The organism is Phenylobacterium sp. (genome assembly GCF_004799395.1).
Taxonomy (GTDB): domain Bacteria; phylum Pseudomonadota; class Alphaproteobacteria; order Caulobacterales; family Caulobacteraceae; genus Phenylobacterium.
The window spans coordinates 1-56,397 of record NZ_SSMZ01000171.1 but is presented as its reverse complement, the minus strand read 5'-3'; the positions used below and the strand labels follow the sequence as shown (position 1 = coordinate 56,397).

At 68.4% G+C, this 56,397-nt stretch carries 52 protein-coding genes; 32 read left to right on the top strand and 20 right to left on the bottom strand.

Going from position 1 to position 56,397, the window contains the following annotated elements; all coding sequences use genetic code 11:
* The 12 genes from E8A12_RS11470 to E8A12_RS11415 all read left to right on the top strand — a co-directional run.
* Positions 1–1,333, top strand: a 1,333-nt coding sequence (locus tag E8A12_RS11470; protein ID WP_293368761.1) for a methyl-accepting chemotaxis protein, incomplete at its 5' end; no start/stop codon positions are given.
* Positions 1,334–1,341: 8 nt separating this feature from the next.
* Complete coding sequence (locus E8A12_RS11465; protein WP_293368759.1) at positions 1,342–1,644, top strand: STAS domain-containing protein; 303 nt, start codon at positions 1,342–1,344, stop codon at positions 1,642–1,644.
* Positions 1,645–1,648: 4 nt separating this feature from the next.
* Complete coding sequence (locus E8A12_RS11460; protein WP_293368757.1) at positions 1,649–2,014, top strand: response regulator; 366 nt, start codon at positions 1,649–1,651, stop codon at positions 2,012–2,014.
* A 17-nt stretch (positions 2,015–2,031) separates the two neighbouring features.
* Positions 2,032–4,206 (top strand): chemotaxis protein CheA, encoded by a 2,175-nt coding sequence (locus tag E8A12_RS11455; protein WP_293368755.1) that lies wholly within the window; start codon positions 2,032–2,034, stop codon positions 4,204–4,206.
* A gap of 5 nt (positions 4,207–4,211) precedes the next feature.
* Complete coding sequence (locus E8A12_RS11450; RefSeq protein WP_293368753.1) at positions 4,212–4,685, top strand: chemotaxis protein CheW; 474 nt, start codon at positions 4,212–4,214, stop codon at positions 4,683–4,685.
* A complete protein-coding gene (locus tag E8A12_RS11445; protein ID WP_293368751.1) occupies positions 4,682–5,572 on the top strand; it encodes a protein-glutamate O-methyltransferase in 891 nt (296 codons plus the stop codon). The genes E8A12_RS11450 and E8A12_RS11445 overlap by 4 nt, the downstream gene beginning before the upstream one ends.
* Positions 5,569–6,591: a chemotaxis response regulator protein-glutamate methylesterase gene (locus E8A12_RS11440; protein WP_293368749.1), complete on the top strand. Its 1,023-nt coding sequence runs from the start codon at positions 5,569–5,571 to the stop codon at positions 6,589–6,591. Before E8A12_RS11445 ends, E8A12_RS11440 begins: the two co-directional genes overlap by 4 nt.
* Positions 6,591–6,980 carry a response regulator gene (locus E8A12_RS11435; RefSeq protein WP_293368747.1) on the top strand — a complete coding sequence of 130 codons (390 nt, stop codon included), beginning with the start codon at positions 6,591–6,593 and terminating at the stop codon, positions 6,978–6,980. Before E8A12_RS11440 ends, E8A12_RS11435 begins: the two co-directional genes overlap by 1 nt.
* Positions 6,977–7,561 (top strand): chemotaxis protein CheD, encoded by a 585-nt coding sequence (locus tag E8A12_RS11430; RefSeq protein ID WP_293368745.1) that lies wholly within the window; start codon positions 6,977–6,979, stop codon positions 7,559–7,561. Before E8A12_RS11435 ends, E8A12_RS11430 begins: the two co-directional genes overlap by 4 nt.
* Positions 7,561–7,935 carry a hypothetical protein gene (locus E8A12_RS11425; RefSeq protein WP_293368743.1) on the top strand — a complete coding sequence of 125 codons (375 nt, stop codon included), beginning with the start codon at positions 7,561–7,563 and terminating at the stop codon, positions 7,933–7,935. The genes E8A12_RS11430 and E8A12_RS11425 overlap by 1 nt, the downstream gene beginning before the upstream one ends.
* A 3-nt stretch (positions 7,936–7,938) precedes the next feature.
* A complete protein-coding gene (locus E8A12_RS11420; protein WP_293368741.1) occupies positions 7,939–8,541 on the top strand; it encodes a response regulator in 603 nt (200 codons plus the stop codon).
* Positions 8,538–9,002 (top strand): hypothetical protein, encoded by a 465-nt coding sequence (locus tag E8A12_RS11415; protein WP_293368739.1) that lies wholly within the window; start codon positions 8,538–8,540, stop codon positions 9,000–9,002. Before E8A12_RS11420 ends, E8A12_RS11415 begins: the two co-directional genes overlap by 4 nt.
* Positions 9,003–9,006: 4 nt before the next feature.
* Here the strand turns inward: E8A12_RS11415 and E8A12_RS11410 are convergent, their stop codons facing one another.
* Positions 9,007–9,339, bottom strand: coding sequence for a hypothetical protein (locus E8A12_RS11410; protein ID WP_293368737.1), 333 nt, complete (start codon positions 9,337–9,339; stop codon positions 9,007–9,009).
* Between the two features lie 150 nt (positions 9,340–9,489).
* Here E8A12_RS11410 and E8A12_RS11405 point away from each other — a divergent pair, with 150 nt between their 5' ends.
* The gene (locus E8A12_RS11405) at positions 9,490–10,035 is read left to right on the top strand and encodes a MarR family transcriptional regulator (protein ID WP_293368735.1); all 546 of its coding nucleotides are present in this window, start codon (positions 9,490–9,492) and stop codon (positions 10,033–10,035) included.
* A 270-nt stretch (positions 10,036–10,305) separates the two neighbouring features.
* Positions 10,306–12,555 (top strand): ATP-binding protein, encoded by a 2,250-nt coding sequence (locus E8A12_RS11400; RefSeq protein WP_293368733.1) that lies wholly within the window; start codon positions 10,306–10,308, stop codon positions 12,553–12,555.
* Here E8A12_RS11400 and E8A12_RS11395 read toward each other — a convergent pair.
* Positions 12,528–14,516, bottom strand: coding sequence for a PAS domain-containing sensor histidine kinase (locus E8A12_RS11395; protein WP_293368731.1), 1,989 nt, complete (start codon positions 14,514–14,516; stop codon positions 12,528–12,530). The two genes, E8A12_RS11400 and E8A12_RS11395, sit on opposite strands and share 28 nt — an antisense overlap.
* Before the next feature lie 83 nt (positions 14,517–14,599).
* Here E8A12_RS11395 and E8A12_RS11390 point away from each other — a divergent pair, with 83 nt between their 5' ends.
* Positions 14,600–15,634 carry an AraC family transcriptional regulator gene (locus tag E8A12_RS11390; protein WP_293368729.1) on the top strand — a complete coding sequence of 345 codons (1,035 nt, stop codon included), beginning with the start codon at positions 14,600–14,602 and terminating at the stop codon, positions 15,632–15,634.
* A gap of 26 nt (positions 15,635–15,660) precedes the next feature.
* Here E8A12_RS11390 and E8A12_RS11385 read toward each other — a convergent pair whose 3' ends face one another.
* The 5 genes from E8A12_RS11385 to E8A12_RS11365 form a co-directional block, all read right to left on the bottom strand.
* On the bottom strand, positions 15,661–16,359 hold the full coding sequence (locus tag E8A12_RS11385; RefSeq protein WP_293368727.1) for a response regulator transcription factor: 699 nt from the start codon (positions 16,357–16,359) through the stop codon (positions 15,661–15,663).
* Between the two features lie 92 nt (positions 16,360–16,451).
* Positions 16,452–17,183 carry a response regulator gene (locus E8A12_RS11380; RefSeq protein WP_293368725.1) on the bottom strand — a complete coding sequence of 244 codons (732 nt, stop codon included), beginning with the start codon at positions 17,181–17,183 and terminating at the stop codon, positions 16,452–16,454.
* Positions 17,184–17,481: 298 nt separating this feature from the next.
* On the bottom strand, positions 17,482–18,063 hold the full coding sequence (locus tag E8A12_RS11375; RefSeq protein ID WP_293368764.1) for a TetR family transcriptional regulator: 582 nt from the start codon (positions 18,061–18,063) through the stop codon (positions 17,482–17,484).
* A gap of 5 nt (positions 18,064–18,068) precedes the next feature.
* Complete coding sequence (locus E8A12_RS11370) at positions 18,069–19,091, bottom strand: glutathione S-transferase N-terminal domain-containing protein (protein WP_293368723.1); 1,023 nt, start codon at positions 19,089–19,091, stop codon at positions 18,069–18,071.
* 17 nt (positions 19,092–19,108) lie between these two features.
* A complete protein-coding gene (locus E8A12_RS11365; protein WP_293368721.1) occupies positions 19,109–20,203 on the bottom strand; it encodes a ribonuclease Z in 1,095 nt (364 codons plus the stop codon).
* 100 nt (positions 20,204–20,303) lie between these two features.
* Here E8A12_RS11365 and E8A12_RS11360 point away from each other — a divergent pair, with 100 nt between their 5' ends.
* A complete protein-coding gene (locus tag E8A12_RS11360; RefSeq protein WP_293368719.1) occupies positions 20,304–21,218 on the top strand; it encodes a haloalkane dehalogenase in 915 nt (304 codons plus the stop codon).
* The gene (locus E8A12_RS11355; RefSeq protein WP_293368717.1) at positions 21,218–21,634 is read left to right on the top strand and encodes a DUF1330 domain-containing protein; all 417 of its coding nucleotides are present in this window, start codon (positions 21,218–21,220) and stop codon (positions 21,632–21,634) included. The genes E8A12_RS11360 and E8A12_RS11355 overlap by 1 nt, the downstream gene beginning before the upstream one ends.
* On the opposite strand, the gene E8A12_RS11350 is transcribed toward E8A12_RS11355, so the two are convergent.
* Positions 21,631–22,086, bottom strand: a complete 456-nt coding sequence (locus E8A12_RS11350; protein ID WP_293368715.1) for a hypothetical protein — start codon at positions 22,084–22,086, stop codon at positions 21,631–21,633. The genes E8A12_RS11355 and E8A12_RS11350 overlap by 4 nt on opposite strands.
* A gap of 16 nt (positions 22,087–22,102) precedes the next feature.
* Entirely contained in the window at positions 22,103–23,782 is a 1,680-nt protein-coding gene (locus tag E8A12_RS11345) for a sulfatase-like hydrolase/transferase (protein ID WP_293368713.1), read from the bottom strand.
* Positions 23,783–23,988: 206 nt separating this feature from the next.
* On the opposite strand from E8A12_RS11345, the gene E8A12_RS11340 reads away from it, so the two are divergent.
* The gene (locus E8A12_RS11340; RefSeq protein WP_293368711.1) at positions 23,989–24,609 is read left to right on the top strand and encodes a hypothetical protein; all 621 of its coding nucleotides are present in this window, start codon (positions 23,989–23,991) and stop codon (positions 24,607–24,609) included.
* Between the two features lie 26 nt (positions 24,610–24,635).
* Positions 24,636–25,697, top strand: coding sequence for a hypothetical protein (locus tag E8A12_RS11335; protein ID WP_293368709.1), 1,062 nt, complete (start codon positions 24,636–24,638; stop codon positions 25,695–25,697).
* On the opposite strand, the gene E8A12_RS11330 is transcribed toward E8A12_RS11335, so the two are convergent.
* Together E8A12_RS11330 and E8A12_RS11325 are read right to left on the bottom strand one after the other, a co-directional pair.
* Positions 25,694–27,040, bottom strand: coding sequence for an amidohydrolase family protein (locus E8A12_RS11330; RefSeq protein ID WP_293368707.1), 1,347 nt, complete (start codon positions 27,038–27,040; stop codon positions 25,694–25,696). The genes E8A12_RS11335 and E8A12_RS11330 overlap by 4 nt on opposite strands.
* A gap of 71 nt (positions 27,041–27,111) precedes the next feature.
* Positions 27,112–28,257, bottom strand: a complete 1,146-nt coding sequence (locus E8A12_RS11325; protein ID WP_293368705.1) for an aminotransferase class V-fold PLP-dependent enzyme — start codon at positions 28,255–28,257, stop codon at positions 27,112–27,114.
* Positions 28,258–28,330: 73 nt separating this feature from the next.
* Between E8A12_RS11325 and E8A12_RS11320 the strand changes: the two genes are divergently transcribed.
* Both E8A12_RS11320 and E8A12_RS11315 read left to right on the top strand, forming a co-directional pair.
* The gene (locus E8A12_RS11320) at positions 28,331–29,713 is read left to right on the top strand and encodes an amino acid permease (RefSeq protein WP_293368703.1); all 1,383 of its coding nucleotides are present in this window, start codon (positions 28,331–28,333) and stop codon (positions 29,711–29,713) included.
* Between the two features lie 7 nt (positions 29,714–29,720).
* Positions 29,721–30,515, top strand: a complete 795-nt coding sequence (locus tag E8A12_RS11315) for a helix-turn-helix domain-containing protein (RefSeq protein WP_293368701.1) — start codon at positions 29,721–29,723, stop codon at positions 30,513–30,515.
* Here the strand turns inward: E8A12_RS11315 and E8A12_RS11310 are convergent.
* From E8A12_RS11310 to E8A12_RS11300, 3 genes are read right to left on the bottom strand one after another with little or no spacing between them, the layout of a single operon-like run.
* Complete coding sequence (locus E8A12_RS11310) at positions 30,512–31,570, bottom strand: hypothetical protein (RefSeq protein WP_293368699.1); 1,059 nt, start codon at positions 31,568–31,570, stop codon at positions 30,512–30,514. The two genes, E8A12_RS11315 and E8A12_RS11310, sit on opposite strands and share 4 nt — an antisense overlap.
* An 11-nt stretch (positions 31,571–31,581) precedes the next feature.
* Complete coding sequence (locus E8A12_RS11305) at positions 31,582–32,517, bottom strand: hypothetical protein (RefSeq protein WP_293368697.1); 936 nt, start codon at positions 32,515–32,517, stop codon at positions 31,582–31,584.
* 19 nt (positions 32,518–32,536) lie between these two features.
* The gene (locus E8A12_RS11300) at positions 32,537–33,151 is read right to left on the bottom strand and encodes a TetR/AcrR family transcriptional regulator (RefSeq protein ID WP_293368695.1); all 615 of its coding nucleotides are present in this window, start codon (positions 33,149–33,151) and stop codon (positions 32,537–32,539) included.
* A gap of 316 nt (positions 33,152–33,467) precedes the next feature.
* Here E8A12_RS11300 and E8A12_RS11295 point away from each other — a divergent pair, with 316 nt between their 5' ends.
* The 3 genes from E8A12_RS11295 to E8A12_RS11285 are packed head-to-tail and all read left to right on the top strand — an operon-like array spanning position 33,468 to position 38,515.
* Positions 33,468–36,260: a M14 metallopeptidase family protein gene (locus E8A12_RS11295; protein WP_293368693.1), complete on the top strand. Its 2,793-nt coding sequence runs from the start codon at positions 33,468–33,470 to the stop codon at positions 36,258–36,260.
* Positions 36,260–37,588: a sugar MFS transporter gene (locus E8A12_RS11290; protein WP_293368691.1), complete on the top strand. Its 1,329-nt coding sequence runs from the start codon at positions 36,260–36,262 to the stop codon at positions 37,586–37,588. Before E8A12_RS11295 ends, E8A12_RS11290 begins: the two co-directional genes overlap by 1 nt.
* Before the next feature lie 57 nt (positions 37,589–37,645).
* Positions 37,646–38,515, top strand: coding sequence for an alpha/beta hydrolase (locus E8A12_RS11285; RefSeq protein ID WP_293368689.1), 870 nt, complete (start codon positions 37,646–37,648; stop codon positions 38,513–38,515).
* Here the strand turns inward: E8A12_RS11285 and E8A12_RS11280 are convergent.
* The 3 genes from E8A12_RS11280 to E8A12_RS11270 form a co-directional block, all read right to left on the bottom strand.
* The gene (locus E8A12_RS11280) at positions 38,512–41,190 is read right to left on the bottom strand and encodes a PAS domain S-box protein (RefSeq protein WP_293368763.1); all 2,679 of its coding nucleotides are present in this window, start codon (positions 41,188–41,190) and stop codon (positions 38,512–38,514) included. The genes E8A12_RS11285 and E8A12_RS11280 overlap by 4 nt on opposite strands.
* Positions 41,191–41,315: 125 nt before the next feature.
* Positions 41,316–41,684 (bottom strand): response regulator, encoded by a 369-nt coding sequence (locus tag E8A12_RS11275; protein WP_293368687.1) that lies wholly within the window; start codon positions 41,682–41,684, stop codon positions 41,316–41,318.
* A gap of 137 nt (positions 41,685–41,821) precedes the next feature.
* Positions 41,822–42,850, bottom strand: a complete 1,029-nt coding sequence (locus tag E8A12_RS11270) for a glutathione S-transferase family protein (RefSeq protein ID WP_293368685.1) — start codon at positions 42,848–42,850, stop codon at positions 41,822–41,824.
* Between the two features lie 145 nt (positions 42,851–42,995).
* On the opposite strand from E8A12_RS11270, the gene E8A12_RS11265 reads away from it, so the two are divergent.
* The 8 genes from E8A12_RS11265 to E8A12_RS11230 all read left to right on the top strand — a co-directional run bounded on the left by E8A12_RS11265 (position 42,996) and on the right by E8A12_RS11230 (position 53,945).
* Positions 42,996–44,954, top strand: coding sequence for a DUF3604 domain-containing protein (locus E8A12_RS11265; RefSeq protein ID WP_293368683.1), 1,959 nt, complete (start codon positions 42,996–42,998; stop codon positions 44,952–44,954).
* Between the two features lie 24 nt (positions 44,955–44,978).
* A complete protein-coding gene (locus E8A12_RS11260) occupies positions 44,979–45,965 on the top strand; it encodes a glutathione S-transferase family protein (protein ID WP_293368681.1) in 987 nt (328 codons plus the stop codon).
* Between the two features lie 96 nt (positions 45,966–46,061).
* Positions 46,062–48,407: a TonB-dependent receptor gene (locus E8A12_RS11255; protein ID WP_293368679.1), complete on the top strand. Its 2,346-nt coding sequence runs from the start codon at positions 46,062–46,064 to the stop codon at positions 48,405–48,407.
* Positions 48,408–48,586: 179 nt separating this feature from the next.
* Positions 48,587–49,258, top strand: a complete 672-nt coding sequence (locus E8A12_RS11250) for a TetR/AcrR family transcriptional regulator (protein ID WP_293368677.1) — start codon at positions 48,587–48,589, stop codon at positions 49,256–49,258.
* Positions 49,259–49,556: 298 nt separating this feature from the next.
* Positions 49,557–50,357, top strand: a complete 801-nt coding sequence (locus tag E8A12_RS11245; protein WP_293368675.1) for a peptidylprolyl isomerase — start codon at positions 49,557–49,559, stop codon at positions 50,355–50,357.
* Complete coding sequence (locus E8A12_RS11240; RefSeq protein ID WP_293368673.1) at positions 50,354–51,361, top strand: HupE/UreJ family protein; 1,008 nt, start codon at positions 50,354–50,356, stop codon at positions 51,359–51,361. The genes E8A12_RS11245 and E8A12_RS11240 overlap by 4 nt, the downstream gene beginning before the upstream one ends.
* A complete protein-coding gene (locus tag E8A12_RS11235) occupies positions 51,361–51,987 on the top strand; it encodes a hypothetical protein (RefSeq protein WP_293368672.1) in 627 nt (208 codons plus the stop codon). Before E8A12_RS11240 ends, E8A12_RS11235 begins: the two co-directional genes overlap by 1 nt.
* Positions 51,988–52,010: 23 nt before the next feature.
* Positions 52,011–53,945, top strand: coding sequence for a DUF3604 domain-containing protein (locus E8A12_RS11230; protein ID WP_293368670.1), 1,935 nt, complete (start codon positions 52,011–52,013; stop codon positions 53,943–53,945).
* A gap of 18 nt (positions 53,946–53,963) precedes the next feature.
* Here the strand turns inward: E8A12_RS11230 and E8A12_RS11225 are convergent, their stop codons facing one another.
* The 3 genes from E8A12_RS11225 to E8A12_RS11215 form a co-directional block, all read right to left on the bottom strand.
* The gene (locus tag E8A12_RS11225; RefSeq protein ID WP_293368668.1) at positions 53,964–54,566 is read right to left on the bottom strand and encodes a HupE/UreJ family protein; all 603 of its coding nucleotides are present in this window, start codon (positions 54,564–54,566) and stop codon (positions 53,964–53,966) included.
* 22 nt (positions 54,567–54,588) lie between these two features.
* A complete protein-coding gene (locus E8A12_RS11220) occupies positions 54,589–55,674 on the bottom strand; it encodes a serine hydrolase (RefSeq protein ID WP_293368666.1) in 1,086 nt (361 codons plus the stop codon).
* A gap of 115 nt (positions 55,675–55,789) precedes the next feature.
* The coding region (locus tag E8A12_RS11215) for a substrate-binding domain-containing protein (protein WP_293368664.1) at positions 55,790–56,397 on the bottom strand (608 nt) is incomplete at its 5' end.

Genomic DNA, 56,397 nt, shown 5'->3' with positions numbered 1-56,397 from the left:
GGCGCTTTCGATCGTTCTTTCGATCCTGATGGGCTGGCTGCTGAGCCGTGCGATCGCGGGTCCGATCTCCAGGATGACCGACGCCATGGGCAAGCTGGCCTCGGGCGACCACGCGGTGGAGATCCCGGCGGTGGGCCGCAAGGACGAGGTCGGCCGGATGGCCGATGCGGTGCAGCACTTCAAGGACGCGGCCATCGAAAAGGTGCGCCTGGAGGCTGAATCCGCTGAGCAGCGCCGGGCCACCGAGGACGCCCGCAAGGCCGCTGAAGTCGAGCGCGCGGCGACGGCCCAGCAGCAGAGCCAGGTGGTCGACGGCCTGGCCCAGGGCCTGGAGCGACTGGCCGCGGGCGTGCTCACATTCCGCCTGAGCCAGGCGTTTGCGCCGAGCTACGAGAAGCTGCGCGCCGACTTCAACGCGGCCATGGAGCAGATGCAGCGCACCATCTCCGAGGTGGCCACCAACTCGGCCGGCGTGCGCACCGCCTCCACCGAGATCAGCCAGGCCTCCGACAACCTGTCGCGCCGCACCGAGCAGCAGGCCGCCAGCCTGGAAGAGACCGCCGCGGCTCTCGACGAAATCACCGCCACAGTCCGCAAGACCGCCGAGGGCGCGGGCCAGGCGCGTGACGCCGTGGGCTTGGCCCGGGCCGATGCGGAACGCTCCGGCGTCGTCGTCCGCGACGCGGTCGCCGCCATGAGCGAGATCGAGAACTCCGCCCAGCAGATCAGCCAGATCATCGGGGTGATCGACGAGATCGCCTTCCAGACCAACCTGCTGGCGCTGAACGCCGGGGTCGAAGCGGCCCGAGCCGGCGATGCGGGTCGGGGCTTCGCGGTCGTGGCTTCCGAAGTGCGGGCGCTCGCCCAGCGTTCCGCTGACGCGGCCAAGGAGATCAAGGCGTTGATCTCGGCCTCATCGCAACAGGTGGATCGAGGCGTCAACCTGGTCGGCGAGACCGGCAAGGTGCTGGAGCGGATCGTCACCCAGGTCGCCCAGATCAACGGGGTGGTCACCGAGATCGCGGCCTCTGCCGAGGAGCAGTCCACCGGGCTTCAGCAGGTCAACACCGCCGTCAACCAGATGGACCAGGTGACCCAGCAGAACGCCGCCATGGTCGAGGAAGCCACCGCCGCATCCCACGCGCTGACCAGCGAGGCCGACACCCTCGCCCGGCTGATCTCACGCTTCGACGTGGGCGAGGTGAAGGCGCACGGCCATGCGGCGCATACCCCCCAGCCGCAGCCGCGCACGGTCACCGCCATGAAGACCGTCGCCCACCGCTCCGGCGGCGCGGCCCTCGCCACCCATGAAGACAGCTGGGACGAGTTCTAGGAACCGCCATGACCACGATCACAGACGACACCACGGCGGCCCCGCTGGTCCTGGCTGACAGCCTCGACCTGACGGCGGCGGCGCCTCTGGCGGCCGAACTTCTCGCCGCCCGCGGCAAGCCCGCCACTCTCGACGCCTCTGGCGTGCAGCGGATGGGAGCTCAGTGCCTGCAGGTGCTGCTCGCCGCCCGCGCCCTCTGGTCGAGCGATGGCCTGCCCTGGCGGGTGGTCGATCCCTCGCCGGAGTTCGCCGACGCCGCCGCCCTTATGGGCTGCCCCGACCTCGCCCTCGCCACCGCCGTTCAGGACTGATCCCATGAGCATGACCGTTCTCACTGTCGACGACTCCCGGACCATGCGCGAGATGCTGCGCCTGGCGCTGACCGAGGCCGGCTACCGCGTGGTCCAGGCCGAGGACGGCCTGCATGGACTGGAGGTCCTGGCGGCCGAGGCCCCGACGGTCATCGTCACCGACATCAACATGCCGCGCATGGACGGCTTCGGCTTCATCGAGGAGGTCCGCTCGGATCCGCAATACCGCGGCGTGCCGATCCTGGTGCTGACCACCGAGAGCGACGCCGAGAAGAAGAACCGTGCACGGATGGCCGGCGCCACCGGCTGGATCGTCAAGCCCTTCAACCCTGTGAAGCTGGTGGACGCGATCCGCCGCGTCGCCGCCTGAACCTGGACCAGACCGTCATGGATCCCCTAGCGGCAATTCGCGAGACCTTTTTCCAGGAGTGCGAGGAACAGCTCGCCGAGCTGGAAAACGGCCTGCTGGCCATGGAGGCCGGCGACACCGATCCGGAGACGATCAACGCCGTCTTCCGCGCGGTGCACTCGATCAAGGGCGGCGCCGGAGCCTTCAGCCTCGAGGCGCTGGTCCGCTTCGCGCACGTCTTCGAAACGGCGCTGGACGAGATGCGCTCGGGCCGGCTCGCACCCACCAACGAGGTGCTGAAGACCCTGCTGCGCGCCGCCGACGTGCTGGCCGACCATGTGCGCGCCGCGCACGACGGCTCGGCCGTTGATGAGGCGCACACCGCCGAACTCGCCGAAGAGCTGAAGGCGCTTGACCCCAACGGCGCGACCGCCGGCGAGGAGTCCGAAGGCGAAGAGGACTGGGGCGACTTCGAGTTCAAGCCGATGTCCGTCGATGTTCCCGCCGCGCCGGCCGGTCCGAGCGGCTGGCGTGTGAGCTTCAAACCGCGCGCCGACCTCTACGCCAAGGCCAATGAGGCTGCCCTGCTGCTGCGCGAACTCGGCCGCCTTGGCCAGACGACTGTGGAGTTGGACGCCTCCGGTCTCCCGGCGCTCACAGAGCTCGATCCTGAGGCCGCCTACCTGGCCTGGACCGTCACCGTCACCGGCGACGCCGACGAGACGTCGATCCGCGAGGTGTTCGAATTCGTGGACGGCGACTGCGAGCTGGAGGTGAGCCCGTTGGCCGCCGTCGCGGCGGAAGGCGAAGCGTCCGCGACCCCTGTTGAAGATCCCGGCGAGACCCTGGACATCGGCGCCCTGCTGGCGCGTGTGCAAGCTGTGGCGGAACCTCCGTCGCCGCAACAGGTCCCCCCGGCCGCGCCGGCCCCGGCCGCCGTGGCGACCCCGGCAGATCCGTCATCCCCCCCCGACGGCCAGGGTCAGCCCCGCAAGCCGGAGGCCGGCGCCACCATTCGCGTCGACCTGGAGCGCGTCGACCGGCTCATCGACCTGGTCGGCGAGCTTGTGATCAACCAGGCCATGCTGTCCCAGCGGGTCATGGAGGCCGGCTTCGCCCGTGCCTCCGGCGTCGCCATGGGCCTCGATGAGCTGGAGCAGCTCACCCGCGAGATCCAGGACAGCGTCATGGCCATCCGCGCCCAGCCGGTGAAGTCCGTATTTCAGCGGATGCCGCGTCTGGTCCGCGAGGTCGCGGCCATGACCGGCAAGCCTGTCCGTCTGGTCACCGAAGGCGAGGGCACCGAGGTCGACAAGACCGTCATCGAGCGCCTCGCCGATCCGCTGACGCACATGATCCGCAACGCCATCGACCATGGCCTCGAGAGCCCGGAAAAGCGCGCCGCGGCGGGCAAGCCGGCGGAAGGCGTCGTGCGCCTGACCGCGGCCCACCGTTCGGGCCGCATCGTGATCGAGGTCGCCGACGACGGCGGCGGAATCAACCGCGAGCGGGTCAAGTCGATCGCCATCGAGAAGGGCCTGGTCGCGCCTGACGCCGCGCTGAGCGACGAGGAGATCGACAACCTGATCTTCATGCCGGGCTTTTCCACCGCGAGCGAGGTCTCGGACATTTCCGGCCGCGGCGTCGGCATGGACGTGGTGCGCCGCTCCATCCAGGCGCTGGGCGGGCGGATCACCATCTCGTCCCGCCCCGGCAAGGGCTCGACCTTCACCATGAGCCTGCCGCTGACCCTGGCGGTGCTCGACGGCATGGTGGTCTCCGTCCAGGGCCAGACCCTGGTCGCGCCGATCACCGCCATCGTCGAGACCCTGCTTCCCAAGGCCGGCGACGTGCACAGCCTGGGCGGTTCGGCGAGGGTGATCGCCATCCGTGACACCTATGTGCCGCTGATCGACGTGGGCATGGCCCTGGGGTACCGCGCCGGCCCGCTTGACGCGACCCAGGGCGTGGCCCTGCTGATCGAAGGGGAGGGCGGCGCGCGCGCGGCCCTGCTGGTCGACGCCATCCAGGGCCAGCGCCAGGTGGTCATCAAGTCGCTGGAAGCCAACTACCGCCAGGTGCCGGGCGTGGCGGCGGCGACGATCCTCGGCGATGGCCGCGTGGCGCTGATCCTCGACATCGACACCATCGTCGCGGTGTCCCGCGGCGCCGACTCCCTTCGCGCAGAAAAGCGCCTTGCGGCGACAGGTTGAACCTCATGACCCAGACCAACGCCAACCTCAACGCCGCCGGCGGCCTGCGTGAGCTGATCTCCTTCCGGATCGGCGCCCAGGAGTTCTGCGTCGACATCATGGCCGTGCGGGAGATCCGCGGCTGGACCGCGGCCACCGCGCTGCCGCAGTCGCCGCCATTCGTCCGTGGCGTGATCAATCTGCGCGGCGCGGTGCTGCCGATCGTCGACCTGGCCGCGCGCCTGGGCTTCGAAAGCTCCGAGACCTCCGATCGCCACGTGATCATCGTCGCCCAGATCGGCGAGCAGGTCGTGGGCCTGCTGGTCGACGCGGTGTCCGACATCCTCACCGTCACCGACGACGTGATTCAGCCGACCCCGGATGTCGCTTCCGACACGGCCAAGTTGTTCGTGCGCGGACTGCTGGCCATCGACGGCCGCATGATCAGCCTGATCGGTCTGGAGCGCGTTCTCCCCGACTTCGAGCTGGAAGCCGCATGACCGCCACCGCCGCCCTGAAGTCCCGCGCGCCCGCCGCCATGGTCGAAGGGGAATTCCTCTTCACCGAAGGCGACTTCCGCAAGATCGCCGCCATGGTGCATGGCGACGCGGGCATCTCGCTTCATGAAACCAAGGCGACCCTGGTCTACTCGCGCCTGGCCAAGCGCCTTCGTGCGCTGGGCCTGGCGAGCTTCCAGGACTATTGCGCCCTGGTCGCGGGTCAGGACGGCGTGGACGAACGGCAGAAGATGCTGGCGGCCTTGACCACCAACGTCACGCGCTTCTTCCGCGAGCCGCACCACTTCGACCACCTGCGCGACAAGGTGCTGCCTCCACTGCTGGCCGCGGCCAAGGCCGGCGGCAAGATTCGCATCTGGTCGGCCGCTTGTTCCAGCGGCCAGGAGCCCTATTCGGCGGCCATGACGATCCTGTCGCTGGCCCCCGACGCCGCCAACCTCGACATCAAGATCCTGGCCACCGACATCGACCCCAACATGGTCGCTGACGCGCGCACCGGGGTCTATGCTGAAGGGCTGCTCACGGGCATTCCGGCGGAATATCTGCGCCGCTGGACCTCGCCTGCGGCCGGAAGACCCGGCGCGGTGCAAATGGCTGGTGAGGCCCGCGCGCTGATCACATTCAACGAGCTAAACCTGATCGGCGAGTGGCCGATGAAGGGCAAGTTCGACGCCATCTTCTGCCGCAACGTGGCGATCTATTTCGACGACGAAACCCAGGCGCGCCTGTGGAGCCGGTTCGCGCCGCTGCTGCCGCTCGGCGGGCGGCTCTATATCGGCCACTCGGAACGGGTGGCGGGTCCCGCCGCGGCGGCCTTCGAACCGGACGGAATCACCACCTACCGTCTGACGCGGGAGAGCGGACGATGATCCGTGTCCTGATCGTCGACGACAGCGCCACCATGCGCAAGTTGATCGCTGCGTCCCTTTCGGCGGATCCCGAGTTCGAAGTGGTCGGCGAAGCCGCCGACCCGTTGCAGGCCCGCGAGGCGATCAAGGCGCTGAACCCCGACGTCATCACCCTGGACGTCGAGATGCCGAACATGAACGGACTCGACTTCCTCGAGCGGCTGATGCGGCTGCGGCCCATGCCCGTGGTCATGGTGTCGACTCTGACCACCCGCGGCGCGGAGATCACGCTCGCGGCGCTGGAGCTGGGCGCGGTCGACTGCGTGGCCAAGCCCACATCCGGCACGCCGCGCGCCTTCGACGCCCTGCCCGACAAGGTCCGCGCCGCCGCGTCGGCCCGTGTGCGCCCGCAGCGGGTCGCCCCGGCTGCCTGCGAGCCGGACGGCCACTTCGCGCCGGGCGACCGGGTGGTGGCCATCGGATCCTCCACGGGCGGGGTCGAGGCCCTGCTGGCGCTGGTCGAGCGCCTGCCGGCCAACTGCGCGCCGACGGTGATCACCCAGCACATGCCAGCGACCTTCACCAAGAGCTTCGCCGAGCGCCTGAACAGGACCTGCGCGGCCGAGGTGCGGGAAGCCCGCGACGGCGACCCCCTGGCGGCGGGCAAGGTGTTCCTGGCCCCGGGCGGCGACAGCCATCTGGAGATCGACGGGGTCAACCACCTGCGCTGCCGGGTCACGCCCGGCCCGCCGATGAGCGGCCACTGCCCGTCGGTGGACCGCCTCTTCGAGTCCGTGGCGCGCACCGCCAAGGCCCGCGCCGTCGGGGTGATCCTGACTGGGATGGGCCGCGATGGGGCCCGCGGGCTGCTCTCCATCCGCGAGGCCGGCGGCCGCACCCTGGGCCAGAACGAGGCCACGTCAGTGGTCTACGGCATGCCCAAGGCCGCCTTTGAAATCGGCGCCGTCGAACGCCAGCTGCCGCTGGAAAAGATCGGCCCCGCAATCCGTCAACTCACCAACCGGGAAGGGCCCCGCTGATGCCTGCCGCTGCGACTATCAACTGCCTCATCGTCGACGATCAGCAGACCATCCGCTCGCTCGTGCGCAGCGGCCTGCAGGAGCTCGGCTTCAAGAACATCCATGAAGCTCCGGACGGCGAGGAAGGCCTGCGTCAGATGCTGACCCGCCAGGTCGGCCTGGTGATCTCCGATTTCAACATGCCGAAGCTGGACGGTCTGGGCCTGCTGCGCGCGGTGCGGGCTCACCCGCCGATCCAGAAGACCGCCTTCATCATGCTGACCGGCCGGGCCGACAAGGACCTGGTCCAGCGGGCCGTGCAGTTCGGGGTCAACAACTACCTCGTGAAGCCGTTCACGGTGGCGGTCCTGCGCGAAAAGATCGAAGCGGTCTTCGGCGCGCTGCAATGAACCTGACCGCCGCCGATTGGCAGGCCGACCGCAGGGACGCGGCTGCGGGGGCCGAGCCTCGCAAGATCCACGTGATCCAGGGCGAGTTCCACGTCTGCGACGACGCCGACGTGGTGCTGACCACGATCCTGGGATCGTGCGTGGCCGCGTGCGTGCGAGATCCGGTGGCCGGCGTCGGCGGCATGAACCACTTCCTCTTGCCGGGCGAGAGCGGCGGCGAGGGCCTGCGCTACGGCGTCCAGTCGATGGAACTGCTGGTCAACGCGCTCCTGCGCCGTGGCGCGCGCCGCGACCGGCTGGAGGTCAAGCTGTTCGGCGGCGCGCGGCTGATCGACGGGCTCACCGATGTCGGCTCCCAGAACGCCGAGTTCGCCGAGCGCTTCGTGCGCGACGAGGGACTTCAGGCGGCCGGTGGGTCGCTGCGCGGCCGGCGTGCGCGGCGCATCCAGTATTGGCCGGTGAGCGGCCGCGCCCGGCAGGTGCTGCTGGAAGCCGCCAATTCCCGCGTGTTCGCCGCCGAGCGCCCCCGCGCGGCGGCCCCGCCTCCGCCCGAACAATCCGGCGCCCTGGAGCTCTTCTGATGTACAGCGGACCAACCCTGCGCCCCCTGGCCGAGCCGTTGAACCTGGCGGCGATCGAACTGGCCGACCTGGCGCGGCTCAGCGACCGTCTGCAGACGTCGATCGCCCGGCTGACCGCCGACCGCGGAACGCCCGACTCCGGTTTCCTCACCGAGGTTCAGGCCGTCGATCTGTTGAGCCAGCGCCTGGAGGGAATGGCCGCCTTCCTGCGCGTGCTGGCCGCGTCGGCGCCGACCAATGTGACCACCGACGTCCACGCCGCGGTCATGGGGCTGACGCTCGCCGAGCAGGCGCGGCGGCTCTCCGGAGCGCAGCCCGCGCCGGCGGCGCTCGTCGACGATGGCGAGCTGCAGCTGTTCGCGGACCTCGACTAGGCCATGTCGACCGTCCCGTTCCGGCGCCAGGAACGCGTCAACCTGTCGACCGCCGAGGTGCTGATCGTCGGCGGCGACGCTGATGGCCTGGAAATCCTGGCCCAGATGTTCGCCGGCTTCGGCGTGCACACCCCACGGCGTTGCGCCGCGGGGGCCGAGGCCATGACCGTCGTCGGCGAGCGGGACCTGAACCTCGTGGTGGTCGACAGCCAGTTGGCCGACACCGACGGCTACGACTTCATCAGCTGGTTGCGCCGTTGCGGTTCACCCAACGCCTGGGCGCCGGCGATCCTGGTGACGGGCCATACGACATCGTCGCAGATCTTCCGGGGCCGCGACGCCGGGGCGAGCTTTGTGGTGCGCAAGCCCGTGCTGCCCCTGGTCATGATGCAGCGCATCATCTGGCTGCTCAGCGATCCCCGCGCGTTCGTGACCTCGCCCGGCTACTGCGGCCCCGACCGCCGGGTCCGTTCGATCGGCCCGCCGGTGGGCATGAAAGGCCGCCGCCACGACGACCTCTCCGTGGAAGTCGGTGAGGCCAAGACCCCCAACCTCGAACAGGACGAAATCGACGCCCTGTTCCAACCGAAAGCCATTTCGCGATGAGCGTTGCTCGCATTTTCAAGGTGGAGAACCGCCTGGCGAAGGTCGCCCGTTCGCCGGGCGGCAAGACCGTCGAAGAGGCGGTGCGCGGCGCTGAGCAGCGGATTGAGTCGGTGCGTGAGCAGTGCATCGCGGCCCTGGCCACCAAGGCCGACCAGCTCGCCGTGCTTTCGGCGGGCGACCGCGGCGCGGGCGCACAGGACACGATGAAGGGCCTCTACAACATCAGCAACGCCATCTTCGGCGTGGCGTGTGTCTATGAGCTGGATGCGCTGGCGGAGGCGGCCTGCAGCCTGTGCGATCTGCTGCACGGCTTCCGCAATGGCGAGACGATCAACTGGTCGGCCGTCGACGTGCATGTGGATGGCATCCGCCTGCTCGCAACCGGGCGGTCGGAAGGCGCGCTGTCGGTGCTGGCGGGACTGCGCAAGGTGCGCGCGCGGTTCGTGTCCGCGCAGTCGTAGCTGCTCAGGCGACGCGGGCGGCGCGGACCGGCAGGGCCTCGGCGGCGTCGACCAGGGCGCGCTCCAGGGCTCGCGCGATCCTCGCCTCGACCGGAGCGTGCTGCAGGCGCCGGCGGATATCCTCGACGATATCGAGCGTCCGTTGTGGCGCGGCGCGCTCGACGGCGCGGGCGGCCTCCTCCTCGAGGGCGGCGTCGGCGGCGGTGTTGAGCATCGGCGAGAGCGCGGAGAGCGCCCGGAGCGTCGCGCGGCTCAACGCCAGCGAGGCCTGAAGATCGGCGTCCAGCGCACGCAGGACATCACGATCGGGTTCGGCCAGGGCCGGAATCTCACGCACGACGGTCGTCTCTCTGGGGGATGATCTGGCCTCAGGCTTAGCCGTGGCAGGTTAATCGAAGCTAAAAATGTGCATTTGCACATATTGCATAACGAAATTTCTCAGCTGCTCATTGTGGCGCCGCTCGAATTGGCCTTGAGTGCCCGGCCCATGACAGCCGCGCGCACGCTTCGTCCCCCCGCAAACTCCGTAGACCCCGATGGCGAGTTCCCGTTGGGGCCGCCGGAATACTTCTTCTACCTGCTGTTCCAGGCGGCGCGGCAGCGGGACCTCTTCTTCGACCGCGAGCTGGCGCCGGTGGGCCTCAATCTGGCGCAATGGCGCTCGTTGGCGATCATCCGGCGCCTGGAGTCCTGCACCATGACCGCGCTCGCTCGGTTCAGCACGATCGATAGGACGACGCTCACCCGCGCGGTCGACCAGCTGGTCACACGCGGGGTCGTCGAGCGCATCGTTCCCGACCGCGATCGGCGCCAGATCAATCTGCAGCTCACGACGCATGGCAAGACGGTCTACAGCCAGGCTGTCGAGATCCTTAAGGACCGCAATCGTCGCGTGCTGTCGGAGGTCGATCCCAAGCGCCTGCGCGAAGCGACCCGCGTCCTGCAGGAGGCGCTCCTGAAGCTGGCCGGCGAGGGCGAGCTCGCCATCGACCTGCTCAACTTCGGCGCCACTGCGCCGCCCGAGGAGGCGTAGTCCGCGCCGCTGGCGGCCGTCTTCCGACCGGGAATTCCCGGAAATTCCCACTTTTAACGATGAATTATCTGGAAGGGCGCAGCTTCCCTGCGAACCCACCTGGATATCCGCCGTGCTCAACAGCCCTGGTTGCCGCCCCTCGCCGAACGTCGTCCTGGCCCTCGCCGCAGTCGCCCCTGATGCCGCCGGCAAGCCGGCGGCGCAGTCCGCGCCGGGCTGTTGGGTCACGCCTTTGCGGATGCGCATCGCGCTCCTGGGGGAATCCGTCAAATGACCGCAGGCCTGTTTCCGGCCGTGCCTGTGGCGCCCAGCGACCCGTTCGAGCGCGCCATGGCCTGGCGCGCCTGCAACATGTGGACGCGCACATTCCAGGTCACGCTCGTGGCCGGTCTGTCCTGGCTCGGCGGCGAGCGCGAGTTCGTCGCGATCTGGGCCGCCACGACGCTGGTGTGCGGCCTGATCGACAGCCGTCTCAGCCAATGGCTGCTGCATCGGCCCCGCACCCGCGCGGGCGTCGTCCTGGTGGCTGCGAGCTATGTTCTCTCAGGCGCCAGCTTCGCCGCATCGGCGCTGATCCTGTCGCAGCCGCCGACCCCGATGCACCTCGCCGAGGCCGTGCTGGTGTTGTGCGCAACCAGCCTGAACAACGCGATGATGTGCTGCGGCTCGCGCCTGGCTACCATCGTCCTGGTGGCGCCGGCGTCGATCATGCTGATGGCCGGCCCGATCCTGGCGCGACAGGCCGGCTATCAGGTGACCACCCCCGACATCCTCTTGATGGCGACCGCCGCCGTGGTGTTCACCGTCTTCATCCTGCGCATGGCCAGCGCCTTCTATGCGCGAGGCCAGACGCTGAAGGCGGCGCTTGAGGGCCTGTCACATGCCGGCCAGACGGCCATGGAGGGCCGTCAGCGCTGGCGGATGATCTTCCACCACAGCCCGATGGCGCGGCTGTGCTTCGACGCCTCGGCCCTGTACCGGCTCCTGGACGCCAAGGGCAAGCTCGCGGGCGCACGCCTGGGCGACCGGTTGAAGGCCAGGGTTTCGTCGGTGGCCGAGGTCTTCGCCCATATCCGCATGCTGGAAGCCAATGAGGTCGCCACGGAGCTGTGCGGCGACCAGCTCGCGGGGTCGCACTTCACTGAGAGCTCGCTCGACGCCTTCTGCGCGGCGCTGAACGAGATCGACGAGGACGGCGTCATTCCGATTTTCACGGCGGAGATGATCTGCGCCGGCGGCGGGACGCTGGAGGTCGAGGTCCACTACCGCGTGGCCCCCGATCCGGGCGCGCCCTGGAGCCTGTGCTTGGCCACCTACGTCGACGTCACCGAGGCGCGGCGCGCGGCGCGCGAACAGCGCGAGGCGCTGCAGGCGGCGGAGGTGGCCAACCGCGCCAAGAGCGATTTCCTGACGCTGATCAGCCACGAGATCCGCACGCCCTTGAACGGCGTCCTCGGCATGGCCCAGGCCATGGCGCTCAATCCGCTGTCGAGGCTGCAGCGCCAGCGCTTGCGGGTGATCAGCGACAGCGGCTCGGCCTTGCTGGCGATCGTCGACGATCTGCTGGACCTGTCGAAGATCGAAGCGGGCGGCCTCGAAATCATCCGCGCCGACTGCGATGTGTCGGCCCTGGTGGAGAGTGTTCACGCGGCCTATTCGGCGGAAGCCGCTTCGCGCGGACTGGCCTTCGTGCTCGACCTCGATCCAGGGGCTTCTGGAGGCTACGAGGCCGACGCCGGGCGGCTGCGACAGATCCTCGGCAACCTGATCTCCAACGCCATCAAGTTCACCCATCAGGGCGAGGTGGCGGTGCGCCTGGGACGCACCGAGCGCGGCGTGCGCCTCGAGGTCAGCGACACCGGCATCGGGATTGCTCCGGACCGGATCGCGGCGCTGTTCGAGACCTTCGCGCTCGCCGACTCCTCGCCGACCCGGCGCTACGGCGGCGCGGGCCTGGGCCTGGCTATCTGCCGCCAGCTTGCCCAGGCCATGGGCGGCGACATCAGCGCCTGCAGCATGCCCGGCCGCGGCAGCGTCTTCATCGTGGACCTGCCCATGACCCGCAGCCACGCGCCGGCCGCGCGGTTCGGCGCGCCCGCGATCGCCGGCGGGCCGTTGCGGGTCCTGGCGGCGGAGGACAATCCGGTGAACCGCATGGTGCTGAAGGCGCTGCTGGCGCAGATCGATATCGAGCCGGCCTTCGTCGAGAACGGCCTCGAGGCGGTGGAGGCCTGGGAGACGGCCGACTGGGATGTGATCCTGATGGACGTCCAGATGCCGCAGATGGACGGCCCGACCGCCACGCGCCGCATCCGCACCCGCGAGGCGGAGCTCGGCCGGGCCCCGACGCCGATCATTGCCGTCACCGCCAACGCCATGATCCACCAGGTGGCCAGCTACCGCGCCGCCGGCATGACCGAGGTGGTCTCCAAGCCGATCAATGTGGAGGCGCTGTTCGCGGCGCTACTGAGCGCCGTCGCCGCGCAGCAGGCTCAGCCGCCGATCGCCGCCGCCGGCTGATCGCCGAACGCCGCCGCCAACTCGCGGGCCAGGTCGGCGCGCCGATAGGGCTTGCCCAGGAACCCGGACCGACCGTCCATGCGCAGGGCGCGGATCGACGGCTCGTCGGTGTGGCCGGAGGTGAACAGCACACGCAGATCCGGGTTCAGCCCTCGCACCCGGTCGGCCAGCTGGCGGCCGTTCATGCCGCCGGGCATGACGATGTCGGTCATCAAGAGGTCGATGTCCGAGCTGGCGTCCAGCCGGCGCAACGCGTCGTGGCCGTTGCGCTGGGCGGTGACCCGACATCCCAGCGAGGTCAGTTGGCGCTGCACCTGATCGCGGAGCAGGTCGTCGTCCTCGACCAGCAGGACGTGGCGCGGCGCGGCCGTCGCTGCGGCCGCCTCCGCCTCGGCAGGAGCCTGCGGGTCCGGGGCGGCGGTCTCGGGCAGATAGATGCGCACCCGCGCACCTCGGCCGGGCTCGGAGTCGATCTCCAGCCGCCCGCCCGACTGGCTGGCGAAGCCATGCACCATGCTTAGTCCCAGGCCCGAGCCCTCGCCCTCGGGCTTGGTGGTGAAGAAGGGCTCGAGCGCGCGGCAGCGGGTCTGGGCCGACATGCCCTCGCCGGTGTCCTCCACCGACAGCAAAATGTGGCTCCGCCCGTCGCCGTCGGCGGCCGCCTCGCGAGCCGCGCCGAGGGTGAGGCGCCCGCCCAGCGGCATGGCGTCGCGCGCGTTGATCGCCAGATTGAGCATCGCCGAGGTCAGCTGGGTGCGGTCGGCCAGGCAGAACAGCGGGGCATCGCCGGTCTTGAGGTCGATCTTCACCTGGCTGTCGATGGTGCGCTGCAGGATCGGCAGCAGGTCGTGCAGGAAGCTCGTACAGTCGATGGCGCGCGGGGCAAGCGGCTGGGTGCGCGCGAAGGCCAGCAGTCGGCTCACCAGCTCCGCTCCGCGCTCGGCCGCGTCCAGCGCCAGCCGCGCGAGCGCCCGAAGTTCCGGCGCCTGGTCCAGTCCGTCGGCCAGGCTCTCGGTCGAGCCGATGACTACGGTCAGCAGGTTGTTGAAGTCGTGGGCGATGCCGCCGGTCAGCCGCCCGATGGCTTCCATCTTCTGGGCCTGGCGCAGCTTCTCCTCGGCGGCCATGTGCTCGCGCATGTCGCGGCCGATGCTGATCACGGTGTCCTTGGACTCCGAGCGCACCGCCGACCACATCACCGGGATCACCGTGCCGTCCTTGTGCAGGTGGCGATTGACGAAGGGCGGGAGCGTGACGCCGCGGCCGATCTGGCGAGCCAGGTCGCCGCCTCTCTCCTGATCCTCCGGATGCAAGAAGTCCTGGTAGCAGCGCCCGATCATCTCCTCGGGCCGATAGCCCCAAAGCCGTTCGGCGTGCTGGTTCACCTGCTGGAAACGCCCGTCCATGCCGACGACGCAGATGATGTCGTGGGAGTTGTCGAAAATCGCCTGGGCGGCCTCCAGCGCGGTCTTCAGCTGCTCGCGGCTGGCGCGCAGTTCGTCGGCGGCAAGCTTCTCGACGGTCACCTCATGGCCCTGGCAGAAGACGCCATAGATGACGCCGTCGGCGTCGCGCAGCGGCTGCAGCACGAAGTCGCCGTAAGCCTCTTCGTCGGGACCGCCAGGATAGCGGGTGACCAGCAGTTTGGTGGCCCGCTGGATGTGCGGCTTCCCGGTCGCATAGACCTCGTCGAGCATCCGCCCGAAGCCGCGGGAATAGCCGCGGGGCATTCCGAGGCGCGCCGGCTGGCCGATGATCGAGGCCTTCAGGCCGGTGAACGCCAGGTGCGCCGGATTGGCCATCTGCACCACGTGCTCGGGTCCGGTGAAGACAATCATGCAGCCGGGCGCCTGGTCGAACAGCTCGCGGATACGCTGCACCTCGGCGTCGGGATGTCCGGGCGCGCGGGTGCGACCCGAGGGCGCAGGGGCGTCGATCTCTGGGGGAAGCGGCGGGATCATGTCGGAAAGGACTCTAGGTTGGGCTTGATTTTCGGGGACATTGGGCGGCTCATTTCGGGAGAAGCGTCGCCCAAGGGGGGGCCATGTCGCATCTTGCCCGCGCCGCCGGGTTGACCGGCTTTGTGGAAGTCGCCCTTTCGGTCGGGGTCGACCCCTATCGGATTGCGGCCGATGCGGGCGTGCCGGCCGCCGCATTCAGCGATCCCGACATGAAGGTGGCCTCGCGCGCCATCAGCCAGATGTACGACCTCGCCGCCGAACGCTCCGGCGCCAGCGACTTCGGCCTGCGGGTCGTCGAGACGCGCAAGCTCTCCAATCTTGGGCCGATCGCCCTGGTGATCCGTGAGCAGCCGACGGTGCGCAAGGCGCTGGCGCAGCTGGCCCGCTACATCTGGCTGCAGAACGACGCCTATTCCGTCGAGGTGGAGGAGACCGGCGACATTGCCGTGCTGCGGATGAATGCGCCGGCCTGGGTCAGCCGGCAGAGTGTGGAGATCAGCGTCGGCGTGGGGTTGCGGCTCCTGCGCGAACTGCTCGGCGAGGCCTGGCGGCCGCAGGAGATCTGCCTGGCGCACGCCGCGCCGCCCTATCTCAGCGCCTATCGCCGCGTCTACGGCATGGCGCCGCGTTTCAATCAGGATTTCAATGGCTTGGTCATCGCGCGCGCCGATCTCGACCGGCCGATCACCAATGCCGATCCGGCCCTGGCCCGGCAGATGGTCCGCTATATCGAGGAAATGGCCGCCAGCCGCAGCTCGAGCTTCGGCGACAAGGTGCGCGAGATCATCCTCATGCTCCTGCCCAACGGCGATTGCACGGTCGACCGCGTGGCTCAGCGGCTGGCCATGGACCGCCGCACCCTGCACCGCCGCCTCGCCGCCGAGGGAGAGACTTTCTCGGGCCTGCTCAACGCGGCGCGACGGGAGACCGCCGAGGCGCTGCTGACCCGTAGCGGCCGGTCGTTCCGGAACGTCGCTGAGCTGGCGGGCTTCTCCAGCCTCAGCGCTTTCGCCCATTGGTTCCGCCGCCAGTTCGGCTGCACGGCGAGCGACTACCGCGCCCGGGGCGCCGGCGGCCTCGCCACGGCGGCCGGCCACACGCCCTTGCCGGTCGGGTAGGCTCCGGGCCGGGCCGCCGGCGGGGTTCATGCCGCGCGCGAGGAAAGGACGTCGTCCGGATCGCGCATCACGTAGCCGCCGCCCCAGACCGTCTCGATGTGCTGGCGGTCGGACGCGGTCGCCAGCTTCTGGCGCAGCTTGCAGATGAAGACGTCAATGATCTTGCCGCCGGGCTCGTCCATGCCGCCGTAGAGGCTGGTGAGGAAGACATCCTTGTGCAGCGTCTTGCCGCGGCGAAGGGCCAGCAGTTCCAGGGTTTGATATTCCTTGCCGGTCAGGTGCACCCGAACCCCGTTCACATGCACGACCCGCGCGTCCAGGTTCAGGCTGACGTCGCCGACGGTGATGGTGGAGTCCGCATGGCCGCTGGACCGGCGGATGACGGCGCGGGCCCGGGCGGTGAGCTCGTCCTTGTGGAACGGTTTCACCAGGTAGTCGTCCGCCCCGCCGGCGAAGGCGCTGACCTTGACCGCCACGTCGCCCGACCCGGTCAGGATGATCACCGGCGTCTGGACCTTGGCCCTGCGCAGGGTGCGCAACACCTCCATGCCGCTCAGGTCCTGCAGATTCAGGTCGAGCAGGATCAGGTCGTAGGCATAGGCTTGCGCCAGGTCGAGGCCGTCCTCCCCGGAGCCGGCGATTTCCACATTGAACTTCACGGACGTGAGCATCAGCTCGACGCTTCGCGCCGCGTTCCGGTCGTCTTCAATCAGCAGTACGCGCATCCTGGTCTCCTTGATTTCTTCTGGGGTTGGGCAGGCGGAGGGGTCCGGCGCCGCGGGTTGCGACCGCCGGGAGTTCGGTTGAAGCGGATCGTCTATCGGTCGAGGGCGATCCTCGGGTTGGCGGAAAGGTCGATCTCCTCGCCAGGCGGCCCGGCCGGCGTGCGGTCGAGCACCACCCGGGCGGCGGTGATCAGCGAGGACATGCGGAAGGGCTTGGCCAGCACCTCGTCGGCGCCCAGCTCGTGGGCCCAGACCAGGAAGTTCTGGCTGCGCCCGTAGTGGCCGCCGCCCGAGATGGCGATGACCCGGGTGTCGGGCGCCACGCGGCGCGCCTCCATGATCGTGCCGATCCCCTCCATTTCCGGCATGACGATGTCGGTGACCATCAGGTCGGGCTTCAGGGTCTGCAGCATCTCGACGCCGACGCGCCCGTTCCGGGCGCAGTAGGTCTGGAAGCCCTCGCGGACGAAGGCCGCGGTGAGCAGCATCAGCAGGTCGGGATCGTCCTCGACGAGCAGCACCTTGCGCGCCCGCTCCTGGTCGCGCGGCGGCGCGTCCTCGCCGGGCGAGGTCAGCGCCGGCTCGCGACCGCTGTCGATTGAGGCGTCTTGGAGGGCCAGGCCGGCCAGCAGTCCCGCCGCACGATCGGCTGCCAGCATGCCCACCCGGGCCAGCTCGGCGTGCTGCGGCGCGCCTTTGAGGTTTTCCGCCAGGGACTCGCAGACCCCGATGATCACGGCCAACAGGTCATAGAGGTCGCGCGCGCCGCCGGCAGCCTGGGGGGCGACCGCCGGCAGCGGCGCCTTCGGGCTCTTCAGAGCCACGGAAGCTGTTGAAAAGGGGCCGGAAATTTGGTCGCGGAGAAATTCTGGGCGCATTGCGGGCGTCGATTTCAACTAGGGTTTCCGAGGACGAGCCACCCAGTGAAAGGACCTTGGCTCGAGAGCCGCTGGTTCGCTCCCGTGAGGGTGATTCGCGGCGGTTCCCCTACATGGTTAACGGCGGCGTAGGTTGTTCTTCGGGGACAGAAATTTGTTTATTGGGGACAGATATGTGCATTTGCACGGATATCGACGCCTTACTGTGTAAACCTATGCTCGCGGAACCTGGAAACGGCTCCGGCTACTCGATCAGCCGCCGTACGGCGGCGGCGAGAGTCTCCTGCGCACGCTTGGGCGAGAGGCCCTGTTCGCGGCGAAGGCGGGACCAGGCTTCGAAGCTGAGCAGCAGGTCGAGGGCCTCCAGCTTCAGCTGATCCCGGGCCACGGCGGCAGGAACCTGCTGCCTGAGGATCTCGCGCAATGCCTTCACCAGGCGGGCATGATCGACGTCCATATACCGCGATCGGCGCTGCAACAGGCTGCTGGCGCGCAGGAACGGTCCGACTTTCTCGAACGCCCAGGCGCGGCGTTCCACCAGTTCCACCACCCGTTCGCGCCAGGCCTCGCAGCGGAACGGCGCCTCGGCGGCGGCGTGCAGTTCGCCCATGATCACCACCGACATCTCGCGGAACAGGCTGTCCATGTCCTGGAAGTGGCGGAACACCGTCCGCAGGCCGACGTCGGCCCGCTGGGCGACCTGTTCTGCGCTGGGCGCGAGGTCGCCGGCGTGGATGATCTCCAGCATCGCGGCCACGATCTTGGCGCGGTTGTCCTGCCCGCGCCGACGGCGGCCGTCGCTTGAGGGGGTGACGGGCGCGGGCATGCGGCTCAAGCGAACAGTCCGGACAGGCCGGCCGGCGCCAGGGCGGCGTCGGCCTTGGCGCGTGCGGCGGGAGGAAGTCGTCCGTGCGCCTCGCGAAGCCAGCCTAGGCACTTGGCCTGATAGGGGAACGGCTGCTGGGTCCAGGCCTTGCCGTCCACCTCGGCGCTCACCTCATTGGCGCTGGCCGCCACGGCGCGCGCATTGGCCAGCATGACCGGCGGATAGACCTGGCCGATCTCGGCCAGGATGGCGGCGAAGGTCGGGGGCAGGGCGTCCGTCGGCAGCCAGTCGGCGTCGGCAGGTTCGAGGCCGGACAGGTCCTCCATCATGCCGGTCCAGGCCGTCACCCGGGGCGCGATCTCAAGCGCCAGCGCAGCCGGCGTCGGGTCGAACTCGGTGAGCTGGGTCAGCTGGCCGAAGACCGCGAAGTCGCAGGAGCCAGGGCGCTGGCCCATCAGGTAGGGATAGGCCCGCAGGTGGTCTTCGAAGGCGAGGAGGAAGCGGCGGTAGCTCGCCTCGATCACCGGGCCGGTGGTCTCGTTGGACCCGACATAGCGCAGCCGCCCGATCTGACGCTCGGCGAAGGCCGCGCCGGCCTGGGCCAGGGCCTCGTCCGGAATGGTGAAGCCGCGCCAGCAGGGTAGGATCTTCGCCGCCTTGGCGGTGTCTGCGGCATAGGCCCAGCGATAGTGGAACATGGCCTTGGTCAGCCATTCGTCGGCGTAGTCCTCGATCAGCTCGTTCAGGAACGCCAGCGCCGGATCGGCAGGGATCAGGCTGCGGCCCTCGTACTCGGCCTCGAAGCGGCGGATCAGCGGCGTGGAGTCGGTGACCGCCTGCACCTCGCCCGCCGCATCCGGCAGATAGAAGGTGGGCAACAGCTGCACCTTCGGCCGCGGCAGGTCCTTCATCAGCGGACTGTTGGGCAGGATGAAGCGATAGGTGATCCGGCGGAAGCGAAGCACCGCCAGCATCTTGCGGGTGTAGGGCGAACCGGGAGCTCCCGAGAGGGCGATGGGATCGGTCATGCGAAGCGCGCCTCAGGCTAACGGAACTGGTTCAGGCGGTCGGTGCGGCGGATCTCCGCCGATCCGGCCGGCAGGCTCAGGAAGTCGCCATCATGGCCCACGCGCACGGTCCCGTGGAAGATGTCTCGGCTCTTGCCGAGCCAGGGGCCTTCCAGCGCCCGGATCGGCAGCGGCGGGATGATGTGGGTGAACAGCAGGTAGCGCACTCCGGCGCGCTGGGCGATGCCCGCCGCGGCTTCCGGTGTGGTGTGGTAGCTCAGGATGTCACGGGTGATATGGGCCAGGTTGTCCTTGCCGCCGGCGATCGCGGCTTGGTGCTGGATGGCCACCAGATTGGGCGCCAGGCCCTCGTGGACCAGGACGTCGGCGCCCTTCGAGGTCGCCTCCAGCCGAGGAGAGGGGGCGGTGTCGCCGCTGACCACCACCGAACGGCCGCGATAGTCGAAGCGGTAGCCGACGGCGGGTTCGACCGGGCGGTGGTCCACAGGGAATGCGGTGACCCTCAGGCCGCCATTGTCGATCAGCACCAGATCGGGGCCATTGCGGTCCACAGCGAAGGGATGCGGCGTCCCGCCGAAGCCGGAAGGAGGGGCGACGGCGGGGCCGTGATGAGCGATGCGGTAGCCGCGGTCGAGGCTGTAGGCGGCTTCGAAGCCCACCACCACCTGGTCGACGCCTGTGGGACCGAAGACGGGCAGGGGCGCTGAATTGGCGCCGCCCGCCCAACGCTGCAGCATCAGCTCGCCCAGGCCATCGATGTGGTCGGAGTGGAAGTGGGTCAGGAACACCGCTTCCACCTTGGCTGGCGGCAGGTTCATCAACGCCAGGTTCTTCTGCGCCCCGGCCCCGACATCGACCACGAACAGCCGGTGTCCGGCCAGCACCGCCGTGCATGGGCCCGCTCGGGTGGGATCGGGCATCGGCGAGCCGGAACCGCAGAGGCCGACGTTCAGGCTGTCACCGAGACCCGCGTAGGGATCGTCGCCCATCGCGTGGGCGTAGAGCCGGCTCATCAGCGCCACGGCGATCTGACCGCGCAGCGAAATAGCCGCGGCGCCGACGATCAGGAACACGGCCAGCCCCGAGAGGCCAACGGCCTGCCATCGCTTCATCGGAGGCCCCCGTCGGCTTGACGTCGCAGTTATATAGTGACACTCAAATTGCCACTATATTCCGAGGTGCGAACCCGGAAGTCAATCGGGGGGACGACCGTTGGAAATCCTGAGGACGCCGGACGCGCGCTTCGAGGGGCTGGAGGACTGGCCCCATGCGCCGCACTACGCAACGGTGGCCGACGCCGACGGGACGCCGCTTCGCCTGCACTATGTGGACGAGGGGCCGCGTGACGGGCCGGTGGCGCTGCTGATGCACGGCGAGCCGTCCTGGGCCTACCTGTACCGGAAGATCATCGCGGACCTGGTGGCGAAAGGGTATCGCGCCATCGCCCCGGACCTGATCGGCTTTGGCCGCTCCGACAAGCCGGCTGCGCGCAGCGACTACACCTATGAGCGCCACGTCGTATGGATGAGCCAGTGGCTGCAGCAGCTGGAGCTCAGCGACATCACCCTCTTCTGCCAGGACTGGGGCGGACTGATCGGCCTTCGCCTGGTGGCGGCGTTTCCGGAGATGTTCGCCGGCGTGATCGTCGGCAACACCGGCCTGCCGACCGGCTCGGGCATGACCGAGGGCTTCAAGGCCTGGCGCGATTTCAGCCAATCGGTGCCGCAGTTCCCCGTGGGCTTCATCGTCAATGGCGGTGTGACGCGCGACCTGTCGCCGACCGAGGTCGCCGCCTACGACGCCCCGTTCCCCGACGAGAGCTACAAGGAAGGCGCGCGCCAGTTTCCGTTGCTGGTGCCGGTCACGCCCGAGCACGAGTCGGTCGCCGAGAACCAGGCCGCCTGGAAGGTGCTGGAGCGGTTCGACAAGCCGTTTCTCACCGCCTTCAGCGATGGCGATGCGGTGACCCGCGGCGGCGAGGCGGCGTTCCAGGCCCGGGTGCCTGGCGCCAGGGGCCAGCCGCACGTGATCCTGAACGGCGGCCACTTCCTGCAGGAGGACAGCCCCGCCGAGATCGCCGTCCTGATCGACGGGATGATCGCCGGCCGCATGAGGGAGACGGCCTGATGGAGGTGGTCAACCAGGTCCTGCCGACGCTGGAACGGGCCATGGAATTCTTCGGCGGCGCCGAGGACGGGCGCTTCGTGATGGTCAACCTGCTCAAGTTCAAGCCGTGGGCAGAATACGAAGACGGCTCGGACAGTCACCTCACCGGCGCCGAGGTCTATGCCCGATACGGCGAGGAGGTGCGCAAGCTGGTCGAAGGCCTGGGCGGCATGGTCCGCTATACCGGCGCCGTCACCGGCCTGATGATCGGCGAAGTCGAGGAGCTCTGGGACATGGTGGCCCTCGCGGAATATCCTTCCCTGGAGGCTTTCCGGACCATGGCCATGTCGCCGGCGATGCATGCGATCGAGCATCACCGAAAGGCCGGTCTGGCCGGTCAGCTCAACATCCGCACAAAGCCGCGCGACGAGGGCTAGAGGGGCTTCCGGGGCTTCCGGGGCTTCCGGGGCTTGAGCGACAGCGCCAGGAAGATCGCGGCCAGCACGACGGTGACAGGGCTTGCATAGTGCTCCGGCGGATGGTGGCCATTGGCCGGGGCTTTGAGGATCCAGCCCTGCAGGCTCATCAGGCCGCGCTCGACGATCACCAGGGCCAGGAACAGCGGCGTAAGCGGCTGGTAGCGCCAGACCGCCGCGGCCATGGCCAGCCCCAGCGCCAGCTGGGTCGCGCCCTCCCAGGCGAAGACGCCGATCACAAGGCTTCGCTGCGCGCCGAGGTCGAGGCCAGCGATACCCTCCGCGCCGCCGCTCGGCGCGAAGCTGTGGATCAGCGCCGGACCCAGGGTCAGCAGGGTCGCCAGGCCCAGGAACCAGACCGACGACCGAGCGCCTGTGTAGAGGGCGTTGGTCGAGGGCGGGAGGAAGCTCATCGCGGCGTCCCTTCGGTCAGTTGTCCCACAGGATATATTCGTCGCCCTTGCGCTGCGGCTGGCCGCTGGGATGGTCGATGAACACCGGGCCTTGCAGCAGGGACGGCCATATGGGCCTGACGCTCTGGGCGTCCTGGGCGGCGATGAGGGCCAGCATGGTCTTGGTCCGCGCCGGCTGGGCCTGCGACAGCTCGTGCTGCTCGGTCGGGTCGTTGGCCATGTCGTAGAGCCACACCTTGTGCTGGGCCTCGCTGGACTGGAGCTTCCAGTCGCCGTCCAGCACAACCTTGTACTGGCCTGAACGCCAGAACAGGGTCTGGTGCGGCCGCCCCTTCGCCTTGCCCTGGATGAAGGGCATCAGGTCGACGCCGTCGATGACCCGGTCCTTCGGGATCTGCGCGCCGGCCGCCGCCGCCGCGGTCGAGAATATGTCGATGTGGCCGACGGGATAGCTGTAGCGGGAATTGGCGGCGATCACGCCCGGCCAACGCATGAAGAAGGGCGCGTGGATGCCGCCCTCGAAGAAGGTCGACTTCCAGCCGCGATAAGGCTTGTTGATCTCCGGCAGGCCGATGTAGCCGGCGCCGCCGTTGTCGCTGGTGAAAATCACGAGGGTGTTCTGGTCGAGGCCGTCGGCCTTCAACTCCGCCAGGATCCTGCCGACGTTGCGGTCGAGGCTGCGCACCATGGCGCCATAGACCCTGAGGCGGTGATCCTTGATCTGCGGCAGGGCGTCGTAGTCGGCCTTGGTCGCCTGCAGCGGCGTATGGATCGCGTTCGGCGCGAAGTACATGAAGAAGGGACGGTTGCGATTGGCCCGGATCGCCTTCACCGCCTCGTCGGTGAGGTAGTCGGTCATGTAGCCCTTGGGCTGGAACATCGGCGAACCGTTGAACTGCACGGCGTAGGGCAGGTTCGGCCACAGGAATTTGTCGATCGGGTCCCAGGGCTGCTTGGAGTTGACCACGCCCGGATCGTGCTCGGGCAGGTACATCGACGCGCCGGGGATGAAGCCCAGGCTCTCGTCGAAGCCCTGGTCCTCGGGCCGCGAACCCTTGACGCCGCCCAGATGCCACTTGCCGAAATGCAGGGTGTGGTAGCCCTGGGTCTTCATCATCTCGGCGATGGTGATCTCGCTGCCAGGCACCGCCAGCATGTTCACCGCAGAGGGCGAGGCGCTGGTCGATCCGCGCGGCATCTGGGCCAGGCGGTCCTTGTAGAATTTCGGCAGCACGAAATCCTCGTCCTCATGCTCGGTGCCGACCATCTTCTCGAAAGCGACCGGCGCGGGCGTGAACTCGAAGCCGAAGCGGGTCGGATAGCGGCCGGTCATGATCGCGGCGCGCGAAGGCGCGCAGGTGGCGTTGCCGCAATAGCCGTTCAGGAAGTCGACGCCGTCGTGGCCAATGGAATCGATGTTGGGCGTCGGCACAGCGCCGCGGGCCACGCCGCCGCCATTGAAGGTGATGTCGTTGAAGCCCATGTCGTCAGCCAGGATGAACAGCACGTTCGGCGGCCGCCTGCCCGGCGGCGCGTTTGGCGGCCCCTCGTTCCAGGTCACAGCATGGTTGGGCTCGACATGCGGCAGGCGCGCGTGGGCGACGACGGCGAGGATGGTGGTGCGGTTCACATAGGCGAGCCCGAGTGCGGCCACCACGGCCAGCAGAAAGGCCACGACCCAGGTCCACAGCTTCATGGTCGTCTCCCCGCATGCGCCTCGCCGGGCGCTCTCTGATAGCGATGTTATATAGTGGCACTCATAATGTCGATAGATGCCTCGTCGGCGCCTGCGTGTCCCATTGCGCAGGCGGGTGGGCCGGCGATACGGTTCGAACGGGAGGCGCAACTAGAATGCCGACAGACCGATCGCAGGGGACATGGGACGCCGCCCGGTCCTGGCTGTTGGCGGCGGCGCTCTGTCTGACGTGGGGGCAGCGCGCCATCGCAGCGGCTCCGACAAAGCCCGGCGCAGGCGACGCTCCATCGGTTTCGGAGCTCATCGTGACCGCGTCGAGGACGGTCTCGGAACTCACCGTCTCGGCGAAGATGAAATGCCTGGAGCCTGACCGAATGGGCGGACACTTGGAGCGCCCGAGGATCGTCAGCACCTTCCCCGCCAAGGGCTCGGTCGTCCGGCCAGGGTTGCTCGTCATCCGCGTGACCTTCAACCAGGCAATGGCCTGCGACGGATTGCTGACCGCGGCGCCACCGCTTGAAAATCCCTGTCCTGGCGCTGTGCAGGAGATGCTGCTGAGCTACGATCGCAAGACCGTCAGGACGGTCTGCCTCGTCTCGCCCGGCGTCGAATACGGCGTGTGGTTCAGTCAGGATCCGACCCAGAAGAGCTTCGTGAGCCTGGCCGGTCTGCCTTCAGAGGCCTATCGGCTGAACTTCTCGACCTCAACCGGCCCGGCGATTACCTCTGTCTGTGAAGCGATGGCCGCGGACGAAGACACCGCACGCCAGATTCGCCAGCGTCGGCCGCTTGATTGTTCGAGCGGGCCTACGACGGCGGGCGGCTAGGCCGCGGACTTAGAGGAGAGCGTCGAATGAAGTGGGGACCCGCCGAGGTTCAGCTACCCTGCGCGGACCTTAGCCCCACCCTGGCCTTCTTCACCGACGAGTTGGGCTTTCGGGTGGAGACTATCTTCCCGGCCGACGATCCGAAGGTGGCCGTGATCTCCGGCCATGGCCTGAGGTTGCGGCTGGCGCCGGGCAATGGCGATCCCGGCGCGATCCGGCTGGCGGCGCAGCCGCGGCCCGATCCGTCCGTCCTGACCGCGCCCAACGGCACCCGGATCGAGTTCGTGGATGCGGACCCTCCGGTGGAGATCCCGCCGCTCAAGACCGAGTTCGTGCTGACCCGTCAGGCCGACAGCCCGGAGGCGGGCGCGGGACGCGCCGGCATGCTCTACCGCGACCTGATCCCCGGTCGCCTGGGCGGACGGTTCATCGCCTCGCACATCGCCATCCCCGACGGTGGGCCGGTGGCCGACTGGGTGCATTTCCACAAGGTCCGCTTCCAGATGATCTTTTGCCGGCGCGGCTGGGCCAGGCTGGTCTACGAGGACCAGGGCCCGCCGTTCCTGATGCAGGCCGGCGACTGTGTGCTGCAGCCGCCGTGCATCCGCCACCGGGTGCTGGAAAGTTCGCCGGGCTTCGAGGTGGTGGAGATCGGCTGTCCGGCCCTGCATGAGACGCTGGCCGACCACGGCATGGACCTGCCGACGGCGGCGCTACGGCCCGACCGGGACTTCGGCGGCCAGCGGTTTCTGCACAGCGTCGCGTCGGATACCCCCTGGACGCCGCTCGGCGCGACCGGCTTCGAGGCCCGCGAAAGCGGCATGGCTGACGCCACGCGGGGCCTGGCGGACGTCCGCGTGATCCGCCCGGCGTCGGCGCGCGGCTTCACCGCTCCGCCGCACGATGCGGAGTTCCTCTTCGGCTTCGTCCTGGAGGGCGCAGCGACGCTCGAGCACGGCGGCGTGCACGCGCTCGGCCCCGCCGACGCCTTCATCATTCCAGCTGGTGAGGCGTGGGGGCTCAGCGAGGCGTCGGATGATCTCCAGCTCTTGGAAGTGATGCTGCCGGCGGGCGTCTCCGCCAACTAGGGTGTGAACCGCCGCTTCTGCGGGCCGCCGGCGAGGGGCAGCTTGCTCTCGTCGATGATCTGCCCGCCCTTCATGACGAAGGCGATCTTCTTGACGTTCTCGATATCGGCGCTCGGGTCAGCGTTGAGCAGGAGCAGGTCGGCGAGCTTGCCGGGCTCGACGGAGCCTAGCTGATCGGCCTTGCCCAGCAACACCGCGCCGTTGTGGGTGGCGATGGTGAGCACGTCGAAGGGCTTGAGGCCGGCCTGGACCAGCAGCTCCAGCTCGCGCTGCGAGGCCGGACCGCTCGACTGGTCGGTGCCCAGGGCCACGACGCCGCCGGCCGCCCAGACCTTGCGGATGTTCTCCTCGGCCACCGGGGTCATCAGCTTCATCCAGGCGGTCCACATGCGGGCCTGATATTCGGCGCGGGTCTTGGTCTTCAGGGTCTGGCGGTCGGCCGGGCTGAAGGTCGCCGCATAGAGCGGCTGGTCGAGGTATTCGGGGTGCTCGGCCAGGCGGCTGTAGTTCTCGCCGATGGTCAGCGTCGATGCGAAGGGGATTTTCTTGGCGCCCATCAGCTTGACGAAGCTGTCGCTGACCGGGCCCTGGATCACCGGGTGGGCCAGGCTGTCGGTCCCGGCGAAGATCGCCTCTTCGGCGCGCAGTTCCGACGACACGTGGATCGTCGTGCGGATGCCATGGAGGTTGTAGTAGCGGATGATGTCCCGGAGCAGCGGCTCGGGCATCAGGGTGATCATCGGCCGCGCGCCCCAGCCCTCTTCCTCGAGGGTCAGTTTCACGACGTCCGGCTGTTGCTCGGCGATGTGCTTGTCGAGCTTGTCCTTGTCCTTCTCGAAATCCTGGATGTTCACGGCCATGCCCGTGCCGTGGCTGCCCGGATAGGTGATCAGGTTGCCGGTGGCGAAGATGCGCGGCGAAGCGATCTTGCCGGCCCGCTCGGCGGCGCGCAGCGGCAGGATGATGTCGGTCTGGTTGCCGGCGTCATAGACGGTGGTGACGCCGGAATAGAGGAATCCCGCGAGCGTCTGGGTGCGGCTTTCCACGGTGTCGGTCTTCTGGTCGACGCCGCCATGCAGGTGGATGTGGACGTCCATCAGGCCCGGCATCAGAAATTTGCCGCGGCCGTCGACGACCTTGCCCTTGGGCGCCTTGGCGAGGGCGCTGGGGGTGACGGCGGTGATCTTGTCGCCGTCGACGGTCACCGTCATGTCTGGCTGCGGCGCGTGGCCGGTCCCGTCGATCAGGGTGACATGCTCGATGGCCCAGGCCTCGGCCCGCGCGCTCAACGGCGCGATCGTCAGGCCGAAAGCGCAGGCCGCCAGAAGCGCTGCTCGTCTCATGTGTAAATCCCCGAAACCAAAGACCGCGATCTGCGGCCATCCCCGGGTGGCACCTTATCCGTCTGCGGACGTCAGGCCAGCAGTTCCCGGTTGGCCGCCAGGGCTTCGATCAGGGCGCCCACATCGGAGGCGTCGTTGTAGGCGTGGAACATCGTGCGCACGTTGCCGTCGCGCCAGGAGGCGATGACGCCTCGCTCGGCCAGACGGTCGGTGAGCGCCGCGGCGTCGGTGGCGCGGATCGCCACCTGCGGCCCGCGCCGGGCGTCGTCGCGCGGCGTGGCGAGCCTGCAGCCGGCCTCGGCCAGCCGGTCCATCGCCTCGCCGGTGATCTCGCGGATGCGGGCTTCGATGGCCGCAACGCCGCGTTCGCGGATCAAGCCTATGCCGGCCTCGGCGGCGTAGGCGTTCATCACCGGCGGCGTGCCCGCCTGGAAGCGCGCGGCGCTCGGCGCCGGATCGTTGGCGAAGATGTCCATGGCGTTGGTGTCGGCCTGGGCGAACCAGCCGCCGACGGTTGGGACTAACTCGGCGATGCGCGCGCGATCCACATAGAGGAAGCCGATCCCCGCAGCCCCCAGCAGGTACTTGAGCATCCCGCCGACCGCGAAATCAACGCCCAGCGCCTTCACGTCGATGTCGACCGCGCCCACCGACTGGAAGCAGTCCAGCAGCACAAGCGCGCCATGCCGGCGGGCGATCTCGACCACGCCGGCCACGTCCAGCCGCTGGCCATTGCGGTAGCAGACGTGGGTGACCTGGACGAGCCTCGTGCGCTCATCGATGGCGCGTTCGAAATGCTCGAGCGGAACGCCGCCATCGGGGCCTTCGGGCACATGCTCGACGACGGCGCCGCGGCGTTCCTGGGCGTGCCAGATCTGGGCGCCAGTGGGGAACTCGAAGTTGGACACCACCACCTTGTTGCGAGGCCCTGAGAAATCCACCGCGCTGGCGAGCGCGTTGATCCCGGCGGACGCAGAGGCGGTCACGGCGATCTCGTCGGAGCCGGCGTTCAGCAGGGCCGCCATGCCGTCGCGCACGGCGTCGGCCTTGGCTGTCCAGCCACCCCAGTCGGCGCCCTTCTCCAGCCGGTCGTCCATATATTGCCGGATCGCCGCCTCGACCGGCGCGCCCAACAGGCCGTAGGAGCCGCTGGCCAGATAGGCCTTCGTCCCGAGGGTCGGGAAGAGCGCGCGGAAGGCCGTCCAGTCGGCGCTCACGCCCCGGCGCCCGCTCTTGTGCGCGTGTGGAATCCTGCGTTCATGAGGTGGGGTGTTTCCGGGGGCTTAGGCGTTGGACGACGAAGACGCGATCATCGAGCGCGAGGCCGGGCTGAGCAAGGGCCTGACTCGCGCCCAGATCACCATGATCGGACTGGGCGGCGCGATCGGTACGGGCCTCTTCATGGGCTCCGGCATCGCCATCGGCTACGCCGGACCGGCGGTGATCGTCAGCTACGCCATCGCCGCCTTCATCGCCGTGGTCATCGTGCTCAGCCTCTCGGAGATGGCGGTGATGCATCCGGCGGCCGGCTCTTTCGGGGTCTATGCCGAGACCTATCTCAGTCCCTGGATCGGCTTCCTGGTCCGCTACACCTACTGGTTCGCCCAGGTGATCGCCATCGGCGGCGAGGCCGTAGCGGCCGGAACCTACATGGCCTTCTGGCTTCCTGGGATTCCGGTCTGGGTCTGGGCGATCGCATTCGCCATCGGCATCGTCTTCATCAATTCCCGCTCGGTGAAGAATTTCGGGACCTTCGAGTACTGGTTCGCGACCATCAAGGTCACCGCCATCCTGCTGTTCATCGTCATGGGCGGCGCAGCGATCCTGGGCGCCGGCCAACCGGCGGTGGGTTTCCACAACCTGACCGGCCTGCCGGGCGGCTTCGCGCCGCACGGGCTGAGGGGGATCTGGATGGGGGTGATCATGGGGATCTTCTCCTTCACCGGCATCGAGCTGATCGCGGTGACGTCCGCCGAGACGCCGGACCCGAAGGCGGCGATTCCGGCGGCGCTGCGCTCCATGGCGCTGAGGCTCGGCCTCTTCTACCTGCTGGCGCTCACCATCGTGGTCAGCTTCATCCCCTGGACCGAGACCGGCGCGAAGATCGTCGGGCAGAGCCCCTTCGTGAAGGTCTTCGCCCACACCGGCGTGCCCTACGCCGCGGCGGTGATGAACTTCGTGGTGCTGACCGCGGCGCTCTCCAGCATGAACGCCAACACCTATCTGGCGGGCCGGATGCTGTTCTCGCTGTCGCGCGGCGACTATGCGCCGAGGCGCCTGGGAGTCCTCAGCACGGCCGGCGCGCCGACCGCGGCGATCGCGGTCTCTGGCGTGGCGATCCTGGCGGCCGCCGCGCTCTCCAAGTTCACGCCTCTGGCCTATAATGATCTCTTTGGCGTCGCGACCTTCGGGGCGATCTTCACCTGGATGACGATCCTGGTGAGCCACCTGGCGTTCCGCCGCCGTCACAAGCCGGAGGAGCTGCCGGTGCGCATGCCGTTCTTCCCGGTGATGCAGATCGCGGGCCTGATCCTGCTGGCGGGCATCCTGGTCACCATGGGACTCGACACCGAGTTCTGGAACATTTCGTGGATCGTCGGCGTGCCCTGGCTGATCCTGCTCTCGGTGGCCTACTTCCTCCTGCGGCGAGGCCACCGCAGCGCCGCGGCATGAGGCGTCCATGGAGAACGACCACGTCCAGTCGCTGACCCGGGGCCTGGCGGTCCTCGAGGCGATGAACCGCAGCCGGGTGAGCTCCTTGTCGGCGCTGCACACGCTCACGGGCCTGCCGAAGTCCTCGCTGGTGCGGCTGCTGGAGACGCTGATCGAGGGCGGCTACGTCGTGCGCATTTCGCGGCGCGAAGGCTATGCCCTGACCGACGCGGTGCTGCGCTTGTCGTCGGGCGTGCGCCACCGCGACCTGGTGGTCGACGTCGCACGGCCGCTGATGGAGGCCTTCACGCGCCGCCACAAATGGCAGGTGTCATTGGCCACCAGCGAGACCGACAGCATGCTGGTCCGCTTCACGACGCGGCACATCAGTCCCTTTTCACGGGATGAGAACTTCCTCAATCGCCGGGTCGGCATGCTGCGCAGCGCAGTGGGGCGCGCCTATTTCGCCTGGTGCTCGCAGGAGGAGCGGGAGTTTGTGCTGAATGTCCTGATGGCCGCCGGCGACGCCTTGGCTCAGCCCGACCGGGCCGAGGAACTTGCGGCGCTGTTGGCCCAGGTGCGCAGCGACGGCTACGCCACCATCGAGCGTCCCCGGACCGACGCGACGCGCAGCTTCGCGGTGCCAGTGATGGAGCCGGGCGAGGGCGAGCCGCTGGGCGCGCTGGCCTTCTTCTATTACCGCTCGACCATGACCGAGCCGCAAGCCACGCGCCGGTACCTGGCGCTTGTCACGACGCTGGCCGCAGACATTTCCGCCGGCCTCGAACAGGCCCGCGCGCGTGTCGAGCCCGCGGCGTCTTAGGCCAGGCGCGCGCGCAGCCAGACGGGATCGGTCTGCTTCGAGCCCTCGGCCTGACTGGCCAGCGAGGCCTGAGCGGCGCGGTCGGACTTCAGCACGCTGTCCCAGAATTCCAGCTGGTACTTGCGCAGTTGCGCCCCACGCGCGCCCATCTCCGGATCGCCCGGCGCGGGGTCGAAGTCGGTGTGGCGGAAGCCGTCGACGACAATGGCGTATTTCCGGCCTGGCGGGCTCAGGTCATAGGGCTTCAGCCGCCAGGGCGGAGTCTCGCCGGCGGCGCCGAAATCCCGGGTGCCGGTGGTGGCCATGAAGGGCTTCGCGATGGTCTTGAAGCTGTCGTCGGTCAGCCACATCCGGCCGGGTCCCTGACCGCTCATTGACAGGAAGCCGGCGAAGCCTGTGGGCACGGCCGCTGCGGCTGGCGGCATTAGCGCCGAGCCCGCGATCACCAGGGTCGTATAGGCGCCGAACGAATGGCCGCTCATCCCGATCCGCGAGGTGTCCGCCCGCTCCAGAACGGCCGGGGCGAGGCCCGCTTTGGGTGTCTTCAGCGCGTGCATCAGATAGCTCACGTCGCGCAGGCGGTTGTTGATGAAGAAGGGGTCATCCAGCACCTTCACGAAGGCTCGCGCCAGCGCCGGATCGGCGCCGCCCTCGCCGCCGCGCGCAGCGCGAAAGCGGCGCATGACGTCGGCGTCAGTGGCCGGGACCGTCGGGTCCATCATCGCCAGAGAGTCGGCATGGGTAGGGTGCAGAACCACGTAGCCATGGCTCGCCCACACCTTCCCCGTATTGCCGAAGATCACCAGCGAGCCGCCGAAGCCGTGGCTGAAGATGATCACCGGATAGCGGCCGGGCTTGGCTGGGTAATAGGCGCGGGTGGCGATGGTGCGGCCCTGGTCCGGATCGACCAGGTCCATGCGCTCGACGGTGGCCACCTCGAAGGGTCCGGCTTCGGGGCCGGGCGCGTCCGCGATGGCGCGGGACGCCGCGGCGGCCAGCGGTAGGGCGAGGCCCGGGGCCAGCAGGTCGCGGCGGGCGAGTTCTCGGTGGTCCATATGGGTCCCTCCTAGGCCAGGCCGTAGGGCTGCTGTTCGGGCTTCCAGTCGTTGATCATGCCGACCATCGGGTGGCCGCCGACGTCGGCGCGGACCACGCGGCCGTACCATTTTCGTCCGTAAATCGGCACTTCATAGCGCTGCAGGGTCTCGGCCGAGCCTTCGATGCGCCGCCCATCCTTGAGGATCGCCACGAAGCGCCGCGTGGGCGCCCACGTCTCGATCTTGAAGGTCTCGATGGGCGTATCCTGGCCGTCCGCGTCCAGGTCGCCATAGCCGCGCGCAGGGCTCAGGAGGCCGATGAGGCCGGCGTTGGCGCTCCACAGCATCGCGTAGGTGAAGGGCGCGGTGAAGCGGGGCGCGGTCTGGGTCTGCTCATGAGCCTTGCCGACGCCGGAGAGCCGCACGGTCTTGCCGCCGGCGGTGACCGTGGCCTCGACCCGCCCGGTGCGCTCGAAGCGGCCATTGGGCGAGCCGGCGCGCAAGGGGCCAGGATGGAAGACACCCTCCACGGTGACAGGGCTGTCACCCGGGCCGTCTGTCCCGCTGGTCCCGCGATGCGCCTTGACCTGGGCGCTGAACGACATGGCCTTCATCTCTTGGGAGATCCCCAGGCGCGAGATGCTGATCTTCAGGCCGGGGCTCGGATAGGTGACGTCTGGCTGTTCGGCGGTGATGTGCTGGGCTGAGCAGGGCGCTCGGCTGTCGGTGAACGCGTAGAGTTCGCCGTCGACCAGGAGATGCAGCCAGACCCACGTCGCGTCGGCGTCCGGATAGCGCGAGATGCGTAAGGACAGGCCGTTCTTCAGCTCCGGATCGAAGTAGAGCACCATCGCCGACTCGCTCCAGGTCGGGGCGCCTTCGATCACTCCACGCTTGCCGGCCGCGAAGGCTGGCGCAGCGCCGAGCCCGATCAGGCCCGCCGTCACGATCCGTCTGTCGATCATCTTTTCCTCCGATCCTGGGTCACGCCGGGTCCTGCTTGGCGTTGGCGAGGCCGCCGGCGATGAATTGGGCGAAGCGGCGAGCCTGGGCCGCGGCCGGCTCCGGCGCGTCAGCGATCTTGTCGCCCAGCCGCGACAGGGCGCCGATGCAGAGGGTGGCCAGCGTCTGGGCCGCGCCCGGCGCAACGCCATGCGTCTCGGCGAGGATGGCGGCCAGGTCGCGGGTCCGCCGGTCCAGCCGCCGCCGCCAGGCCTGGAACACGACCGGGTCTCCGTCGGCCACCGCCAGCAGCTTGCGGATCCGATAGCGGTCGGAGGCCATGGCGATCAGGTAGTGCTCGACCCGTTGGGCGACTTCGGCCTCGAAGTCCGGCCCGCCGCGGAAGATGGCGTCGAGGTCGGCGTCGATCTCCGCCCAGCGGCGCTCCAGCACCGCCAGCAGGGCTTCGCTGGCGTTGGCGAAATGGCGATAGACCACGGGCTTGGCGACGCCAGCCAGGTCTGCGATCCGCTGCATGGTCACTGAGGCCAGGCCTTCCTTCAGCGCCAGCGTCTCGACCACGTCCAACAGCTGCGCGGCCCGCGCCGGGTGAGCCATCCGCGCGGCGCGGGCGGGCGTCTGAAGTGTCGTCTGCATGATGCGGTCCAGAGATGTCAGAGCTTGATACGTTACGTAACAACGTGAGCAACCGGAAGAGGGTTTGTGCGACCTCATTCATCTGGATGACGCGCGCGAGCGGACCCCTGCCCAGCGGGCGCCAACGCCCAAGATGTGGGCGCAGGGCATGCCGGTTCGACCGACAGGAGTCCGCGCCTGCGGATGCTTCGGCCCTGAAACATCCGGACATCATTGACTCTGCTAAGCCTCGACCTTCGATGGCTCGGCGCTAGTGTCAGCCATGGCGTAGTCGGGGTCGGCTTTTGAGCGCCGCCCGAGTGATAGGGAACCTCGGATGAAATCTGCTCTGCTGGCCGGCGTCGCGCTGGCCCTGGTCTGGCAAGGCGCCGCGCTCGCCCAGGCCACGACAGCCCACATCACCACGCCCAAGGAGGCCTTCAATGGCTCCCAGCCGGGCGACGACTATTTCCTCGCCAACTACGATCAGACGACGGCGTACTGGAAGAAGCTGGCCCAAGAGAGCGACCGCATGAAGCTGGTCAGCCTGGGCAAGTCCGTCGAGGGCCGCGACATCTGGATGGCGGTCGTCTCCTCGCCGGAAAACCTCAAGAACCTCGATCGCCAGCGGGAGATTTCCCAGAAGCTTGCGCTGGCCAAGGGCCTCACCGACGCTGAAGCGCATGCGCTCGCCAAGGAAGGCAAGGCGATGGTCTGGATCGACGGTGGCCTGCACGCCAGCGAGGTCTCGTCAGCCCAGTCGCAGATCCAGATCGTCTACGAGATGCTGTCGAAGAACGACCCGGAGACGCTGCGCTTCCTGAACGACGACATCACGCTGTTCATCCTGCCCAACCCGGACGGCCAGCAGCTGGTCGCCGACTGGTACATGCGCAAGGCCGACCCGAAGGCGCGCAGCCTCGCCGACCTGCCGGTGATCTACCAGCGCTACGTCGGGCACGACAACAACCGCGAATACTACATGTCCAACCAGCCCGAGACGACGGCCATCAACAAGGCCATGTTCAAGGACTGGTTCCCGCAGATCGTCTACAACGAGCACCAGACCGGCCCGCTGGGCGAGGTGGTCTTCGTGCCGCCGTTCCGCAATCCGTCGAACTACCACTTCGACCCGCTGGTGCTTTCTGAACTTGATGGGGTCTCGGCGGCGATGCACAGCCGCCTGATCCAGGAGGACAAGCCGGGCTCGGGCGAGCGCTCCGCAGCGCCCTATTCGACCTGGTTCAACGGTGGCCTTCGGACCACCGGCTACTTCCACAACGTGGTCGGCATCCTGACCGAGATCATCGGCAGCCCGACGCCAATGCAACTGCCCTTCGTGCCGTCGAAGCAGCTCTCCAACCAGGATGAACTCTATCCCGTCGCGCCGCAGATCTGGCACTTCAGCCAGACGGTCGAGTACGTGAAGAGCCTGAACCGCGCGGTCATGGACTACGCGTCGAAGAACCGCGAAGACCTGCTCTACAACCGCTACCTGATGGGCAAGAACTCCATCACCCGCGGCACGCGGGACAACTGGACGGTGACGCCCAAGCGGGTGGCCGCGGTGGTCGAGGCCTCCAAGGCCGCTGGGCCCCCGCCGCGCACCCGCGGCGGCGACGGCCTGGCCGGCAACGGCGACCAGAGTTCGGTGGTCGATCCCAAGCTCTACGACACCGTGCTGCACGACCCGGCCGAGCGCGATCCGCGCGGCTACATCCTGCCGCCGGACCAGCCGGACATGCCGACGACGATCAAGTTCCTGGACGCGCTGATCAAGTCGGGCATCGTCGTCGACAAGGCGACCGCGCCCTTCACGGTGAAGGGCAAGACCTATCCGGCCGGCAGCTATGTGGTGCTCTGCGACCAGGCCTACCGGCCGCATATCCTCGACATGTTCGAGCCGCAGGACCACCCGCAGGACTTCGAGTTCCCGGGCGGCCCGCCGATCAAGCCCTATGACATCACCGGCTATAATCTCTCCTACCAGATGGGGGTGAAGTACGACCGCATCCTCGACGGCTTCTCAGGGCCGTTCCAGCCGATCAGCGAAGTGATGGCCCCGCCGCCCGGCAAGGTGGTGGGCTCAGGCGGCGCGGGCTGGATCCTGGATCACGCGACCAACAACAGCTTCACGCTGACGAACCGGCTGCAGAAGGCCAAGGTCCCGGTCTTCTGGATGAAGGACCCGGTGACCGCGGACGGCCAGTCGTTTGGCCCCGGTTCCGTCTGGGTGCCTGCCACGGGCGCGGCCAAGGCCATCGTTGGCAAGAGCGTCACCGACCTGGGCATCAACGCCTACGCCATAGGCTCGGCGCCAAAGGGCGAGAAGATCGCGCTGAAGACCCCGCGGATCGGCATCGTCGACACCTACGGCGGCCTGATCACTTCGGGCTGGATGCAGTGGGTCGTGGAGCAGTTCGAGTTCCCCTACACCCTGGTCTACGGACCGGAGCTCGACGCCGGCAACCTCAACGCCAAGTACGACGTGCTGCTGTTCGTCGACGGCGCCATTCCCGGCGGAACGGGCCGCTATGGCGGAGGCGGCGGTGGCCGCGGCCTGCCGAAGCCGGAAGAAGTGCCTGAAAAGTACCGCAAGATGCTGGGCAACGTGACCGAGGAAAAGACCCTGCCGCAGGTCCAGGCCTTCATCGACAAGGGCGGCACGGCGGTGGCCATCGGCGGCTCGACCCGCCTGGGCGAATATCTGAAACTGACCGAGAACGGCCTCGTCGGGCCGGGCAAGGACGGCAAGCCCACGCCGCTGCCCTCGACCAAATTCTACATCCCCGGCTCGATCCTTTCGGCCAAGGTGGACAACAAGGACCCGCTGGGCTTCGGCTTCGCCGACAAGGTCGACGTGTTCTTCGATTCAAGCCCGGTCTTCAAGATCGCCGCGCCCGAAAAGGCCAAGCCGGTCTCCTGGTTCGAGGGCGCCGACCCGCTGCTCAGCGGTTGGGCCTGGGGCCAGAAGGCCCTGGACGGGACGGCGGGCGTGGTCGACGCCAGCTACGGCAAGGGCAAGGTCTTCCTGCTGGGCCCGGAGGTCGCCATGCGCGGCCAGTCCTACGGAACCTTCAAGTTCGTCTTCAATGCGCTCGAGTATGGTCCCGCCGTCGGCGGCAAGTGATGACGGATCCAGGCGCGCCTGCGGCTGACGGGGCCGACCCACACCTGGGTCGTTCGATCGCCATCGCGGGCGCGCTGTTCTTCGTGATCGGCTTCTTCACCTGGCTCAATGGGCCGCTGATCACCTTCGTGCGCCTGGCCTTCGACCTGAACGAGGTGAACTCGTTCCTGGTGCTGATGGTCTTCTACCTGTCCTATTTCGTCCTGGCCCTGCCGGCGTCGTGGATCCTGCGGGGCACGGGGCTGAAGAAGGGCCTGGCGCTGGCGCTGACCGTGATGGCGGTGGGCGCGGGGGCGTTCGGGGAGTTCGCCACCAGGCGCTGGTATCCCGGCGCGCTCACCGGCCTTTTCACGATCGGCGGGGGCCTGGCGCTCCTGCAGACCGCGATCAACCCCTACGTCAGCATACTCGGACCCATCGAAGGCGCGGCGCGGCGCATCGCGCTCATGGGGATCTGCAACAAGGCCGCGGGCATCGCCGCGCCGTTGGTCATCGGGGCCCTGGTGCTGCGCGGCGTCGGTGATCTTTCGACCGCGCTGCAGGGCGTCGCCGGCGCGCCGCGCGAGGCGCTGCTCGACAGCTTCGCGGCCAAGATCCATCTGCCCTATCTGGTCATGGCCGCGATCCTGCTGGCGGCGGCCTATGGGGTGCTGAAGTCGCCGCTTCCGGAGTTGAAGCCTTCCGAGGTCAACGCCTCGGCGCACGATGAAGCCACCGCCGCCGGCCGCAGCGTCTTCCACTATCCGCACCTGTGGCTGGGGGTGCTGTGCCTCTTCGTCTATGTGGGCGTCGAGGTGATGGCCGGCGACGCGATCGGCGCCTACGGGCGCGGCTTCGGCCTGCCGCTCGACCAGACCAAGTTCTTCACGGCCTTTACCCTGGCGGCCATGCTGGTGGGCTATGTCTCGGGCCTGCTTTTGACGCCGAATTTCGTCTCTCAGCAGACCTATCTGCGGGCCTCGGCGCTGCTGGGCGTGGCGCTCGCGGCGGGCGCCTTCCTGACCCATGGCTACGCCTCGGTGGCCTGCGTCGCGGCGCTGGGCTTCGCCAACGCCATGATGTGGCCGGCGATCTTCCCGCTGGCGATCAAGGGTTTGGGCCGCGCCACCGAGACCGGCTCGGCGCTGCTGGTGATGGGTATCGCCGGTGGAGCGATCATCCCGCAGGCCTTCGCCGTCCTGAAGCAGCACTATGATTTCCAGGCGGTGTTCCTGGGCCTGATGGCGCCCTGTTACCTCTACATCTTCTTCTATGCCTGGCGCGGCCATCGGGCTGGCGTCGCGGTTGGGACGCCGGCGGTGATTGCCGCGGCCGCGGGCGGGCCCTAGGCAGGTGGCCGCTAGCCAGTCTTGTGCGGGCCTGAGCCCTATGATGGAGCCACGTCGATGACCCGGCTGTCGCGAAGATCGGTCCTGCTCCTGATGGGCGCGCTTGCGATGGCTCCTGCGGCCGCTCGCGCCCAGGCGGTGCGCAGCTTTTCCCGCACCGACGCCAAGGGCAGGGCCGTGACGATCGCGGCCATCGTGCGCGGCAAGGGTCCGCTGGTGGTGCTGGTCCCGTCGCTCGGTCGCGGCGCCTCGGACTTCGACGATTTGGCCACGCGCATTTCCGCCGCCGGCTTCCAGACCGCCGCCGTGGACCCGCGCGGCGCGGGCCTGAGCCGGGGGCCGAGCGATGGCGTCACCATGTTCGATCTGGCGGACGACTTCGGCATGGTCGCCAAGGGCCTCTCCGACAAGCCGGCCGTGTTCATCGGCCATGCCCACGGGAATCGCATCGTCCGCGCCCTCGCCTCGAAGCATCCCGAGCAGGTGTCGCGCCTGATCCTGCTGGCGGCCGGCGGGCAGGTGAAGCCCGAGCCCGAAGTGCAGGTCGCGCTGCAGAACGTCTTCGTCCAGACGCTATCGCCGGAGCAGCACCTTGCAGCTGTGAAGATGGCCTTCTTCGCGCCCGGCAACGACCCCTCGGTCTGGCGTGGCGGCTGGTATCCGGACGTGGCGGCCGAACAGACGGCGGCCGGCGCGGCGACGCCCAACGGGGCTTGGCTGGACGGCGGCCAAGCGCCGATCCTGATCGTTCAAGGGGCGAACGACCGGGTGGCCCCGCCAGCCAACGCCGAGGCGCTGAAGTCGGCGCACCCCGATCGGGTGACGGTGGTCACCATCCCCAACGCTGGCCACGCCATGCTGCCTGAACAGCCGAAGCTGATCGCCGACATCGTCATCGACGCCCTGAAATCTGCTGGCGCGCGCTAGGCGGCGCCTTCCAGTTCGTTGAGATAGCTGGAGAGCTTAGCGAGCCATTTGCGCGACGCCTGGGCGTCGGCCTCTTCGGCGGCGCTTTCCAGACCGGCGCCGATGTCGGTGATCACCGGAAAGCCGAAGCCCCCGCCGGACCCGCGCAGATTGTGACCGACGATGGTCACCGCCTCGAAGTCGGCCCGATTGAGGGCGTTGTCCATGTCGATCACGTTCTGCCGGCAGTTCAGGAGATAGGCCGGGGTCCGTTCCGCCAGTTTCCGGCTCGCCCGGGACATCGGGACCGTGGCCGCCGCGAGCGCGGCGAAATCGGCGATCGCCTGCAACAGGACTTCCTGCTTGATGGGCTTGCTCAGATAGGCCGTGCAGCCAGCCGCGAGGCAGGTTTCCCGGTCGCCCTTCAGGGCCGAGGCCGTGAGCGCGATGATCGGCGTGGGCTGCCGAGCATTAGCCTTCTCCCAGGCCCTTAAGGTCCGCGTGGCGGTCAGGCCGTCCATCACCGGCATCTGCCGATCCATCAGCACCAGGTCGTAGTGGCCTGCAGTGAACATCTGGCAGGCGATAGCGCCGGTCTCGGCCACATCGATCCGGTAGGGCGTGTCCTCGAGGTAGGCGAGCGCGATGGTGCAGTTGTCGGGGGAGTCCTCGGCCAGAAGAATCCGCAGTGGCGGAAGCGGCGCCTTGGGCCCCACACCCGTCGGAGCGATCAAGGGCCGGTTGGCCTCCGCCCACACTTCGAACGGGACTGCGAAGGCGAACACGCTGCCTTCGTCCGGAACGCTCTCGACCCAGATGCGCCCGCCCATAAGTTCGACCAGGCGCTTGGAAATCGTCAGGCCCAGGCCTGATCCACCGAACCGGCGGGTGGTGGAGGAGTCCGCCTGGGTGAAGCGCTCGAACACCCGGGCCAGCTTGTCGCCCGCAATGCCGATGCCGGTGTCGGAAACGGTGAAGCGGAGCGCGGTGGGCACGGCGCTGTCGCGGTCGGATTCCACGCGCAGGGCGACCCGCCCCGATGGGGTGAACTTGATCGCGTTGCCCAGGAGGTTGAGCAGCACCTGGCGCAGGCGGGTCGGATCGCCGACCAGGTCGTTGCTGACCCCAGGCGCGATCTCGCAGACCAACGTCAGGTCCCTCTCTCGAGCCTTGGGCGCGACCATCTCGATCACCTTCTCCAGGTGATCGCACAGCGAGAAGCCCGTGCGTTCCAGGTCGAGCTGGGAAGCCTCCACCTTGGAGAGGTCGAGGATGTCGTTGATCAGGTTCAGGAGGTTGTCGCCCGAGCGGCGGAAGATCTGAACATAGTTGTCCTGCTCTGGCGTGAGCTCGGTCTTGGCCAAAAGGTCGGCGATGCCCATCACCGCATTCATCGGGGTTCGGATCTCGTGGCTCATGCTGGCCAGGAAGTCGGACTTGGTGCGGCTGGCGCTTTCCGCCACCGCTTTTGCCTGCTGCAACTCGACCTCCACGCGCTTGCGCTCGGTGACGTCGCGGGCTGCGGCGAAGACGCCCTGGAGGGTGCGGCTGCGGTCATAGAAGGTCGTGGCGTTGTAGGAGACCACCGTGGTCTTGCCGTTCCGGGCGCGGGCGGTGAGCTCATAGTCGGTCACCGACTTCTCGCTCAGCACGCGCTTGATGCCGGCCTCGGCGCGTTCCGGATCGGTGAAGCAGTCCTTGAAGGGCGCCCCGATCAGCTCGTCGCGCGTGGAGCCGGTGAGCGCCTCCATCTGCTTGTTGACGTCGGTGATGATGCCGGCCGGATCGGTGGTCATCAGGGCGTCGATGTTCGATTCGATCAGCGAGCGAGTGTAGAACTGCTGGTCGCGCAGGCGCTGGTCGGACTTCTTCTGCTCCTCCTCGACCAGCTTGCGGGCGGTGTTGTCGGTGCCGATCAGGAGGTAGCCGATAATCGTGTCGTCGGCGTCGCGGAGCGCGGTGACAGACACCACCGCGGGCAGCCGGGTCCCGTCCTTGCGGATATAGGTCAATTCGTAGATGTCCTCGATGCCGCGCGAGGCCTTGAACACCAAGGCCTCGAACCCAGGCTCGATCGGGGTGGAAAGTTCGGCGCTGAGCGCCCGGGCCCGCGCGATCAGTTCCTGCGGATCGGAAATGTCGGCTGGGGTGACGGTGTTCATCACCTCGGCGGCGGCGAAGCCCAGCATCCGCTCGGCGCCCACGTTGAAGATCTGGATGACGCCCTTGGCATCGGTGGCGATGCTGGAGAAATTGGCGCTGTTGAAGATCGCGCTCTGCAGGGCTCCGGCCTGGAGCAAGGCTTCCTCGGCCTGCTTGCGCGCCGTGTTGTCGGTGCCGATCAGCAAATAGCCGATGATGCTGTCCTGCGCGTCGCGGAGCGCCGTGACGGAGACTACCGCGGGAAGCCGGCCGCCGTCCTTGCGGATGTAGGTGAGCTCGTAGATGTCCTCGATGCCGCGCGAGGCCTTGAACACCAAAGCCTCGAACCCAGGGGTGATCGGAGTCGCCAGTTCGGCGCTCAGGGCCTGAGCCCGCGCGATGAGCTCCTGCGGATCGGAAATGTCAGCGGGGGTGATCGTGTTCATCACCTCGGCGGCTGTATAGCCCAGCATCCGCTCGGCGCCGACGTTGAAGATCTGGATGACCCCCTTGGCGTCGGTGGCGATACTGGAGAAATTGGCGCTGTTGAAGATCGCGCTCTGCAGGGCGCTGGCCTTGACGATCGACTCTTCGGTCTGGCGATGAGCCGAGTGGCCGAAAATCTGGTCGGGCCGCGTGGTTGCGACCGGCTTCGTCTTCGAGATCCCGATGGCGTTTCCTAACTCGAGTGTAGCAGCTCGCCGACGGAAAATTCGAGTTGCGCTGGCGAATAGGGCTTCTGAATGAACCGCCCGCCGCAGACGAAACGTCCGCTCACCTCGTCGGAGAGGGGCGTGCCGGAGGTGTAGAGGACGCGCAGGCCCGGGCGGAGGCGGATCGCTTCGTCGGCGACCTCACAGCCGCCGTAGGCGAGCCTGTTCAGGCGGATATCGACGAAGAGCGCGTCGATTGGTCCGGCGGCTGAAAGGTGGACCAGCGCATCGGCGAGATCGCCCGCCAGCAGGGGCTTGTGGCCCAAATCCTCGATCGCCCATTCGGCGCTTTGGCGAATGAAGATTTCGTCCTCGACGACCAGGATGACGGCCATCAGGACGCCCTTGGGCCCGCGCGCGGCAAGATGGCAATAACCTCCCTGGCGCACACCCCTGGATTTCCGCGCCGAAGACCCAATCCCCCGTTGCGGAATAGGTTCCGTCGCTTCGTCCCCGAAGCCCCCAAATCTCGCTAGGCCGCGATCAGGGCCTCGCATCCGGCGTCAGTCAGCACCTCGCTGATGCCTGCCCGTTGGCCGGGGTTCAGGGCCGAATACTCCTCGCGCAGCCAGGCCAGGCACTTGGCCTGATAGGGGAATGGCTGCTGGACCCAGGGCTGTCCGTCGATCTCGGTCTCCACCTGCGTGGCGCCGGCCTTGACGGCCCTAGCGTTGGCGAGCAGCAGCGGGGCGTAGACGCGACCCACCTCCTTCAGGATGGCGGTCAGAGTGGCGGGAAGGGCGTCCATTGCGAACCAGTCGGCGTCGCTGGGCTCCAGACCCGAAAGGTCCTCGACCGCGCCGACCCATGCGAAGACCCGCGGCGCGCGCTGGGCGGTGATGGCCATGGGCGTCGGGTCGAACATCGCCAGCTGGGTCAGCTGGCCGAAGACGCCGAAGTCGCCGCCGCCAGGCCGCGCGCCCAGCAGGAACGGGTGGTCGCGCAGGTGGGCCTCAAAGGCGTCGAGGAAGCGCGCGTAGCTGGCCTCGATCACCGGCCCGGTCACTTCGTTGGAGCCGACGTAGCGCAGGCGGGGAATCTGGCGCCCGGCGATGGTCTTGCCGGCCTCGGCCAGCAGCGCATCCGACGTGCGCCCGCGGGTCCAGGCGGGCAGGACGTCCGAGGCGCGCTTGATGTCGGCCTCATAGGCCCAGCGATAGTGGAACATGGCCTTGGTCAGCCACTCGTCGGCATAGTCCTCGAGCAGCGAATCCAGGAACGCCACCGCCGGGTCGGCCGGGCGCACCCGCCGCGCGGCATGCTCGGCGTCCAGCCGGCGCAGGATCGGCGACGAATCGGTCACCGCCTGCAACTCCCCGTCCGGGCCGGGAAAGTAAAAGGTCGGCAGGAGGTTCACTTTCGCGGCCGGCAGGCCGGGCGTGTCATGCGAGGCGAGGATCAGCCGATAGGGCAGCCGGCGATAGCGCAGCAGCGCCAGCATCTTGCGAGTGTAGGGCGAGCCGGGCACACCTTTCAGGGTGATCGGGGACGGTTCGGTCATCGGCTGTCGCTTCCTCGGAAAATCTGGGCCGCCGCCGCGTTGACAGGCGGGGCCGCTTCGGCATTAAGTGAACTGAAATTCCGGTTCCGTTCAAGCGGAACCTCGGCGGCCGTCAGAGCCGCGGGTCAATTCGGGAGGAACGATCATGGGTGCGCGGATGGGCGAACGCGGGGGCCGCTGGGCGCTCATGGCCACGACGCTGTTCATCGCCGGCTGTTCGGCGCAGGCCGATCCTGTGGTCAAGCCGAAGGCTCACAAGGCCGCGGCGCAGGCGGCCGGGGCGTCGGACGACCGGCATGTCTACTTCGGCGAACTGCACCTGCACACCGCCTACTCCTTCGACGCCTGGAGCCTGATGGGCACCAAGACGACGCCCGAGCAGGCCTACGAATTCATGCAAGGGCAGCCGGTTCATGTCGGCGGTGTCGAACAGCGCCGCGCCTGGCCGCTGGATTTCGCGGCGGTCACCGACCACGCGGAGAACATGGGGGTGATGAACCAGCTCGACGATCCGAAGAGCGCGTTCTCCCTGACCGAGATCGGCAAGAAGATCGCCAAGGACCCGCCCTCGGCCTTCTACATCCTGAAGAACGCCGTCGATAGGCGCACACCGATCCCAGGCATGAACGCCAAGCCTGCCATGGCCAGCGCGTGGGAACGGGAGAAGGCCGCCGCCAACGGCGCCTACAAGCCCGGCAAATTCACGACGTTCATCGCCTACGAATGGTCGTCGATGAACCAGGGAAAGTACAACCTGCACCGCAACGTGATCTTCAAGGGCGACGACGCGCCGCTGCCCTTCACTTCCGGTGACTCGCCCAAGCCCGAAGACCTCTGGACCTATTTGGAGAAGAACCGCGCCGCGGGCGTCGAAGCCATCGCCATCCCGCACAACGGCAACGTCTCCGGCGGGCTGATGTACGACTGGAACGACAGCGACGGCCGGCCCATCAGCGAGGCCTACGCCCAGCGCCGGGCGCTCAACGAGCCGCTGACGGAGATCGTCCAGAACAAGGGCCAGTCGGAAACGCTGCCGGAGCTGTCATCCTCCGACGAGTTCGCCAACTTCGAGATCTTCGATCACCTGCTCACCCACCCGGAAGAGAAGAGCAAGCCGCACGGCAGCTACATCCGCGAGGCCTACGGCCGCGGCCTGGTGCTGCTGTCCAAGGTGGGGGTGAACCCCTTCAAATATGGCGTGGTCGGCGGCGCCGACTTCCACAACGGCCTGGAGACCACCGACGAGAACGCCTTCGCTGGCGGTCCCTTCGGTATCGATCCGAAGACCGCGCTTCCGACCCGCGAGGAGGCCAAGCACCGGTTGAACCTCGTGCCGACGCCCGCCCTGATCGACGAGGCGGCGGAAGCCACGGGCTCCGCGCACATGAACGAGGACAACACCATCTTCTCCTCGGCCGGCCTCACCGGTGTTTGGGCCGAGCGCAACGACCGCGACTCCATCTTCGCGGCCTTGAAGCGTAAGGAGACCTTTGCGACCTCAGGCCCCCGGATGCGGGTGCGCGCCTTCGGCGGCTGGTCGTTCGCGTCCGATGCGCTCGCCAAACCCGGCTGGGTGGCTCAGGCCTACGCCACCGGCGCGCCGATGGGCGGCGACCTGCCCGCCAAGCCCGGCGGCGCCAAGGCCCCCAGCTTCATCGTCCAGGCGATGAAGGCGCCCGATAGCGGCAATCTCGACCGTATCCAGATCGTCAAGGTCTGGCTCGACGGCGCCGACTACAAGGAGAAGGTCTTCGACGTGGCGCTCTCCGGAGGCCGCAAGGTCGATCCGAAGACCGGCAAGGCGCCGAAGGTGGGCGACACCGTCGACCTGAAGACCGGCAAGTACGCGAACACCATCGGCGCGCCGGTGCTGCAGACCGTCTGGCGCGACCCGCAGTTCGATGCGGGCCGCGCGGCCGTCTACTACGTGCGCGTGCTCGAGATCCCGACGCCGCGCTGGACGACGCTGCTGGCGATCAAGCGGCATCTGCCGTTCGCGCCGGGCCGGGCGAAGACCATCCAGGAACGGGCCTACGGCTCCCCCATCTGGTACACGCCGGCCGGAACCAAGGTCGCGCAGATCGCGGGTCCGGACCGGCGCTGACGGCGCCGCGCCAGAGGTCCCGCCGTGTACGTGCTCTATGGCTCGAACCAGAGCCTGTTCACGCGCAAACTCGAAGCGGCGCTGATCTTCCATGGCGCGCCCTTCGAGTTCCGCCTCAAGCGCGGACGGCCCGACGTCCAGGAGATCGAGCGGCGCGCGGGCACCCATCAGGTCCCGGTCCTGCTGACGCCGGAAGGTTGGATGCTGGCCGACACCACGCCGATCATCGATCTGCTCGATCAGCGGTTCCCCGACCGGCGGCTGTTCCCGGAGGGCCCGCTGGGCGTGCTCGCGCAGATCGTCGAGGAGTATCTGGACGAGTGGGTGGCGCGGACCATGGTCCACTACCGCTGGCACTATCCGGCGAGCGCCGAGTTCGCCTCCCGCGCCATCGCCGGCGGCGACGAGGCCGCCGCCGAGTTCATCCGCGGCTGGGGGCCGCGCGCCTGCCGCGCCACCGGCACCGAGACGCCTTTCCACCAGGCCGCGGCCGAGGCCGAGTACGATCGACTGCTGGCCGCCGCCAACGCCCAGCTGGCGCAGACCCGCTACCTGCTGGGCGATCGGCCGTCGGTCGTCGACTGCATGATGCTGGGCGGCTTTCGCGCGCACACCTTGCACGATCCCGATCCGCGCAAGGTGGTCGAGCGGTTCCCCCGCCTGGTGGCCTGGGCCGAGCGCGAGGCCGACGCCTGGGACGGGACCGGGTCCTGGGAGACCTTTCCTCAGTCCACCGCCTTCGCCCGCAACGTCCTGGCCGAGGCGGCGGCGCACTATGCGCCTTTCCTGGCCGCCAACGCCCGCGCTCTGGAGGCCGGGGCGAAGGCCTTCACAGTGGAGACCCACGGCGAGCCCGCAAGCTATCTGACCCGCGACTATCCGGAGCGGTCGCGGGGCTTCATCAGGGAACGCATTAGCCGGCGGCTGCTCGGGCGCGAACGGCTGGAGGTCGACCACTGGCTGCAGGGCCAGGGCCTGGCCGAGGCGTTTGCGCCACAGTCCAAAACATGAGTTCCGGTTCCGGTTGACAGGCCCGGCGACCGGGGAGATGCTGAAGCGGAATTCACGTTCGCGTCTAGACGAGCGGATTGCCCATAGGGGGATTTAATGACTGCTTCCGCGCTCACCCGCAGCCTGCTGCTTGGCGCTTCGCTCGTGGCTCTGGCTGCGCCGGGGCTCGCACATGCCCAGGCCGCCGCCAATCCTCCCGCCAGTCCCGCCGCGTCCAGCACGGCCGAGGTCGAGACCCTGGTGGTCACCGCCGCCAAGCGCTCACAGGATCTGCAGGACGTCCCGATGTCGGTCTCGGCATTCAGCGGCGCGAGCCTTGAGCGCCAGGGCATCGTGGATTTCGACAGCATCGCGCGGCAGATGCCGAGCGTGCAGCTGTCCTCGGCCAACAACAACCGCAACACCACCGTCCTGGTCCGCGGCATCGGCTCGTCAGGCACGAACCCGGGCATCGAGCCCAGCGTCGGCATCTTCCTGGACGGCGTCTTCATGCCGGCCGCGGGGCCCATCCAATCGAACATCCAGGACATCGCCTCGGTCGAAGTCCTCCGCGGGCCCCAGGGCACGCTCTATGGCCGCAACACCCCCGTGGGCGCGATCAACATCGTCACCCGTGACCCGACCGCGACGCCCGAAGCTGGCTTCACCGCCGGGGTCGGCAACTTCGAAGAATACCACCTGCAGGGCTACGTCGGCGGCGCGATCGCCGACAACCTGAACGGGCGGCTGACCGCCTGGGTGAACTCGCACGATGGCTACGAGAAGAACCTGTACGATGGCTCGCGCACCAACGACGGCGAGCAGGAAGGCGTTCGCGCCCGCATCAAGTGGGCGCCCACCGACGACATCACCGGCAACTTCATCGCCTATTACACGCGCCTCGACGCCCATTGCTGCACCGGCGAGCCGGTCAATCCGACGGGCCCCGGCGGCATCGCCACGCCCGGTTTCCTGGCCGCGATGATCGCCGCCGGCCATCCCTTCACCAAGCTGACCAGCCTGGACTTCACGGTGGATGACGAGACCGTCGGCAACGACGTGACCCAGATCTACGGCACGTCCGCGCAGTTCGACGTCAAGACCTTGGGCGGCCACACCCTCACCTCGATCACCGCGTTCAATGAGTTCTACGACGACATCAAAGTGCTCTCGGCCGACGGCCTGCCGATCGACGTCGGCACCGGCCCGCAGCCGTTGAAGACGTTGAGCTACAGCGAGGAGTTGCGCATCGCTTCGCCCACCGGCCAACGGCTTGAATACCTCGGCGGCATCTATCTGTTCCGGGAGACCGTCAACTATCAGAACGAGCTGACCGCCCACGTCGGGGCCAACCGCGTGTTCGGCGCGGCGGGCAAGATCACGCCCGGGGACAGCACCTTCTTCTTCTTCGACCAGACGACCAAGAGCGCGGCGGCCTTCGGCCAGGCGACGTTCCACGTCACCGATGATTGGCGCTTCACCGGCGGGCTGCGCTACAGCAGTGACGACAAGGACGCCGTGACGGCCAGCAACGACAACGCCGGCGTGTCCGCGGCCTTCAAGGCGGCCTTCCCGATTAACCCGGTGCAGAAGCTCAGCCGCAACGACCAGAAGCTGACCTGGACGCTGGGTACGCAGTACGACGTGACCAGGCATGTGATGGCCTACGCGCTCGCTTCCACGGGCTTCAAGGACGGCGGCTTCAACGCCCGCCAGACCGCCGCCGGCACCCCGCTGGCGTTCAATCCGGAGACCTCGATCACCTATGAGGTGGGCCTGAAGTCGACCTTCTTCGACCGCAAGGTTCTGCTGAACGCCGACGTGTTCCGCATGGACCTCGACAACTTCCAGGACTCCACGCTGAACCCACTGACCGGCATTGGCTTCGTGGTCGGCAACGCCGGCGACCGCCGCATCGACGGGCTTGAGGCCGACGTGCAGTGGGCGCCGATCGAGCACCTTACGATCGCCGCCAGCGGCCAGATCAACGACGCCAAGTTCACCAGTTATCCGTCGGCGCAGTGCTTCGCCGGCGCGACGCCGAACGGCGTGGCGCCGGGCACCTGCAACTACACCGGCCTGCGTCCGGCCTTTAATCCGGCCTCGTCCGGGAGCCTGTCGGCCAATTGGGACGCGCCGCTGGGATCGACCGGCCTCGAGGGCTTCGTCAACGGCAGCGTCACCTATCAGGCCAAGCAGTACGAAGACAGCACGCTGGACCCGCGCTCGCTGCAGGGAGCCTATTCGCTGCTCAACTTGCGGGTCGGCGTCGGCTCGGAATCCGGCAACTGGAAGGTCTCGCTGTTCGGCAAGAACCTGGCGAACAAGGCCTACTATGTGGCCGAGGCCGCGCAGCCCCTGGGCGGATTGATCAGCGCCGGCGGCTCCGCCGCCGCGGGCGGCTTCTTCGGCTGGTATGGAGAGCCGCGCACCTTCGGCGTCGAGCTGACCGTCAAGCACTAACCCCTAGCCGCGCCTCCAGCCGGAGCTTCGGCTGGGCGGGCGTGAGCGCAAGGACCCGGGACCCGACCAAGAAGATGGCGAAACCGCCCGTTACAGAACACAGGGTCGGGTCGGGACTTGACGCGGATTCCGAAGCCGCGCGTTCTCATGCGGACGTTGAGGCAGGTGGGGACCGGCTGATGGACCTGGGGGAGCCGCGCGCGGAGGCCATCGATCCCGCGTGGGCGAAACCCGCCTATCAGCAGCGTAGCCGCCAGCAACGCGACCGCCTGCTGAAGGCCGGCGAACGGGTCTTCGCCGAGAAGGGCTTCTGGCAGGCGCACGTGGCCGACATCGCCAAGCGGGCGGCTTGCTCGGTGGGCAGCTTCTATCGGCGTTTTCAAGACAAGGAGGCGTTCTTCCTTTCCTTGCAGACCGATATGGCCGCCCACGGCGAGGTCAATATCGCGCGGTTCTTCGACGATCCGGCCTGCCTGACCGATCCCCTGCTGCAGGTGTTCATACGTCTGGTGCGCAACACGGCGCGGACCATGAAGGGCATCGAGGGTTACTATCGAGCCCTCTTCGAACTCAGCCTGCGCGGGCATGATGTCTGGCCGCCGATGCGCAGGATCGAGATCCTGGAGGCCCACCGTATCGTCGAATTGCTCCGCCAGCGCGGCGCGGCGCCCGCCGATCCGGCGCTCGGCGACCGCGCCCACCTGGCGATCCGGATGCTGCATGGCCAGATCATCAGCGCCATGCTGCACGGGCCGGGACCCTTCGCCGTGGAGGACCCGCGCCTGCACGACGAACTGGCCCTGATGCTGTTCCGCTACCTGGGCCTGGAGGCATCGGAGCTGGCGCGCTGAGCGCGGCATCGTTTCGGGATACGGAATGCGCAGACGCCTGCCTGTCCTCCGCCCGCAGAAGATTCTAGGTTTCCAGAGGCGAGGGCGCATGCGCCCCATAGCGGCGCCGGGAGCCTTGGCCGGTTTTCAGCGAGACGCGTCAGGTCGTGGCCTGGCGGGTCATTCGAACCCTTAAGGTGGTCGGGCCATCAAGATCGATATCAACAGGCCTTCCGAGCCGCCCAAGATCGCCGCCCCCGGCGGCGGTGTCCCCCATGGGCTGCTGCGGCTGCTGCGTGAGCCGCTGCTGCACTTCGCCGTGCTGGGATTCCTGCTGTTCCTGGTGGGCCGCGCCTATCAGACGCGCACGGATGTCTACCGGATCGAGGTGACCCCGGCGCACGTGGCGCAGCTCTCGCGCAGCTACGCCCTGCAGTTCGGGACGCCGCCGGACGCCGCGACGCTGGATCAACTGGTCCAGAGCGACCTGCACGACGAGATGCTGTTCCGCCAGGGCCGGGCGCTGAAGCTCGACCAGGACGACGAGATCGTGCGCCGCCGCGTGGTGCAGAAGGAGCAGTTCCTGATGCAGAACCTCCACGCGCCGGCCGAGCCCACGGACGCGCAGCTTTCGGCCTATTACGCCGCCCACGCCGACAAGTATGCCGCCCCATCCCGCGCGGCCTTCAGCCACATCTTCTTCGCGGTGGGGCCGGACGGCGACGCGGCCGCCCAGGCCCGCGCCAAGGCGGTTCTGGCGAAGATCGCGGCCGACGTGACCCGCGCGCCGGAGCGCGGCGACGCCTTCCCCGATCTCTATGACTTTTCGGCCTTCGAGCCGGAGCAGGTGGAGCGCCTGTTCGGCCACACCGAGTTCGCGAACGCGGTGTTCACCGCGCCGACCGGGCATTGGAGCGGTCCGTTCCGCTCGGCCTATGGCTGGCACCTCCTCTATTTGGCGAACCGCGCCGCGGCGACCCGGCCGCCGCTGGCCGATGTCCGTGACCGCGTGCGGTCGGACTATCTGCAGGACGCCCAGGACAGGGCGAACACCGCGTCCTTCGACACGCTGGCCAAGCGGTTCACCGTCGTGCGGACCGACCGGAAGACCGCGCCGTGAGGCGCCTGCTGGCCGCCCTGGCGCTGCTGTTCGGGCTGTTGGCCGGCCGCGCGGCGTTCGCCCACGAGGTCCGGCCGGCCTATCTGGAGATCGACCAGACCGGGCCCTCGACCTACACCGCGATCTGGAAGCAGCCGGTGATGGGCGATGTGGCGATCCACCTGATCCCGCACCTCTCCAACGGCTGGCTGGATCAGCCGCCTGGCGACCAATACGCCACCGGCGGGTTCTTGATCCGCCAGTGGACCGTGACCGCCGCGGGGCCGTCGCCGCTGGCGGGCCGCACGCTCTCCATCGAGGGCCTTCAGGACACCATCACCGACGTCTTCGTGCGCATCCGGCTGAAGAACGGCGAGGGCGTCGACACCATCGTGCGGCCCGAGGCCCCGCAGTTCCGCATCGACCTGAAGGCCGGCGCGCCGACGGCTGTCTCAGCCTTCCTGTTGCTGGGCGTAGAGCACATCCTGACCGGGCCGGACCACCTGCTGTTCGTGCTCGGACTGCTGCTGATCGTCCGCGACCGCTGGATGCTGCTGAAGACCGTCAGCGCCTTCACCGTGGCCCACAGCCTGACGCTGGCGGCGGCGACCCTGGGCCACATCCAGCTCTCGACACCACTGCTCAACGCGCTGATCGCGCTCTCCATCCTGTTCGTGGCGCCCGAGGCGCTGCGGGCCGCGCGAGGCGGGACCAGCCTGACCATCCGCTACCCCTGGATCGTGGCCTTCGCCTTTGGCCTGCTGCACGGCATGGGCTTCGCCAACGGCCTCTCGACACTGGGCCTGGAGAAGGGCGCCTTGCTCGGCGCCCTGGCGCTGTTCAACGTAGGCGTGGAGATCGGCCAACTGATGTTCCTTGCCGTGGTCCTGGCGCTGATCCGGGCCTTCCGGCTGATGCAGCTCACCTGGCCCCGACCGGTGGCGGCGCTCCCGGCCTACGCCATCGGCGCGCTGGGGGCGATGTGGACCTTCCAGTACAGCGCCATCCTGCTGGGAGCGACCTGATGCCCGCCCGGCGCCCGCTGATCCTGACGGCCCTTGTGGCGGCTATCGCCGCGCCGACGGCGGCCCAGGCCCATCTGGTCGCCACCGGCATGGGCCCGATCTACGATGGGATCACCCACTTCGGCCTGAGCCCGGAGGACTATCTGCCGACTGTGGCGCTGGCCTTCTTCGCGGGCCTGCGCGGTCCGCCGAGCGTGCGACTGCTGCTGGCGGTCCTGCCCGTCGCCTGGCTGGCGGGCGGACTAGCGGCAATGGCAGGCCTTGCTCCGCCGGCGGCGGCGATGTCGGCCGCAACGGCGGCGATGTTCCTGGCGATCGGCGGCGGGCTGGCCGCCAACCTCGACCTGCCGCGCGCCGCCAGCGCCGCGGCCGCGGCGGCTCTGGGCGCCCTGCGCGGTGTCGCCGACCTGTCGGGCGTGGCGGCCAGCCTGCCGCACGTCGCGAGCCTGGCCGGCATGGCCGCCAGCGTCTTCGTGGTCTTCGCCATCGCCGCGTCGATCAGCCTGCCGCTGACCCGCGCGTGGATGGTGATCGCTGTCCGCGTGAGCGGCAGCTGGCTGGCGGCGTCCGGCCTGCTGCTGGCGGGCTGGGTTTGGCGCTACGGCGTGCGCGCCACCGGATCATGACGTCACTGCCAAGGGAGGCTCGCATGAAGCACTGCAGACTTTGGATCATGACGGCGCTGGTCGCCGTGGCGGCGACGCAGGCCTTCACCCAGACCCCGGCGCCGGCCCGCAAGGCTGCGGCCGCCGAGCCGGCGAGGATGGATCCCGCCGCCCGCCGCGCCTTCTTCGGCGAGCTACATCTGCACACGGTGATGTCCTTCGACGCCTGGACCTTCGGCACCAAGGTCACCCCCGACCAAGCCTACAAGTTCGCCCGCGGCGAGACCGTGATGGTGCCGGCCTCGCAAGTGGCCAAGGAGCAGGGACTGGCGGTGACCGCGCTGGTGCCGGCCCGCCGAGCCTGGCCGCTCGACTTCACCGCGGTGACCGACCACTCCGAATACCTGGGCGCCATGACCCAACTGGACGATCCGGAAAGCGCCTTCTCCAAATCGGCGATCGGCAAGGAGCTCGCCGGCGGCGGCCAGCAGGCCTTCTTCAAGGCCGGCGAGGCGCTGAACAATCCGCAGAGCGCGCTTGGGCCTGACCTGCGCGCCGCCGCCCAGACCGCGGACGGCTGGAACGTCGAGATGAAGGCGGCCAACGCCAACTATCAGCCGGGCAAGTTCACGACCTTCGTGGCCTACGAGTGGACCGCCTCGCCGGGCCAGGGCATCCACATGCACCGCAACGTGATCTTCAACAGTGATCACGCGCCCAACCCGTTTACGGCGACCCAATCGCACAAGCCTGAGGACCTCTGGAATTTCCTGGACTCGGTCCGCAAGCAGGGGATCGAGGTGCTGGCGATCCCGCACAACAGCAACCTCAGCGATGGGCTCGACTTCGACTGGAACATGTCCGACGGCCGCCCGATCGACGAGGCCTACGCGCGGGAGCGCGCTCTGAACGAGCCGCTGGTGGAAATCTCCCAGACCAAGGGGTCGTCGGACACCACCCCGGAATTGTCGCCCAACGACGAGTTCGCCAACTTCGAGATCATGGACCGGATCTACAAGGGCGAGACCTCGCCCAGGCAGGACGGCTCCTATGTCCGACAGGCCTATGGCCGAGGCCTGGTGATCCTGTCGCAGGTGGGCGCCAATCCATTCAAGATGGGCGTGGTCGGCGGCTCGGACATCCACAACGGCCTGAGCGTCAGCGATGAGGACAGCTTCGCCGGTCGCATCAGCGGGCTCGACAAGACGACCATGCTGCCGAAGGGGCCCGGCGCGCGCGCGGCGCTCGGCATGGCGCGGATGGAAGGCGAGGTCGGCACCCGGCCGAACGGGCAGAAGGAGAACGACCCGCTGCAGTTTGCGGGCGCCTCGATCACCGGCGTCTGGGCCGAGGAGAACAACCGCGCCTCGATCTTCGCAGCCCTGAAGCGCAAGGAAACCTTCGCGACCACCGGCACCCGCATCCGCGTGCGGATGTTCGGCGGTTGGGACCTCGATCCCACATTGATCGGTAAGGCCGACTGGGTGAGCCAGGCCTATGCCAAGGGCGTGCCCATGGGCTCAGACCTCCCGGCCGTCGCCGGCGGCAAAGCCCCGCGCTTCATCCTGCAGGCGATGAAGGACCCGGACGGCGCCAACCTGGACCGCGCCCAGATCATCAAGGTGTGGCTGGACGGCAAGGCCTACAAGGAAAAGGTCTTCGACGTGGCGCTCTCGGGCGGCCGCAAGGTCGATCCGAAGACTGGCAAGGCGCCGGCGGTGGGCGACACCGTCGACCTCACCACCGGCAAGACCGCCAACACCATCGGGACCGCGATGCTGACCGCCGAGTGGCGCGACCCGACCTTCGATCCTAAGGTTCCGGCGGTCTACTACGCCCGCGTGCTGGAGATCCCGACCGCAAGGTGGACGACCCACCTGGCGATCGCCAGCCACCTGCCGATCCCCAAGGCGGCGCCGGCGACCATCCAGGAACGCGCCTGGACCTCGCCGATCTGGTTCACGCCGCCCAAGGGCTAGGCCCGTCGTCCAGATGGTCTAGGTCAGGGCGGTCCAGAGGAAGAAGGCGCCGCAGGACATGATCGCGGCGCCGGCTCCCCGGAGCGCCAGCCGACCCCATCGCCAGCGATGGACGAGGCCCAGCGCGATCCCGGTGGCGTGCAGCAGGCCGGTCGCCAACACGAAGCCCAGACTGTAGAGCAGGGCGTTCTCTCCAGGCGGCAGTTCCGAGCCGTGGGCGTAGCCGTGGAACAGGCCGAAAATCCCCACCAGCACCGCGGCGGCCCACAGTGGCGGCTTCAGTTCGGCAAGCACCGCGGCCCCCAGGCAGACGCCGCTCAGCGCGATGGCGATCTCGCTGCCCGGCAGGTGTACGCCGATCAGGCCGAGGAATCCGCCGAACGCCATGACCAGCGGAAAGGTCACCGGCAGGAGCCAGATCGCCGGCCGGCCGAGTTGAGCGCCCCAAAGACCCACCGCCACCATAGCGACGATATGGTCGAGTCCCGAGATCGGATGTTCGAAGCCGCTGATGAAGCCCACCGCCTCGCCGCGCACGATATGGGCGCTGGCGGCCGACGGCAGCGCGAGGAGCGCCAGGAGAAGGCCAGGGGCGAGACAGCTGGCTCTTATGCGGTTCAAGAGAGGCTCCGGTGACGATGGATCACGTGCGGATCGCAGCGCAGGTCGCGGCGAGCAGGGCCGGCAGCATTTTCGGCCCGGGCGGCTGGCCCTGGCGGATCACCACCAGGTCGAGAGAGGGAACCACGAGCACCGCCTGCACGCCTGCGCCCAGGGCCGCGAAGGTGTCGGGCGGCGAGCCGTCGAAGCGCAACGCCGCCGAGCCGCGCACCGCCTCTTCCGCTCCGAAGCCCGGCCTGGCGTTCTCCCACCAGAGGAAGCCGTAGGACGGATTGAGGGCCTGTGATGGCGAGGTGGCCTGCTTCAGATAGCTGGCGCTGACGATCCGCTTGCCGGCCCAGCGGCCGCCACGAAGCGCCATGAGGCCGAACCGCGCCAGGTCGCGGCCCGAACAGGCGGCGGTGTAGTAGTTGGTCACCGGCCCGCTCGCGGCCTGGCCCTGGCTGGTCACCCAGTCGGTGTGCTGCATGCCGAGGGGGCCGGTCAGGTTGCGGGCGGCGAAGGCTTCGAAGGGCTCGCCGGCCGCATGGGCCACCACGTGATAGAGCAGGTGGAACATCGCCGTCTGATAGGCCCAGCGGGTTCCGGGCGGCGCCATCTGCGGGGCCGCGGCATTGATGGCGAATTGGTCGCCGGCGATGCCGCGTAGCGCCAGGCCCTTGTCGTCCAGGCCGCTGGTCATGGTCAGCAGGTGGCGGATGGTGATCTGCGCCTTCGGCGTCCCACGCCAGGGGACGATGAAGTCGGCGGCGCTTTGGTCGATGGACTTGATCTTGTCCTGGTCGATGCAAACGCCCACCAGCACCGAGATCATGCTCTTGGCCGCCGACGCGATCTGCTGCTTGCGGTCGACATTGCTGTCCGCCGCATAGCGCTCGGCCACGATCTTGCCGCCGCGCAGCACCACGACGTCTGAGCTGCGGTCGGCCATGGCGGCGTCCACGGCGGCGCTCAGCCGTTGGGCGTCGAAGCCCGCAGCGGTCGGTTCGATCGCATCCCAGCCGGTCAGGCTCGGCCAATATTCCGCCGGCGCCGCGGCCTTGGCCACAAGGCCATAGGCCGACGCCCCCAGCGCAATGGACCCTACGGCCTCGCGTCGCGTGATCATGGCGTGGTCCTCTCCAAGTTGGCTCGGCCGAAGACACCGGCGAAGCTTCGGGCCGATCCGTGGGCGGCGGGCGGAAAATTCGAGCCATTCCGCTGGATGGAATCTTGTTGCGCCATCAGCCGCCGGCGGAAAGGCCCGCGGCTTCGCGCGCGATGTCGGCCACAGCCTTGACCACCGGCAGACGCCAGTTCTCCGGAGTGGTCACCATCCAGCAGTGGTAGGTCGACTCCCACTGCAGAGGCACCTCGACCAGCGCGCCCGAAGCCAGCTCCTCGGCGAAGACAAAGCGGGCGCCCCGCAGGGTGTGGCTGGCCGGGAAACAGGCCTTCAGCATATCGACGTCGTTGCTCACGTAGGCGTCGACATTGTGCGCCTCGAGCTCCGACAGCTCGCCGATCCAGGCGCCGAAGTTGGTGGTGATCCCGACGCTTGCCATGGGGTACTGCAGCAGTTCGGAGGCGGAGAGCGGATGGTTGGCCCCGGCCGCCGGATGGCCCGGCCGCACCACGACGATCGGCTGGTCGTCGAAGACCTTCACGCGGATCAGGTCGCCGAAGGCCTCGGCGTTCTCGCTGTAGCCGAAGGCGACGTCGTAGCGGCCCTGGTCGACCCCGCGCATGATCGCAAGGCCGTTGTCCAGGTTGGCCTCGAGCTTGATGTCGGGAAATCGGGAGAGCAGGCCGCGCACCACCTGGGGCAGGGGCTTGAGCCGCGTCGTCGGCC

Bases quoted from the DNA above. Each gene is read 5' to 3' on its own strand.
- E8A12_RS11465 (WP_293368759.1), top strand. From the start codon at position 1,342: ATGACCACGATCACAGACGACACCACGGCGGCCCCGCTGGTCCTGGCT.
- E8A12_RS11460 (WP_293368757.1), top strand. From the start codon at position 1,649: ATGAGCATGACCGTTCTCACTGTCGACGACTCCCGGACCATGCGCGAG.
- E8A12_RS11455 (WP_293368755.1), top strand. From the start codon at position 2,032: ATGGATCCCCTAGCGGCAATTCGCGAGACCTTTTTCCAGGAGTGCGAG.
- E8A12_RS11450 (WP_293368753.1), top strand. From the start codon at position 4,212: ATGACCCAGACCAACGCCAACCTCAACGCCGCCGGCGGCCTGCGTGAG.
- E8A12_RS11445 (WP_293368751.1), top strand. From the start codon at position 4,682: ATGACCGCCACCGCCGCCCTGAAGTCCCGCGCGCCCGCCGCCATGGTC.
- E8A12_RS11440 (WP_293368749.1), top strand. From the start codon at position 5,569: ATGATCCGTGTCCTGATCGTCGACGACAGCGCCACCATGCGCAAGTTG.
- E8A12_RS11435 (WP_293368747.1), top strand. From the start codon at position 6,591: ATGCCTGCCGCTGCGACTATCAACTGCCTCATCGTCGACGATCAGCAG.
- E8A12_RS11430 (WP_293368745.1), top strand. From the start codon at position 6,977: ATGAACCTGACCGCCGCCGATTGGCAGGCCGACCGCAGGGACGCGGCT.
- E8A12_RS11425 (WP_293368743.1), top strand. From the start codon at position 7,561: ATGTACAGCGGACCAACCCTGCGCCCCCTGGCCGAGCCGTTGAACCTG.
- E8A12_RS11420 (WP_293368741.1), top strand. From the start codon at position 7,939: ATGTCGACCGTCCCGTTCCGGCGCCAGGAACGCGTCAACCTGTCGACC.
- E8A12_RS11415 (WP_293368739.1), top strand. From the start codon at position 8,538: ATGAGCGTTGCTCGCATTTTCAAGGTGGAGAACCGCCTGGCGAAGGTC.
- E8A12_RS11405 (WP_293368735.1), top strand. From the start codon at position 9,490: ATGACAGCCGCGCGCACGCTTCGTCCCCCCGCAAACTCCGTAGACCCC.
- E8A12_RS11400 (WP_293368733.1), top strand. From the start codon at position 10,306: ATGACCGCAGGCCTGTTTCCGGCCGTGCCTGTGGCGCCCAGCGACCCG.
- E8A12_RS11395 (WP_293368731.1), bottom strand. From the start codon at position 14,516: ATGATCCCGCCGCTTCCCCCAGAGATCGACGCCCCTGCGCCCTCGGGT.
- E8A12_RS11390 (WP_293368729.1), top strand. From the start codon at position 14,600: ATGTCGCATCTTGCCCGCGCCGCCGGGTTGACCGGCTTTGTGGAAGTC.
- E8A12_RS11385 (WP_293368727.1), bottom strand. From the start codon at position 16,359: ATGCGCGTACTGCTGATTGAAGACGACCGGAACGCGGCGCGAAGCGTC.
- E8A12_RS11375 (WP_293368764.1), bottom strand. From the start codon at position 18,063: ATGCCCGCGCCCGTCACCCCCTCAAGCGACGGCCGCCGTCGGCGCGGG.
- E8A12_RS11370 (WP_293368723.1), bottom strand. From the start codon at position 19,091: ATGACCGATCCCATCGCCCTCTCGGGAGCTCCCGGTTCGCCCTACACC.
- E8A12_RS11365 (WP_293368721.1), bottom strand. From the start codon at position 20,203: ATGAAGCGATGGCAGGCCGTTGGCCTCTCGGGGCTGGCCGTGTTCCTG.
- E8A12_RS11355 (WP_293368717.1), top strand. From the start codon at position 21,218: ATGGAGGTGGTCAACCAGGTCCTGCCGACGCTGGAACGGGCCATGGAA.
- E8A12_RS11350 (WP_293368715.1), bottom strand. From the start codon at position 22,086: ATGAGCTTCCTCCCGCCCTCGACCAACGCCCTCTACACAGGCGCTCGG.
- E8A12_RS11345 (WP_293368713.1), bottom strand. From the start codon at position 23,782: ATGAAGCTGTGGACCTGGGTCGTGGCCTTTCTGCTGGCCGTGGTGGCC.
- E8A12_RS11335 (WP_293368709.1), top strand. From the start codon at position 24,636: ATGAAGTGGGGACCCGCCGAGGTTCAGCTACCCTGCGCGGACCTTAGC.
- E8A12_RS11330 (WP_293368707.1), bottom strand. From the start codon at position 27,040: ATGAGACGAGCAGCGCTTCTGGCGGCCTGCGCTTTCGGCCTGACGATC.
- E8A12_RS11315 (WP_293368701.1), top strand. From the start codon at position 29,721: ATGGAGAACGACCACGTCCAGTCGCTGACCCGGGGCCTGGCGGTCCTC.
- E8A12_RS11310 (WP_293368699.1), bottom strand. From the start codon at position 31,570: ATGGACCACCGAGAACTCGCCCGCCGCGACCTGCTGGCCCCGGGCCTC.
- E8A12_RS11305 (WP_293368697.1), bottom strand. From the start codon at position 32,517: ATGATCGACAGACGGATCGTGACGGCGGGCCTGATCGGGCTCGGCGCT.
- E8A12_RS11300 (WP_293368695.1), bottom strand. From the start codon at position 33,151: ATGCAGACGACACTTCAGACGCCCGCCCGCGCCGCGCGGATGGCTCAC.
- E8A12_RS11295 (WP_293368693.1), top strand. From the start codon at position 33,468: ATGAAATCTGCTCTGCTGGCCGGCGTCGCGCTGGCCCTGGTCTGGCAA.
- E8A12_RS11290 (WP_293368691.1), top strand. From the start codon at position 36,260: ATGACGGATCCAGGCGCGCCTGCGGCTGACGGGGCCGACCCACACCTG.
- E8A12_RS11285 (WP_293368689.1), top strand. From the start codon at position 37,646: ATGACCCGGCTGTCGCGAAGATCGGTCCTGCTCCTGATGGGCGCGCTT.
- E8A12_RS11275 (WP_293368687.1), bottom strand. From the start codon at position 41,684: ATGGCCGTCATCCTGGTCGTCGAGGACGAAATCTTCATTCGCCAAAGC.
- E8A12_RS11270 (WP_293368685.1), bottom strand. From the start codon at position 42,850: ATGACCGAACCGTCCCCGATCACCCTGAAAGGTGTGCCCGGCTCGCCC.
- E8A12_RS11265 (WP_293368683.1), top strand. From the start codon at position 42,996: ATGGGTGCGCGGATGGGCGAACGCGGGGGCCGCTGGGCGCTCATGGCC.
- E8A12_RS11255 (WP_293368679.1), top strand. From the start codon at position 46,062: ATGACTGCTTCCGCGCTCACCCGCAGCCTGCTGCTTGGCGCTTCGCTC.
- E8A12_RS11250 (WP_293368677.1), top strand. From the start codon at position 48,587: ATGGACCTGGGGGAGCCGCGCGCGGAGGCCATCGATCCCGCGTGGGCG.
- E8A12_RS11235 (WP_293368672.1), top strand. From the start codon at position 51,361: ATGCCCGCCCGGCGCCCGCTGATCCTGACGGCCCTTGTGGCGGCTATC.
- E8A12_RS11230 (WP_293368670.1), top strand. From the start codon at position 52,011: ATGAAGCACTGCAGACTTTGGATCATGACGGCGCTGGTCGCCGTGGCG.
- E8A12_RS11220 (WP_293368666.1), bottom strand. From the start codon at position 55,674: ATGATCACGCGACGCGAGGCCGTAGGGTCCATTGCGCTGGGGGCGTCG.